The 57,671-nt window shown below is 71.0% G+C and carries 47 protein-coding genes (2 of these 47 cut by a window edge); 30 read left to right on the forward strand and 17 right to left on the reverse strand.

Features of this window, described 5'->3' with window-relative positions:
• Together DFR74_RS05210 and DFR74_RS05215 are read right to left on the reverse strand one after the other, a co-directional pair.
• On the reverse strand, window positions 1-579 hold the 5' portion of the coding sequence (locus DFR74_RS05210) for an NADP-dependent oxidoreductase (protein ID WP_067510216.1). Its footprint begins 333 nt before the window's first position; 579 of the gene's 912 nt are visible here — the first part of the coding sequence; it begins with the start codon at window positions 577-579; its stop codon lies beyond the left edge, outside the window.
• Between the two features lie 47 nt (window positions 580-626).
• Window positions 627-1,523 carry a bile acid:sodium symporter family protein gene (locus DFR74_RS05215; RefSeq protein WP_067510214.1) on the reverse strand — a complete coding sequence of 299 codons (897 nt, stop codon included), beginning with the start codon at window positions 1,521-1,523 and terminating at the stop codon, window positions 627-629.
• 208 nt (window positions 1,524-1,731) lie between these two features.
• Between DFR74_RS05215 and DFR74_RS05220 the strand changes: the two genes are divergently transcribed.
• The gene (locus DFR74_RS05220; RefSeq protein ID WP_067510212.1) at window positions 1,732-2,898 is read left to right on the forward strand and encodes a thiolase family protein; all 1,167 of its coding nucleotides are present in this window, start codon (window positions 1,732-1,734) and stop codon (window positions 2,896-2,898) included.
• A 75-nt stretch (window positions 2,899-2,973) separates the two neighbouring features.
• Entirely contained in the window at window positions 2,974-3,225 is a 252-nt protein-coding gene (gene mbp1 / locus DFR74_RS05225; RefSeq protein WP_067510210.1) for a microaggregate-binding protein 1, read from the forward strand.
• 56 nt (window positions 3,226-3,281) lie between these two features.
• Here mbp1 and DFR74_RS05230 read toward each other — a convergent pair whose 3' ends face one another.
• Window positions 3,282-3,737, reverse strand: coding sequence for a MarR family winged helix-turn-helix transcriptional regulator (locus tag DFR74_RS05230; protein ID WP_067510445.1), 456 nt, complete (start codon window positions 3,735-3,737; stop codon window positions 3,282-3,284).
• Between the two features lie 83 nt (window positions 3,738-3,820).
• Between DFR74_RS05230 and DFR74_RS05235 the strand changes: the two genes are divergently transcribed.
• From DFR74_RS05235 to DFR74_RS05255, 5 genes are all read left to right on the forward strand, one after another.
• The gene (locus DFR74_RS05235; RefSeq protein ID WP_067510209.1) at window positions 3,821-4,585 is read left to right on the forward strand and encodes a dioxygenase family protein; all 765 of its coding nucleotides are present in this window, start codon (window positions 3,821-3,823) and stop codon (window positions 4,583-4,585) included.
• A gap of 61 nt (window positions 4,586-4,646) precedes the next feature.
• On the forward strand, window positions 4,647-5,165 hold the full coding sequence (locus DFR74_RS05240; protein ID WP_067510207.1) for a DoxX family protein: 519 nt from the start codon (window positions 4,647-4,649) through the stop codon (window positions 5,163-5,165).
• Between the two features lie 140 nt (window positions 5,166-5,305).
• On the forward strand, window positions 5,306-5,893 hold the full coding sequence (locus tag DFR74_RS05245) for a TetR/AcrR family transcriptional regulator (protein WP_067510204.1): 588 nt from the start codon (window positions 5,306-5,308) through the stop codon (window positions 5,891-5,893).
• Between the two features lie 39 nt (window positions 5,894-5,932).
• Complete coding sequence (locus DFR74_RS05250; RefSeq protein ID WP_067510202.1) at window positions 5,933-6,781, forward strand: NAD-dependent protein deacetylase; 849 nt, start codon at window positions 5,933-5,935, stop codon at window positions 6,779-6,781.
• A gap of 43 nt (window positions 6,782-6,824) precedes the next feature.
• On the forward strand, window positions 6,825-7,982 hold the full coding sequence (locus DFR74_RS05255; protein ID WP_067510200.1) for an AI-2E family transporter: 1,158 nt from the start codon (window positions 6,825-6,827) through the stop codon (window positions 7,980-7,982).
• Between the two features lie 25 nt (window positions 7,983-8,007).
• On the opposite strand, the gene DFR74_RS05260 is transcribed toward DFR74_RS05255, so the two are convergent.
• Entirely contained in the window at window positions 8,008-8,460 is a 453-nt protein-coding gene (locus DFR74_RS05260; protein ID WP_067510198.1) for a MarR family transcriptional regulator, read from the reverse strand.
• 67 nt (window positions 8,461-8,527) lie between these two features.
• On the opposite strand from DFR74_RS05260, the gene DFR74_RS05265 reads away from it, so the two are divergent.
• The 3 genes from DFR74_RS05265 (at window position 8,528) to DFR74_RS05275 (ending at window position 10,976) form a co-directional block, all read left to right on the forward strand.
• Window positions 8,528-9,073 (forward strand): hypothetical protein, encoded by a 546-nt coding sequence (locus DFR74_RS05265; protein WP_067510195.1) that lies wholly within the window; start codon window positions 8,528-8,530, stop codon window positions 9,071-9,073.
• 250 nt (window positions 9,074-9,323) lie between these two features.
• The gene (locus DFR74_RS05270) at window positions 9,324-10,262 is read left to right on the forward strand and encodes an SMP-30/gluconolactonase/LRE family protein (RefSeq protein WP_113974975.1); all 939 of its coding nucleotides are present in this window, start codon (window positions 9,324-9,326) and stop codon (window positions 10,260-10,262) included.
• A gap of 177 nt (window positions 10,263-10,439) precedes the next feature.
• Complete coding sequence (locus tag DFR74_RS05275) at window positions 10,440-10,976, forward strand: hypothetical protein (protein WP_067513918.1); 537 nt, start codon at window positions 10,440-10,442, stop codon at window positions 10,974-10,976.
• Between the two features lies 1 nt (window position 10,977).
• On the opposite strand, the gene DFR74_RS05280 is transcribed toward DFR74_RS05275, so the two are convergent.
• Entirely contained in the window at window positions 10,978-12,009 is a 1,032-nt protein-coding gene (locus DFR74_RS05280) for an Lrp/AsnC family transcriptional regulator (protein WP_067513919.1), read from the reverse strand.
• Window positions 12,010-12,102: 93 nt separating this feature from the next.
• On the opposite strand from DFR74_RS05280, the gene DFR74_RS05285 reads away from it, so the two are divergent.
• Entirely contained in the window at window positions 12,103-13,263 is a 1,161-nt protein-coding gene (locus DFR74_RS05285; RefSeq protein ID WP_067513920.1) for an alpha-hydroxy-acid oxidizing protein, read from the forward strand.
• Between the two features lie 65 nt (window positions 13,264-13,328).
• Here DFR74_RS05285 and DFR74_RS05290 read toward each other — a convergent pair whose 3' ends face one another.
• Complete coding sequence (locus DFR74_RS05290) at window positions 13,329-14,507, reverse strand: cytochrome P450 (protein WP_067513921.1); 1,179 nt, start codon at window positions 14,505-14,507, stop codon at window positions 13,329-13,331.
• A gap of 97 nt (window positions 14,508-14,604) precedes the next feature.
• Here DFR74_RS05290 and DFR74_RS05295 point away from each other — a divergent pair, with 97 nt between their 5' ends.
• Entirely contained in the window at window positions 14,605-15,417 is an 813-nt protein-coding gene (locus tag DFR74_RS05295) for an SAM-dependent methyltransferase (protein WP_067513922.1), read from the forward strand.
• Here DFR74_RS05295 and DFR74_RS05300 read toward each other — a convergent pair whose 3' ends face one another.
• Together DFR74_RS05300 and DFR74_RS05305 are read right to left on the reverse strand one after the other, a co-directional pair.
• A complete protein-coding gene (locus tag DFR74_RS05300) occupies window positions 15,418-16,368 on the reverse strand; it encodes a DNA polymerase domain-containing protein (RefSeq protein WP_067513923.1) in 951 nt (316 codons plus the stop codon). It abuts the gene before it with no gap.
• A 98-nt stretch (window positions 16,369-16,466) separates the two neighbouring features.
• Window positions 16,467-16,781 carry a hypothetical protein gene (locus DFR74_RS05305; RefSeq protein ID WP_147265739.1) on the reverse strand — a complete coding sequence of 105 codons (315 nt, stop codon included), beginning with the start codon at window positions 16,779-16,781 and terminating at the stop codon, window positions 16,467-16,469.
• A 194-nt stretch (window positions 16,782-16,975) separates the two neighbouring features.
• Between DFR74_RS05305 and DFR74_RS05310 the strand changes: the two genes are divergently transcribed.
• A complete protein-coding gene (locus DFR74_RS05310; RefSeq protein ID WP_067513925.1) occupies window positions 16,976-18,628 on the forward strand; it encodes an alkaline phosphatase D family protein in 1,653 nt (550 codons plus the stop codon).
• 34 nt (window positions 18,629-18,662) lie between these two features.
• On the opposite strand, the gene DFR74_RS05315 is transcribed toward DFR74_RS05310, so the two are convergent.
• Both DFR74_RS05315 and DFR74_RS05320 read right to left on the reverse strand, forming a co-directional pair.
• Window positions 18,663-19,013 (reverse strand): hypothetical protein, encoded by a 351-nt coding sequence (locus DFR74_RS05315; RefSeq protein WP_067513926.1) that lies wholly within the window; start codon window positions 19,011-19,013, stop codon window positions 18,663-18,665.
• Between the two features lie 168 nt (window positions 19,014-19,181).
• The gene (locus DFR74_RS05320) at window positions 19,182-25,103 is read right to left on the reverse strand and encodes a non-ribosomal peptide synthetase (RefSeq protein WP_067513927.1); all 5,922 of its coding nucleotides are present in this window, start codon (window positions 25,101-25,103) and stop codon (window positions 19,182-19,184) included.
• A 273-nt stretch (window positions 25,104-25,376) separates the two neighbouring features.
• Here DFR74_RS05320 and DFR74_RS05325 point away from each other — a divergent pair, with 273 nt between their 5' ends.
• The 8 genes from DFR74_RS05325 to DFR74_RS05360 all read left to right on the forward strand — a co-directional run bounded on the left by DFR74_RS05325 (window position 25,377) and on the right by DFR74_RS05360 (window position 38,384).
• Window positions 25,377-26,309 carry a TauD/TfdA dioxygenase family protein gene (locus tag DFR74_RS05325; protein ID WP_067513928.1) on the forward strand — a complete coding sequence of 311 codons (933 nt, stop codon included), beginning with the start codon at window positions 25,377-25,379 and terminating at the stop codon, window positions 26,307-26,309.
• A gap of 122 nt (window positions 26,310-26,431) precedes the next feature.
• The gene (locus DFR74_RS05330; RefSeq protein ID WP_067513929.1) at window positions 26,432-27,076 is read left to right on the forward strand and encodes an ABC transporter permease; all 645 of its coding nucleotides are present in this window, start codon (window positions 26,432-26,434) and stop codon (window positions 27,074-27,076) included.
• Window positions 27,073-28,347, forward strand: coding sequence for an ABC transporter ATP-binding protein (locus tag DFR74_RS05335; protein ID WP_067513930.1), 1,275 nt, complete (start codon window positions 27,073-27,075; stop codon window positions 28,345-28,347). Before DFR74_RS05330 ends, DFR74_RS05335 begins: the two co-directional genes overlap by 4 nt.
• Window positions 28,344-29,081 (forward strand): ABC transporter permease, encoded by a 738-nt coding sequence (locus DFR74_RS05340; RefSeq protein ID WP_113974951.1) that lies wholly within the window; start codon window positions 28,344-28,346, stop codon window positions 29,079-29,081. The genes DFR74_RS05335 and DFR74_RS05340 overlap by 4 nt, the downstream gene beginning before the upstream one ends.
• A complete protein-coding gene (locus DFR74_RS05345) occupies window positions 29,078-30,046 on the forward strand; it encodes a glycine betaine ABC transporter substrate-binding protein (RefSeq protein ID WP_067513931.1) in 969 nt (322 codons plus the stop codon). Before DFR74_RS05340 ends, DFR74_RS05345 begins: the two co-directional genes overlap by 4 nt.
• A 298-nt stretch (window positions 30,047-30,344) precedes the next feature.
• On the forward strand, window positions 30,345-31,874 hold the full coding sequence (locus DFR74_RS05350) for a PucR family transcriptional regulator (protein ID WP_067513932.1): 1,530 nt from the start codon (window positions 30,345-30,347) through the stop codon (window positions 31,872-31,874).
• Window positions 31,875-32,194: 320 nt separating this feature from the next.
• Complete coding sequence (locus DFR74_RS05355; RefSeq protein ID WP_067513933.1) at window positions 32,195-32,662, forward strand: GreA/GreB family elongation factor; 468 nt, start codon at window positions 32,195-32,197, stop codon at window positions 32,660-32,662.
• Between the two features lie 265 nt (window positions 32,663-32,927).
• A complete protein-coding gene (locus DFR74_RS05360) occupies window positions 32,928-38,384 on the forward strand; it encodes an ATP-binding protein (protein ID WP_067513934.1) in 5,457 nt (1,818 codons plus the stop codon).
• 132 nt (window positions 38,385-38,516) lie between these two features.
• On the opposite strand, the gene DFR74_RS05365 is transcribed toward DFR74_RS05360, so the two are convergent.
• A complete protein-coding gene (locus tag DFR74_RS05365; protein ID WP_147265740.1) occupies window positions 38,517-39,377 on the reverse strand; it encodes a hypothetical protein in 861 nt (286 codons plus the stop codon).
• A 495-nt stretch (window positions 39,378-39,872) separates the two neighbouring features.
• Here DFR74_RS05365 and DFR74_RS05370 point away from each other — a divergent pair, with 495 nt between their 5' ends.
• The 5 genes from DFR74_RS05370 to DFR74_RS05390 are packed head-to-tail and all read left to right on the forward strand — an operon-like array spanning window position 39,873 to window position 46,989.
• The gene (locus DFR74_RS05370; RefSeq protein WP_067513936.1) at window positions 39,873-40,610 is read left to right on the forward strand and encodes an ABC transporter ATP-binding protein; all 738 of its coding nucleotides are present in this window, start codon (window positions 39,873-39,875) and stop codon (window positions 40,608-40,610) included.
• Window positions 40,607-43,165, forward strand: coding sequence for an ABC transporter permease (locus DFR74_RS05375; protein ID WP_147265741.1), 2,559 nt, complete (start codon window positions 40,607-40,609; stop codon window positions 43,163-43,165). Before DFR74_RS05370 ends, DFR74_RS05375 begins: the two co-directional genes overlap by 4 nt.
• Before the next feature lie 13 nt (window positions 43,166-43,178).
• Entirely contained in the window at window positions 43,179-44,507 is a 1,329-nt protein-coding gene (locus tag DFR74_RS05380) for a wax ester/triacylglycerol synthase family O-acyltransferase (RefSeq protein WP_084538166.1), read from the forward strand.
• Window positions 44,504-45,355 (forward strand): SDR family NAD(P)-dependent oxidoreductase, encoded by an 852-nt coding sequence (locus DFR74_RS05385; RefSeq protein WP_113974952.1) that lies wholly within the window; start codon window positions 44,504-44,506, stop codon window positions 45,353-45,355. Before DFR74_RS05380 ends, DFR74_RS05385 begins: the two co-directional genes overlap by 4 nt.
• Window positions 45,355-46,989: an SDR family NAD(P)-dependent oxidoreductase gene (locus tag DFR74_RS05390; RefSeq protein ID WP_067514250.1), complete on the forward strand. Its 1,635-nt coding sequence runs from the start codon at window positions 45,355-45,357 to the stop codon at window positions 46,987-46,989. The genes DFR74_RS05385 and DFR74_RS05390 overlap by 1 nt, the downstream gene beginning before the upstream one ends.
• 11 nt (window positions 46,990-47,000) lie before the next feature.
• On the opposite strand, the gene DFR74_RS05395 is transcribed toward DFR74_RS05390, so the two are convergent.
• On the reverse strand, window positions 47,001-47,864 hold the full coding sequence (locus DFR74_RS05395; protein WP_067514251.1) for an SMP-30/gluconolactonase/LRE family protein: 864 nt from the start codon (window positions 47,862-47,864) through the stop codon (window positions 47,001-47,003).
• Window positions 47,865-48,231: 367 nt separating this feature from the next.
• Between DFR74_RS05395 and DFR74_RS05400 the strand changes: the two genes are divergently transcribed.
• Genes DFR74_RS05400 through DFR74_RS05410 form a run of 3 tightly spaced genes read left to right on the forward strand, consistent with a single transcriptional unit; the run spans window position 48,232 to window position 52,124 of the window.
• Window positions 48,232-49,353 carry an acyl-CoA dehydrogenase family protein gene (locus DFR74_RS05400; protein ID WP_067514252.1) on the forward strand — a complete coding sequence of 374 codons (1,122 nt, stop codon included), beginning with the start codon at window positions 48,232-48,234 and terminating at the stop codon, window positions 49,351-49,353.
• Between the two features lie 28 nt (window positions 49,354-49,381).
• Window positions 49,382-50,929: an acyl-CoA synthetase gene (locus tag DFR74_RS05405; RefSeq protein WP_067514253.1), complete on the forward strand. Its 1,548-nt coding sequence runs from the start codon at window positions 49,382-49,384 to the stop codon at window positions 50,927-50,929.
• 4 nt (window positions 50,930-50,933) lie between these two features.
• Window positions 50,934-52,124 (forward strand): TetR/AcrR family transcriptional regulator, encoded by a 1,191-nt coding sequence (locus DFR74_RS05410; protein WP_067514254.1) that lies wholly within the window; start codon window positions 50,934-50,936, stop codon window positions 52,122-52,124.
• A 22-nt stretch (window positions 52,125-52,146) separates the two neighbouring features.
• On the opposite strand, the gene DFR74_RS05415 is transcribed toward DFR74_RS05410, so the two are convergent.
• On the reverse strand, window positions 52,147-53,262 hold the full coding sequence (locus tag DFR74_RS05415) for a lipase family protein (protein ID WP_113974953.1): 1,116 nt from the start codon (window positions 53,260-53,262) through the stop codon (window positions 52,147-52,149).
• Window positions 53,263-53,744: 482 nt separating this feature from the next.
• On the opposite strand from DFR74_RS05415, the gene DFR74_RS05420 reads away from it, so the two are divergent.
• On the forward strand, window positions 53,745-54,935 hold the full coding sequence (locus DFR74_RS05420) for an MFS transporter (RefSeq protein ID WP_067514256.1): 1,191 nt from the start codon (window positions 53,745-53,747) through the stop codon (window positions 54,933-54,935).
• A gap of 63 nt (window positions 54,936-54,998) precedes the next feature.
• On the opposite strand, the gene DFR74_RS05425 is transcribed toward DFR74_RS05420, so the two are convergent.
• The 4 genes from DFR74_RS05425 to DFR74_RS05440 all read right to left on the reverse strand — a co-directional run.
• On the reverse strand, window positions 54,999-55,433 hold the full coding sequence (locus tag DFR74_RS05425) for a type II toxin-antitoxin system VapC family toxin (protein WP_067514257.1): 435 nt from the start codon (window positions 55,431-55,433) through the stop codon (window positions 54,999-55,001).
• Window positions 55,434-55,436: 3 nt separating this feature from the next.
• A complete protein-coding gene (locus tag DFR74_RS05430) occupies window positions 55,437-55,682 on the reverse strand; it encodes a ribbon-helix-helix protein, CopG family (RefSeq protein ID WP_067514258.1) in 246 nt (81 codons plus the stop codon).
• A 63-nt stretch (window positions 55,683-55,745) separates the two neighbouring features.
• Window positions 55,746-56,576, reverse strand: coding sequence for a helix-turn-helix domain-containing protein (locus DFR74_RS37590; RefSeq protein WP_267465396.1), 831 nt, complete (start codon window positions 56,574-56,576; stop codon window positions 55,746-55,748).
• A gap of 91 nt (window positions 56,577-56,667) precedes the next feature.
• A protein-coding gene (locus DFR74_RS05440) for a DUF222 domain-containing protein (protein ID WP_067514260.1) crosses the window boundary here: on the reverse strand, window positions 56,668-57,671 show its 3' portion. Its footprint extends 364 nt past the window's final position; 1,004 of the gene's 1,368 nt are visible here — the last part of the coding sequence; its start codon lies beyond the right edge, outside the window; it ends in the stop codon at window positions 56,668-56,670.

Genomic DNA, 57,671 nt, shown 5'->3' on the forward strand with positions numbered 1-57,671 from the left:
CCGGTCGGCCAGTCCGTCGCCGTGGGTGGTGGGGATCGCGCCGAGCGCGGCGACCAGATCCTGGTTGGCGGCCGAGGCGGTGCCGATCACGGTGGCGCCCGCCTCCCGCGCGAGCTGCGCCGCGATCGAGCCCACCGCGCCGGACGCGCCGTTCACGAGCAGGGTCTCCCCCGGTTTCGGTTCGAGCAGGGCCAGCACCTTCGCGGCCGTGCCCACCGCCACCGGCAGGGCCGCCGCGTCGGCCCACGCCAGGCCCGCGGGCTTGGGCGCGTAGTCGGTGACCACGGCGTACTCGGCGTACCCGCCGCGCGTCCAGGCGATCACCTCGTCGCCGACCGCGACGCCGGTGGCCAGCGGCCCGACCGCGTCCACCACGCCCGCCGCCTCGGCGCCGGGGAACTGCGGGAACGACGGCTCACCGAAAACCAGGGCCCCGGAACGGATCTTCCAATCCGCGGGGTTGACGCCCGCCGCGCGCACCGCGATGCGGACCTGCGCGTCCACCGGTTCGGGTGTGTCCACCTCGACCGTGCGCAGAACCTCCGGACCGCCGAATTCGTTGAACGCTATGGCGTGCATGTCACCTCCGTGCCGATCGACGTCCCCCACAATAGGCCGCCGCGCGACTAGGAAGCGCCCGGCAACCCCGACGGTCGCGGCTCCCGGTTCCGGACACCGCGGCCCAGCCAGGCACCCGCGGAGTAGACGATCGGGACGCTGATGATGCTGTACACACCGGCGGGCACGGCCATGCGGACATCGCCCAGCACGCTGATGGCGATGGTCATGGCCAGCACGCAGTTGTGCACGCCGATCTCCATCGCGCACGCCAGAGCCTGGGCGCGCACCACGCCGAACGCCTTGGGCACGAAGTAGCCGACCGCCAGGCTCGCGACGCACAGCACGACCACCACCGCGCCGATGTCGACCAGGTAGTCGACGATGTTGTTCCGTTCGGCGACCAGTGCCGCCACCGTCACGATCACCAGGAACAGCACCGAGAGCACGCGCACCGGCCGGTCCGAACGGTCGGCGAAACCGGGCCGCAGCCGCCGGGCGATCATGCCCGCGACGACCGGAACGAACACCAACGCGAACACCTGCGCGACTTTGGTGAACTGCATCCCCACCCCGCCCGTGCCCGCGGGGTCGAAGTATCCGAGCGCGATATTGGTGATGAGCGGCAGCGTCGCCACCGACAGCACCGAATTCAGCGCCGTCAGTGAGACATTGAGCGCCACGTCGCCGCCGAACAGGTGGCTGAGCAGGTTCGCGGTGGCCCCGCCGGGCGAGGCCATCAGCAGCATCACGCCCACCGCCAGTTCCGGCGTGACGTCCAGACCGGCCACCAGCCCGAACGCGAGCGCGGGCAGCACGATCACCTGGCAGCACAGCGCGACGAACACCGCGCGCGGATACCGGACGACGCGCAGGAAGTCCTCGACCGTGAGCGAGAGGCCGAGCCCGAACATGATGAACCCGAGCGCCAGCGGCAGCGCGACGGCGACCGGCCAACTCTCCACGGGGCACCCTCATCGGTCGAGGCCGCCGGCCACCCGACCGGGAGAACGCGACGATCCGAACAGCACTTGTTTCGCCCCTGTCTAGCACGCCGGAGTGTCCGGCGGCACCGGCCGACCGCCCACCGCGGCCGCCGAGGCATTTCCCGGCGAGTGAATCCGTGTTAACTTAATTCGGAATCACAGTTAACATAGTCGATCGGAGACAGCCATGAGATCCGCCGTGATCGTGGACGCGATCCGCACACCGTCGGGCAAGGGCAAGGCGGGCGGTGGCCTGTCCGAGATCCACCCGGCCACCCTGCTCGCCGGCGTGCTGGCCGAGCTGGTCGCGCGCAACGATCTGGACCCGGCGCTGGTCGACGACGTCGTCACCGGCTGCGTCACCCAGGCGGGCGAACAGGCCGGCAATATCGGCCGCACCGCCGTCCTCGCCGCCGGGTTCCCGGAGTCGGTGCCCGCCACCACCGTCGACCGCCAGTGCGGTTCCAGCCAGCAGGCCGCGCACTTCGCCGCGCAGGGCGTGATCTCGGGCGCCTACGACATCGCCATCGCCTGCGGCGTCGAATCGATGAGCCGCGCGCCCATGTTCTCCAATACGCAGGGCAAGGACGTCAACCGCGGCCCGCTGGCCCACCGCTACCCGGAAGGTTTTGTCCAGCAGGGCATTTCGGCCGAGGTGATCGCGGCGCGCTGGAAGTTCGACCGCGCGGCGCTGGACGAGTTCGCGGCCCGCTCGCATCGCCTGGCCGCCGCCACCGCCGCGGCGGGTGGCTTCGACCGCGAACTCGTCGCGGCGGGCGCGCTCACCGCCGACGAGACGATCCGGCCCTCCACCACCGCCGAGGGGCTGGCGGGGCTGCGGCCCGCGTTCGCCGACGAGCAGTACCTGACCCGGTTCCCGGAGATCGACTGGTCGATCACGCCCGGCAACTCGTCGCCGCTCACCGACGGCGCGTCGGCCGCGCTGATCATGGGCGAGGACACCGCGGCGAAGCTGGGCCTGCGCCCGCGCGCCCGCTTCCACTCCTTCGCCGTGCTCGGCGACGACCCGCTGCTCATGCTCACCGCCGTGGTCCCGGCCACCCGCAAGGTGCTCGACCGCGCCGGACTCGCCATCGACGACATCGACGCCTACGAGGTGAACGAGGCGTTCGCGCCGGTGCCGCTGGTCTGGCGGCACGAACTGAACGCCGATCCGGAGCGGCTCAACCCGCGCGGCGGCGCCATCGCCCTGGGACATCCGCTCGGCGCGTCCGGCACCCGCATCCTGTCGACGCTGCTCAACCACCTGGAGCAGACGGACGGCCGCTACGGGCTGATGACGATGTGCGAGGCGGGCGGGCTGGCGAACGCCACGATCATCGAACGGCTGTGACGCCCGGTGATTGAGCCTCCATCGACCGGGTAGGGCGCAACTGTCAGCCGACAACCCCGATCATGGAGGTACAGCGTGACGAAGCACGAGAGCGGATTCCGCGAAGGCGTCAAGGGCGTCGTCGAGGACGTCAAGGGCAAAGCCAAGGAGGCCGCGGGCACCGTCACCGGCAACGAGGACCTCGAACACGAGGGCCTGGCTCAGCAGGACAAGGCCGAATCCCAGCGCGAGGCCGCGCGGAAGGAAGCCGAGGCCGAGAAGGCCAGGGCCGAAGCGGATGTGGACGAGGCACGCCAGCGGACGCATCAGGACGATGACAAGCGGTAATCCCTTGCCGCACACGGGCGGACGGGTCCAAGCACCCGTCCGCCCCGTCGTTTTGCTCAGCGGCCCGACAGCCGCTCGGCCACCGCACCGAGCCCGTCGGCGACGGCGCGGCGTTGCCCGGGGGTGAGCACGTCGATCAGCGCCCGCCGCACCGTGGCGACATGCCCTGGCGCGACCTCGGACAGGCGCTGCCGCCCGGCCTCGGTGAGCACCGCGACCACACCGCGCTCGTCGCCGGGGGCCGCGGTGCGCCGCACCAGCCCGGCCTTCTCCAACCGCTCGACCTGATAGGTCAGCCCGCTCTTCGAGGTGAGCAGCGCCTCGGCCAGATCGGTCATGCGCAGCGCGCCGTCCGGGGCGTCGGACAGCCGCACCAGCGTCTCGTACTGGGGGTGTGAGAGGCCCTCGCGCTTGAGGTGCTGTTCGACCTCGCGAGTGACCAGCGCGCCCGCGGCCAGGAACGCGTGCCACGCGCGCATCTCCCCCGCGTCCAGCCACTTCGGTTCGTCCACGGGCACCAGCCTAGCCCTGTTGTTCAAATTTGAACAAAGCGCTACAGTTGTTCAAACTTGAACGACTTCGGCAGGAGACCGGCATGTCCGACCGCGCACCCGTGCTGTACCTGTCCCACGGCGCGCCACCGCTGGCGGACCACCCGCACTGGCCCGCCGAACTGGCCGCCTGGGCGGGCGAACTCCCGCACCCCACCGCGATCCTGATGATCTCGGCGCATTGGGAGGCCGCGCCCATCACGCTCGGCGCCACCACGACGGTGCCGCTGGTCTACGACTTCAGCGGCTTTCCGAGGCACTATTACGAGGTGGTCTATCCCGCGCCCGGCGCGCCGGACCTCGCGTCGAAGGTGCGCGCACTGCTCGGCGGCCAGGTGCACGACGCACCCGGACGCGGGCTCGACCACGGCGCCTATGTGCCGCTCAAAGAGATGTATCCGGCAGCCGACGTGCCCGTGTTGCAGATGTCGCTGCCCACGCTCGATCCCACCGAACTGTTCGCGATCGGGCGCACCCTCGCGCCGCTGCGCGACGAGGGCGTGCTGATCGTCGGCAGCGGCTTCTTCACCCACAACCTGCGCGCGCTCACCCCCGACGACGAGCACGTCCACGCGTTCACCGCCGAGTTCGACGACTGGGGCGCCCGCGCGCTGGCCGAGGGCGATCTCGACTCGCTGCTCGACTTCCGCCACCGCGCGCCGGCGCCGCACCTGGCGCATCCGCGCACCGAACACTTCGCCCCGCTGTTCGTGAGCCTCGGCGCGGGCGCGGACGATCTCGCGACGCTGCGCACGCCCGTCGACGGCTACTGGCTCGGCATGGCGCGCCGCTCGATCCAGCTCGGCTGAATCCCCCTGTCCCACAACTGAACACCAACACCGGCTCCGGCCGCAACGAAAGGACTCGACCATGACCACACCGGCGACGACCACCGCGCCCGGCGACATCGGCATCGACCTGGGCCTGCTGGTACTGCGCCTGGGCGTCGGGCTCACCATGGCCGCGCACGGCGCGCAGAAACTGTTCGGCTGGTTCGACGGCGGCGGCATCGACGGCACCAGCCGGTTCTTCGGCTCCGCGGGCTACCCGGCGTCGCGGTTCTTCGCCATCGTCGCGGGCGTCACCGAGACCTTCGGCGGACTGGCGCTGGCGCTGGGCCTGCTCACCCCGCTGGCCGCGGCCGCGATCCTGGGCACCATGCTCAACGCGATCGCGGTGAAATGGGGCGGCGGCTTCTTCCTGCCCGAGGGCATCGAGTACGAACTGGTGCTCACCCTGGCCGCCGCCGGACTCGCGCTCACCGGTTCCGGCCGCCTCGGCATCGACGGGTTCGCGGGCCCGCTGCGCACCCACCGCCTCACCTACGGTGTGGGCGCCGTCCTGCTCGGCGTGGTGACCGCGGGCATCGTCCTGCTCATTCGCAACTGACCGTGCGCCGGCGCGGCGGGTCGCGCGGTCGACGCGGGTACCAAAGAAGTGGTACGACTGCACCGGGAACGATGCGCCCGTCGCCGGCGGGGTACTACGGGACGTAGAATCACCCGCACCACCGGACGAGGCGAGGGCACATGGTGAATCCGCGGGCGACCAACGACGATCTGACCGCGAAGGCGCGCATCAGGAACGCGGCCATGGACCTGTACGCCCAGTACGGCGCGGAGCGCGTCTCGCTACGCGCCGTCGCCGCCGAGGCCGGGGTCACCCTCGGCTTGGTGCAGCACCACTTCAAGACGAAGGCGGGCCTGCACGCGGCGGTGGACCAGTTGATCGTCGACTTCTTCGCGCACGCGGTGGCCTCGGTGCCCGCCGAGGGCTCGACCGCCCAGGTGGCGGCGGCGCGCGACGCGGCGGTGCGCACGATGCTCGCCGAGAACCCGGCCGTGGTGAACTACGTGCGCCGCGCCGTGCTCGAACCCAACGACGCGCGATTCGAACTGCTGGAATCGCTGGTCGACCTGACCCGGCGTGAGATCACCGCCCTGCGGGACGCGGGCGTGGCCTCCACCGATCGTCCCGAGTCGGCGCAGATCGTCACCGTGCTGGTGCGCCAGCTCGGCGAGCTGCTGCTGGCGCCGCTGGTGGACGCGGTGTGGGAGCGGGTGGCCGCGCCCGGCGAGCCGGGCAAGCCCCGGCTGGTCATCTCCGTCGAGCACTGAGCCGGGCCGCTACCGTCGAATCATCGCTACCCTCGAATCATGTCGTCCCTCGCGCCACCCGCGTCCGGCATCGACGTGCGGCGGGTGGCGGACCTGCTCGCCGGCCGCCCGGTCGCGGTGCTCACGGGCGCCGGGTTGTCCACCGACAGCGGCATTCCCGACTATCGCGGCCCCGGCTCGCCCCCGCGCACGCCGATGACCTACCAGCAGTTCGTGGGCGATCCCGTCTTCCGCCAACGGTATTGGGCGCGCAATCACGTCGGGTGGCGGCGCATGGACGCCGCGCGCCCCAACGCGGGCCATCGCGCGCTGGCGCGGCTGGAGCGCGCGGGCGTGGTGACCGGGCTGATCACCCAGAACGTGGACATGTTGCACACCAAGGCCGGCCATCGGGGCGTGATCGACCTGCACGGCGTCTACGCCCGGGTGCGCTGCCTGGACTGTTCGGCGCTGATCTCGCGGATGACGCTGGCCGAGCGCCTCGAGGCCGCCAACCCGCACTTCGCCGAACTCGCGACCGCCACCGGCATCGAGGTCGCACCCGACGCCGACGCGGTGGTCGCCGACACTGCGACCTTCCGCATGGTGGACTGCGCCCGCTGCGGCGGCCTGCTCAAACCCGATATCGTCTACTTCGGCGAGAACGTGCCGAAGGACCGGGTCGCCGCCGCGTTCGACATGGTGGACCGGGCCGGGGCGCTGCTGGTGGCGGGGTCCTCGCTGACGGTCATGTCGGGGCTGCGGTTCGCGCGCCGGGCGGCGGCCAACGGATGTCCCATAGTGATCGTCAACCGGGGCCGCACCCGGGCGCACGATCTGGCCACCCACACCGTCGACGCGGGTTGCTCCGAAGTGCTCACCGCGCTCGCCACCGAATACGCCGCCTGAGCGCAACCGGTCCGCGGCCGTTCGCCGTGTAAGACTGGGCGGCGTGAGTGAGCGCGAAGAGCCCACATCGGGGGCAATCGGCAAGGACACGGCCCCGGATCGGGGAGCCGTCATCGGTACCGGCTTGTTCTGGTTGGCGAAATGGTCACTGTGCGTGGTCGCGATCGCGGCGGGCGCGTGGGTGCTCGGCTGGGTCGTCGCGAAGCTGTGGGTGGTCGTACTGCCCGTCGCGCTGGCGGTCGTCGTCGCGACCGTGCTGTGGCCGCCCACCCGGTGGCTGATGAAACAGGGACTCAAGCCCGCGCTGGCCGCCACACTGACGCTGCTCGGGTTCTTCGCGATCGTGTCGGGCGTGATCGCGCTGATCGTGCCGTCGGTGGTGGATCAGGCTCCCCAGCTCGCCGACAAAGGCACCGCGGGCGTCAACCAGGTCCGCGACTGGCTGCAGGGTCCGCCGCTGAACATCCGTGACGAACAGCTGGATTCGGCGGTCGAGGCCATCGTCTCGCGCCTGCAGTCCAGCGCCGAGACCATCGCCACCGGCGTGTTCACCGGCGTCACCACCGCCACCTCGGCGTTGGTCACCCTCTTCCTGGTGCTGGTCCTCTCGTTCTTCTTCATCAAGGACGGGCCCCGGTTCCTGCCCTGGCTGCACAACGTCACGGGCTCCAAGGGCGGCAGGCACTTCGAGGCCGTGCTGAGCCGGATCTGGGACACCCTCGGCGGATTCATCCGCACCCAGGCGCTGGTGAGCCTGATCGACGCCGTGCTGATCGGCGCGGGCCTGGTGATCCTCGGCGTGCCGCTGGCCATGGTGCTGGCCGTGCTCACGTTCATCGGCGGTTTCATCCCGATCGTCGGCGCGTTCGTGGCGGGCGCGCTGGCGGTGCTGGTCGCGCTGGTCGGCAACGGCTTGACCACCGCGCTGATCGTGCTCGGCATCATCATCGCGGTGCAGCAGTTCGAGGGCAATGTGCTGCAACCGATCCTGCAGAGCCGCTCGATGCAGTTGCACGCCGTCGTGGTGCTGCTGGCGGTGACGGCGGGCGGCGCGCTGTTCGGCATCGTCGGCGCGTTCCTGGCCGTGCCCGTGGCCGCGATCGTCGCGGTGGTACTGCGCTACGTCGGCGAGCAGATCGACACGGCCACCGCCCCACCACCCGAAGTCACGGACGAACCGGAACCCGAACCCGCCACCTGACCCGCGGGCCTTCGCTCCGGCGAACTCATTCCGGTGCCGCGAGTCGCGCGGCCTGGTCGCGCAGTACCGCGGTGGTGCGGGTGACCCAGGTGGCGATCACGCCCAGTTCCTCGGGCGTGAACGTCGCCGACACTGCGGCCATCGCCGCGCGCAGGTCGGCGAACGCGCGCCCGTAGCGGGGATTGGCGATCGGGCGGGCGGTGAGCACCGAGCGGCGGCGATCCGCGTCGTCGCGGGTGCGCTCGACCAGCTCGGCGGCGACCAGGCGGTCGGCGATCCCGCTGACCGCCGCCGGGCTCAGCGACAGCCGGCGCGCCAGTTCGCCGCCCGACATCGGGCCTTCGCGGCCGAGCACGCCCAGCGCTTTGTGATCGGTGGCGGACAGCCCCAGCAACGCACCCACAGCCTCGTGGAACACGACGACCGCGTCGCTGAGTTCGGCGCCCATCCGGTTCCCGATATCAGGGTTTTCCACCATGGTGCCATCGTCACGGGCGGCATATCCTTCAGTCAACTGAATCTTTCAGAAAAGTGAAGGAATTGCCATGGACGTAGCGACGGCCGCCCGGGTGTTCACGGACGCGATCCGGTTCTCGATTCGGCACTATCCGGTGATCTTCTGCTGTGGCGCACTGGTTTCGGCGCAACGGTTCCTCGCCGTCGGCGGCGGCGACCGGTTCGCCTTCGCCGGCGGCGTGGCGGGTGAGCTGTTCACGCTCGCGGTGCGCCTGGCGTTCCTCGGCTGGGTGATCGCGACGGTGTTCCGGCCACGGGTGCCGTGGCGGACCGCGGCCGACCGCCTGGGCGAGGCCTTCCGCGACCGGACGCGCTTGCTGCTCGCGTCGGCGGGCATCCTCGTGGCGCTGGCCGCGGTGTTCAAGGCGCTGCCGTGGATCGTCGCCACCTCGTTCGTCGAACCCGACGGGCGCGACACGTTTCTCGCGTGGGAGCTGGCGGTCAAGAACGTCACCGTCATCCCGTTCACGATGATCTGGATCGCGTTGCTCGTCCGCGAGATCGTCTACGACGGAAGCGAATCCGTGCCGAGGCGGGTCACGCCGGAACCAGGGCGCCGTCGAGGAATTCGCTGATCGCCGGCCAGGTGGTGTCGGCCGCTTCGGGGGCCGCCACCGAAGGTCAGCGCCCAGCCGTGGCCGAGCGCGGTCGCCAAATCGGGAATGGTGAAGGCCTTCCGTCCGGTCTTGCGTGCCCGAGTCCCAGCGTGAATGTCGCACCCAGCTCAAATAGGTGTTACTCGCGGTAACAAATTTCGTGGCCGATTTCACCGTCCCCCGGCGATTCGCCGCGCGATCGGGTGCCGAGGTGGTCCAATTGATGACCATGAAGACGCTGGTAGGAGCGGTTGCGACACTGACGGCGATCGCGTGTTCGGCGATGGCGGCGCCCGCCGCGCACGCGGCGCCGGTGTGTCCGGGCGCCGGGCAGCCGACGCTGCTCTCGGCCGTCGTCGGCGGCGCGCTCGAAGGGCTCACGGTGGACGCGCGCGGCCGCGCCTTCACCACCGACGCGCTGACCGGGCGCGTGTTCCGCATCGACGCGCCCGGCGCGGCGCCGGTGCCCCTCGCGACGGTGCCCAGCGGCGGTGCGGGCGCGCTGGCGTGGACGCCCTCGGGGCGCCTGCTCGTCGGCTACGGCGCGGACCCGCGCGTGGTGGTGGGCGACACGCTGCGGCACGCGGGCATCGTGGAGGTCGATCCCGACACCGGGGCGGTCGCGCCGTACGCGGCGGGACTCAGCGCCGCCAACGGCATGGCGGTGGCGCGCGACGGAACCGTCTACGCCACCAACGATTTCGGCGTGCTCGTCGGCCGGGTGGCGCCGGACCGCGCGGTCCAGGCGGACTGGACCACCCTGCCCAGCGCCAACGGCGCGGTCCTCGACCGCCGGGGTGAATTCCTCTATGTGGGACGCACTTTCGCCGACCCCGGGGTGAGCCGCATCCCGATCGCCGCGCCCTGGGCGCCGCAGTCCCTGCTCGATCTCGGCGGCGGTGACGCCTTCGCCGCGCCCGACGGCCTCACCCTCGATTCCCTCGACCGCCCGGTCGTCCCGTTCAACACCGCGGGCCAAGTGGTCCGCCTCGACGCACCGCAGTCGTACTGCGTCCTTGGCTCGGGCAACCCCTTCACCACCGTCGTCACCTACGGCCGCGGCGAGCGGGGCTTCTCGGCGGGCCGGCTCTTCGGCGCGACGTTCACCGGCGTCGTCTACGAGATCCCCGGCGGCTTCGATCCGGCCGCGACGACCGCCGCGCCCTGAGTCGCGCGACCCGTTCCGTCCGACCACCCGCCGGACTACCATGCAGGAGAGGACCACTCGAGTCGCACGCGCTACCCACACCGGCCGCCTCGCCTCGCCCGCCAGCGGGTCGCGGGGCTCCAGTCGATCGGCGCCGCCGCCCCGCCGGTCGTTCGTCCGACCTCGCCAGGAGGACGCATGTCCTACCCGCTCCATTCGAAGATCTGCCTGACCGAAGCGGGGTGCGTCTGCCCCGCGATCACCCTGTTCCTGGTGCCGGAGCCGCTGATGCCCGGCGGCAGCGTGCTGCACCTGCTGGAACAGGCCGTCGTCACCGATCCCGACGCGCCGCCGCAACCCGATGTCGCGCTGGTGGCATCGGTGGAGACGCCCGCCGAACCGGAGCGTCCCGAGCCCGCGGTACGTCCCGAACTGCGCGCCTTCGCCGCCGCGCTCCCCGACCCCGACCGCGTCCGCGCGATCCTGCGCGACCACCTGATCCTCGACCCCTACGGCCTCGATCTCGGCGATCGCGCCGAACTCACCCGGCTCGCGCTGCTGCCCGAACGCCGGATCGGCTTCCGCCGCACCGAGGACTTCCAGGCCGACTCGATGCGGCGGGCGATGCTCGCCGTCTACCGCCACTTCGGCCTCGACCAGCGCGTCCCGCTCGTCTACCACGGCTACGCCGACCCGGCCGCCGGCTGGTTCGGCCTGCGGACCGCCGCGGCCTGACTCACCCCTCGACCGCACTCCACACGTCGGGGCGCACCACCCGCGTGCTGCGCCCCCACACGTCGAGCACATGCCCGAACAGCTTGTCGTGGCGCAGCGTCACGGTGCGCTCGGCCGCCCGCAGCCCGGGGTGCGCGGACACCAGCGCGGCTTCCAGGCGCGGAATATCGCCCAGGCCGTGCAGATTCGCCTGGACGAGCAGATTGTGCGGGCCGCTGACCGCCGCGCAGTTGCGGGTCTGCGGCCACCGCACCACGGCGTCGCCGATCTCGGCGAGCCGGTGGGCGGGCACGTCCGACCACAGCGTCACCGCCACCGGCCAGCCGCCCAGCGGCCTGGCGAAATCGCAGCGGAACCGGATCAGTCCCAGCGACACCAACCGGTCGAGCCGACGTTTGACGGTCGACGCCCCGACCCCGAGCGCGTCCGCCACCGCGCTGTGCGTGGCGCGCCCGTCGTCGGCGAGCACCGAGAGCAGCGCCCGATCCAGCTCTCCCAAGACGGCCGAGCGCGCGGGCGCCGCGGCGGGTGCGCCGCCGCTGAGTTCGGCGCGCTGTTCGGGCGCGAGCGCGTCGATGCGCCAGCTCCCGCCCTCGGTGAACATGTGCGTGACGATCCGCGCTCGCACCGCCGTGACGTGCTCGACGGCGGGCAGGGTCTCGAGGGTGTAGTGCGACATGCTCGCGAGATCGGCCGTTGCGACGGTGGCCAGCAGGGTGGCGCTGCCCGCGCACCGCTCCACCGTCACCGCGTACGCGTGGTCGCACAACGCCCGGCTCACCGTCGAAGCGGCGGCCGCCGTGCAGTCGATCTCGACGTAGGCGACGGTCACCTGGTCGAGCAGCCGCGGCCCGGGTGACGGCCCGACCCACGCCGCCCCGCGCGCGGTGAGCCGCTGCCAGCGCCGCGCGAGCGTCACCGGATCGGCGCCGAGCACCCGCCCGAGTTCGGTCCAGGAACCGCGCGGGCGCAGTTGCAGGGCGTGGATCAGCGCGAGCTCGTCCTCACTCAGCAGATCGGCGGAATTCTGCATATTCTTCGCCCTTCCGCACGATTCCTGCGATTCAACGGCCGCGACAACCGGATATCTCATGATCGTGCCACAGCACGGAAAGGCGCGGCACCCATGGCATTCGGCGACTACCAGAACGAGATCTACCTGCGCGGGCTCGGCGGCATCGCGCCGGAGTACCCGATGACCTTCGCCGATCTGGAGGAGCGGGCGCGGGCCGCGCTGCCGCCGGGCATCTGGTCGTACGTGGCGGGTGGCGCGGGCGACGAGCACACCCAGCGCGCGAACGTCACGGCGTTCGACCGATGGGGATTGGTGCCGCGCATGTTCGTCGGTGCCGCCCAGCGCGACCTCTCCGTCGACGTGTTCGGAACCACCTGGCCCGCACCGGTTTTCCTGGCACCGATCGGCGTGATCGGCCTGTGCGCGCAGGACGGGCACGGCGATCTGGCCACGGCCCGCGCCGCCGCCCGCACCGGGGTGCCGATGGTGGCGTCCACCCTGTCGGTCGACCCGATGGAGGACGTCGCGGACTCGCTCGGGGAGACCCCCGGCTTCTTCCAGCTCTACACTCCCACCGACCGTGACCTCGCCGAGAGCCTGGTGCGCCGCGCCGAGCGGGCCGGGTACCGGGGCATCGTCGTCACGCTCGACACGTGGGTCACCGGCTGGCGCCCGCGCGATCTGAGCACGGCGAACTTCCCGCAGCTGCGCGGGCACTGCCTGGCCAACTACTTCACCGACCCGGTGTTCCGCGCCGCGCTCCCCGCTCCGCCCGAGGAGCAGCCGCAGGCCGCGGTGCTGCGCTGGGTCCAGGTCTTCGGCAATCCGCTCACCTGGGACGACCTGCCGTGGCTGCGCGAACTCACCGACCTGCCGCTCATCGTCAAGGGCATCTGCCATCCCGAGGACGCCCGGCGCGCGAAAGACGGTGGCGTGGACGGCATCTACTGCTCCAACCACGGCGGCCGCCAGGCCAACGGCGGCCTGCCCGCACTCGACGTGCTCGCCGAGGTGGTCGCCGCCGCCGACGGCCTGCCGGTGCTGTTCGATTCGGGCGTGCGCGGCGGCGAGCACATCGTCAAGGCGCTCGCGCTCGGTGCCGCGGCGGTCGGCGTCGGCCGCCCCTACGCCTATGGGCTGGCGCTCGGCGGCGAGGACGGCGTCGTGCACGTGCTGCGCTCGCTGCTGGCCGAGGCCGATCTGACCATGGCCGTCGACGGCTACCGCACCCCCGCGGAACTCACGCCCGACGCACTGCGCCGCGTGCTCTGAGCGCGGGGCTGCGCGATCTACGTGAGAACGCGCGCCGGACCGCTCGGTCCGGCGCGCGACCGGTCTCAGCGCACGCTGACCGTGGTGGGCAGGCTCGCGAAACCGCGATTGTTCGAGGAGTGGATGCGGCGCAGATTCGCCGGGTCGATCTCGTAATCGGTGATGGTGGAAGCGATTTCGCCGAGCGCGATGCGCAGCTCCAACTGGGCCAGGTTGGCGCCGAGGCAGTGGTGGCGGCCGCTGCCGAACACCAGCGCCCGCGAGGTGTCGCGGTCCAGATCGAAGGCATCGGCCGCGTCGAACACCTCGGGGTCGCGATTCGCCGAGCCGGTCAGCAAGAGGATGCGCGCACCGGCCGGGATGTCGACGCCGTGCAGCGAGACCGGCGCGGTGGTGGTGCGCAGCTGGGATTGGGTGGCCGGGTCGTAGCGCATGGCCTCGTCGATCCAGTCGCCGATCCTGCCGTCGAGCGCCGCGCGGCGCTGATCCGGGTGCTGCCAGGCGGCGTGCCAGAGATTGCCCAGCGTGAGCATGGTGGTCTCGATGCCCGCGCCGACGAGCAGGATCAACACGCCGACGATCTCCTCCGGGGTGAGGCGATCGTCACCTTCGGCGGCGGCCAGCAAACCCGAGAGCAGATCGTCGCGGGGCGACTTCGCGCGCTCGATGGTGAGTTCGGTGTAGTAGCCGACGAGCGCGCCGATCGCCTGCATCGCCTCGGGGCGCAGATCGGTGGACTCCTCCTCGGTGTACATGATCTCGGTGCCGAGCTTGCGCAGCATCTCACGATCGGACTCGGGCACCCCGACCAATTCGGAGATCACGTCGGTGGGGAACGGTCCGGCGAAATCCGCTATGAGATCGAAACTTTCGCGTTCCAGCAGCGGCTCCCACAGCCCGCGCGCGATCTCGCGCAGGCGCGGCTCCAGGCCCTGCACGCGCTTGTTCGTGAACGCCTTGGTGACCAGTCCGCGTAGTCGCGTGTGCTTCGGCGCGTCCATCGCGACGAACGAAAAGAACTGTTCCGCTTGGGGTCCCCAGAACGCGGGCTCCATCCGCAATCCGTTGGCGCTGGAGTATGTGTCCGAATCCCGCAGCGCCGCAAGAACATCGGCGTACCGGGAGTAGGCGTAGAAATCGTCCTGCGCGTTCCGGAAGACCGGCGCCTCCTCGCGCAGCCTGGCGTAATAGGGGTAAGGGTCGCGGTGGACGTCGAAGTCGTAGGGGCTGTACTGCAACTGCATGACGGAGCCTTCCGGGGGCCGTGCGAGGGCAGCCCTCGCAACCGGTTCGCAACTCGAGCTGACATGATGACCCTAGTCGAGACGAAGTGAGGACGCGGTGGACTCGGAATCGGCGGCAGCCAGGATTGACACCTCCAAACCGCATCCCGCGCGGCGGTACGACTACTGGCTCGGCGGCAAGGACAACTACCCCGCCGACCGGGACTCCGCCGACGCGGTGGCCGAAGCGTTCCCGACGGTCCGCCTCTCGGCCGTGGAGAACCGCAGCTTCCTGCGCCGGGTGGTCACCTACCTGGCCGCCGAGGCGGGCGTGCGCCAGTTCCTCGACCTCGGGACCGGCCTGCCCACCGCGGGCAACGTGCACGAGATCGCGCAGAGCATCGCGCCCGAATCGCGCATCGTCTACGTCGACAACGACCCCATCGTGCTGGTGCACGCGCGCGAACTGCTGAACTCCTCCCCCGAGGGCGCGACCGCCTACCTCGACGCCGACGTGCGCGATCCGGGCGGCATCCTGCGCCACCCCGATCTGCTGCGCACCCTCGACCTCTCCCAGCCGGTCGCGCTGATGCTGGTGGCCGTCATGCACTTCATCACCGACGACGAGGGCCCCTACGGGCTGGTGCGCGAACTCTGCGAGGCCCTCGCGCCGGGCAGCCACCTGGTGATGACCCACGCGACCAGCGATCACCTCACCGACGAGGACCTCGCCGAGGCGAACCTCGCCAACAAGCGCAGCGGGGTGCCGTTCCAGCTGCGCTCCACCGAGGAGTTCAAGCAGTTCTTCACCGGCTTGGACCTGGTGCCGCCCGGTATCGGCTCCATCCTGACCTGGCGGCCCACCGAATGGCGGCCGCACCCGCGCCCCGAGGCCGTCTCGATGCTCGGCGCGGTCGCGCGCATCCCCTGATCAGGTCGCGCGGCGGGCGCGGGCGCGGCGTTTGCCCTCGTGCATGGCCTGCACCCGGGCCACGGGAATGGTGTGGCCCTCGGCGACCAGGTCGGCGGGCAGTTCCTGCGGCGCGGGCATCTCCTCGGCCCACGGGTCGCGCTCGCCCAGGCGTCGCGGCGCGGTGCGCAGGGTGAAATCGGCCGGGGTGGCGTCGGCGAGGTCGGCCCAGCCGACCGGGTACGAGACCGGCACACCCGGCCGGATGCGCGGGCTGTAGGCCGAGACCACGGTCGCGCCGCCGGACCGGGTGGAGTCGAGGAACACCTTGCCCTCGCGGTCGTCGCGGATGAACGCGGTGGTGGCCAGCGCCGGGTCGAGGCGTTCGGCGCGGGCGGCCACGGCCCTGGTCGCGGCGGCCGCGTCCTCGATCGGGATGCCCGCCACGATCGGCACGAACACGTGAACGCCTTTGGCCCCACTGGTTTTCACCGCGCCGTCCAAGCCGTCGGCCCGGAGCGCGGTCCGGATGAGCTCGGCCGCGCGCACGGCGTCGCGGAACGTCTGGCCGGGTGAGGGATCGAGATCCAGCACCAGGTGTGTCTGCCCGGCGGAATAGTCGGCGAGCAACAGCGTCGGGTGATATTCGACCGCACGCTGATTGCCGAACCACACCAGCGTGCGCACGTCGTCGCACAGCGCGTATGTCACGTCGCGGTGGGAACTCTCGGCCCACACCGTCACCCGCCGAACCCACTCCGGAGTGTATTTGGGCAGATTCTTCTGCATGAACGGCTCCTGGCCGGGCCGCACCCGCACCATCGACAGCGGCCGGTCGCGCAACTGCCGCACGAACCGCTCACCGACCGCCTCCAGATAGTCGATCAGATCCCGCTTCGTCGCGTCCGCCCCGTCGAACAGCGGCTGGTCGAGATTGGTCAGGGTCACGCCCGCGCGCACCTCGTCGCCCATCGCCCCACCATGCCCGGCCCCACCCGACCGGTCAACCCACCGCCGAGGTTCCCCGTTTCTCGGAGGACTCTGACCGTGGTCCGATAGGGCTTTCAGAGTCATTCGATCGCGCATACCTGCCAGCGATCGCCTTGTTTGGCGTAGGTGGCACGGAACCGTGCGGTTGCGCTGCCGGTTTCGGCTGATGGCCGTTCGTATCGCACGCTCACCGTCGCTGTGGCCTCGTCGGGATCGTCCGGCCTGTTCGGCCCGCACCAGTCGATATCGCCGAGGTCCACCAACTCGCTCCTGCCGCGGGCAGCGACGTTCGCGCGGGCGGAGTCCTCGAACGTGGTGTCGTCGTGCTTCCAGACACGAATAGCCGACAAGTCCTGCTGGATCGCACGCAAGGTGACCCCGTAGGCCGTGTCCAAACAGGTGACGGACGACGACTGGCGCACGGTCGCCGACCCGGATCGCATCAGTTCCGGTGAGGCTCTCGGTCACTCCGCCGGAGGCCGAACAGCGCGGTTCACCTCGGGCGAGCGGCGTGCGAAATCCTCGTTAATGCCGGATGTGGGGTGCGTCGCGGGTCGGCCCGGCCCGCGGGCCCGATGTACCGTGACTTATGGCCGTGTCTCGTCGACAGCTCTTGAGATTCGGCGCCGCCGGATCGGCCGCGGTCCTCGTGGGCGCGTCGGCGGCGAGCAGCGGGCGGTTCCGGGTGCCGCGATGGGGTGGGGATCCGTTCACCCTGGGTGTCGCCTCCGGCGATCCCGCGCCCGACAGCGTTGTGCTGTGGACACGCCTGGCGCCCGACCCGTTCGCCCCCGACGGGCACGGCGGCATGATGAACGCGCCGGTCACCGTGGACTACGAGGTGGCGCACGACGAACAGTTCCAGCACATCGCGGCGCGCGGTTCCGCCGTCGCCACCCGCGAACTCGCGCACAGCGTGCACCCCGAGGTGTACGGGCTGGAACCGGACCGCTGGTACTTCTACCGATTCCGCGCCGGCGCGGCGATCTCCCCCGTCGGCCGCACCCGCACCGCACCGGCGGCGGGCGCGCCGACCGAACGGATCCGCTTCGCGTACGCCTCCTGCCAGTCCTGGAGTTCCGGCTACTACACCGCCTACGACCATCTCAGCGCCGAGGACCTGGATTTCGTGGTGCACCTCGGCGACTACATCTACGAGAAGGAGTGGACGCGCCGCCTGGGCCGCCCGTCCGGACCCGAATTCCGGGACGAGGCCGTGGATCTGCGCTCCTACCGCCTGCGCTACACGCAGTCCAAGGCCGAGCTCCCGCTGCAAGCCGCGCACGCCGCGTTCCCGTGGCTGGTCACCATGGACGACCACGAGGTCGACAACAACTGGGCGGGCGACTCGCCGGGCCTGGGCTTCGACATCTACCTGATCCCGCCGATCTTCCGCCGCCGCCGCGACGCCGCGCTGCAAGCCATGTACGAGCACCAGCCGCTGCGGCTGGCGCAGTTGCCGACCTCGTCGGGGATGCGCCTGCACCGCCGCTACCGCTTCGGCGACCTGGCCGAGATCACCATGATCGACACCCGTCAGTATCGCGACGCGCAGGTGTGCAGCGAGAACGTCACCGCCGACTGCCCGGAGCGCTTCGACCCGGACCACACGATTCTCGGTGCGGAGCAACGTGACTGGCTGATCAAGGGCTTCCGCGAGTCCCCCGCCCGCTGGCAGGTGTTGGGCAACCAGGTGGGCATGAGCCAGACCGATGTCGACGTCGGTCCCGCGCTGGTGATCTCGACCGACTCGTGGGACGGCTACGTGGCCGACCGCAACGCCGTGCTGGGCTCGGCCACCGACGCCGGGGTGCGCAACCTGGTGGTCATCACCGGCGACCGGCACCAGAACCACGCCACGGACCTGCGCCGCGACTACGAGAACCCCGAATCACCGGTCGTGGCTTCGGAATTCACCGGCACGTCGATCACCAGCGGCGGCGACGGCGCGGACATGAACGAGGTCGGGCGCCGCCTGCAAGCCGCCAATCCCGATATCAAGTTCTTCAACTCCCAGCGCGGGTACGTGCGGGTGGAACTCGATCATCAGCTGTGGCGCAACGATTTCCGCGTCGTCCCGTTCGTGCGCAGGCCCGGCGCGCCGATCCACACCCGCGCCACCTACGTGGTGCGCGACGGTGTGCCGGGTGTGGTCGAGGCGGCGACGCACACACCGCCCGCCGTCACCGACACGCCGGAACCGGATGCCGCCGCCGCGCCGACACACCCGGGCGGACGCTGAGTATCACCCGTTCGCGTGTCGTACCAGTGACGTTTCACCCGTGCGCGGCGTCGTACCAGAGGTAGGGGATCGTCCAGTCCCACTGCGGCCCGGGTTCTCCGGCGGCGCTCTCCGTTGTCCGCGCGGGCGTGTTCTCCCGCGTGGTCGACGCAGTGCCTCCCGCCTCACGCGTGTCCCATGCCGGTGCGGCAGCGTCCGCCTCACACGCGGAAGTGTTGTCCCACGACATCGACGCGACATCGTCCGTCTCCCCCGCTGACGTTCGCTTCCACCCGCGCTCCCACTCCGCACAGCAGCGCGCCGCGCCGCCGAAGCTCACGCCGTACAGCAGCAGCCCGCGCAGGATGTGCCGCCAGATCGCATGTTCCGAGATGCGCCGCAACATCGCGACCTCCCGTGTTCGAGGGTCCGGTTCCGATCAGGATAGGGGTGGGCGGCGCCGCTGACCACAGATTCGCCACGATCGCGGACTGCCCGGCGGTGGAGCCGCCGCCCCCTTGGCTCCGCCCTGACCGCGCCATGACGCGAACGTTCGTTCGACGGGCGGCGATCACTACACCGGTGACGGCAGCTCCGGCAGCAGGCCGTCCTCGCGGAACCAGCCGAGGTAGCGGTCGATGACCGCGTCGGTCACCTCCGGGCAGGTGATGCCCAGAGGTGCCAAGGCGCGCCGGGCCTGGGCGTCGTCGAGGATGACGTCGGCGGCGGCCGGGTCGCCGACGTGGACGAAGTTGCCGACCAGGAGGGCGGCGCGCATGAGATCCGCGTTCTCCGAAGCCCTTTCGGCGAGGCGCTGCTCGGCCTCCTCGACGCTCACGGTCTCGATCGGATAGCCCAGGCGGCGCAGGCCCGCCAGCAGGTCCGTCACGGGGGTCGGGTGGGTGTTGACCAGGTGGTATCGCTGACCGGTGGGCACACCCTGCGCCGCGAGGGTGACGATGGCGCGAGCCACGTAATCGACCGGGGCGAGCAAAACGGTCGCGGTGCCGACGTCGGGCGCGACGCCCAGCAGGGCGGCGGCGCGCACCATCGTCCACATCGAGTCGTCGGCGCTCATCACGCCGGAATCGACGGAGCCGCAGATCAATCCGGGCCGGTGGACCGCGACGGGGATGCCGCGCGCGCCCGCGTCGAGCACCAGTTGTTCGGCGACCCATTTGGTGGCGACGTAGCCGTGGCGGGTGACCTCCTCGGCGGGAATCGCGCTGTCCTCGTCCACGATTCCGTCCGTCTCGGTGCCGAGCACGGCGTTGAGGGTGGACACGAAGTGGACGGGCTTCACGCGGGTGGTGGCAGCCAAGCGCAGGACCTCGGTGGTGCCGCCGACGTTGGCGGCGCGCAGATCCCCGTAGGACTCCATGTGGTTCACGCGCGCGCCGTTGTGGATGATCACCGCGACGCGCGCGGCCAGGTCGGCGAACGCGGCGTCGGAGAGGCCGAGGCGCGGGGCGGCGAGATCGCCGGGGACCGCGATCACCCGGTCGGCCAGATCGTGGGCGGGCAGGCGGTATTCGTCCGCGACGGCGGCGATCCGGCGCAGTCCCTCCTCGGGATCGCTCGCCCGCACCAGGCAGTGCACGCGAGAGTCCGTGCGGTCCAGCAGTTCTCGCAGCAAGTGGATGCCGAGGAAGCCGGTGGCGCCGGTCAAGAACACCTCGCCGGTGGCAGAGGCGGGTGCGGCGTCGTCGGCCACGGAGAACGAAGCGTCGAGGCGGCCGTCGGACACCAGCCGCGCCACCCACCGTTCGTCCTGCGCCGCGCCGAGATCGAGCGCGGCGAGGGCGCGCACGGTGGGCTGTTCGAAGACGGTGCGCGGATCGACCTCCGCGCCCAGCGCCTCCGAGAGCCTGCCCCGCAGCTTGAACACCATCAGGGAAGTGCCGCCGAGCTCGAAGAAGGTGTCGTCCAGGCCGACCGCATCACATTCCAGGATCTCGGCGAACACACCGGCGATGAGCTGTTCCTGCTCGGTCAGCGGACGGTCGTCGGAAGGTGTTGCGGCCTTACGAGTTCCGTTGCCGGACGGGGCGACCGCGACGCACGTATCGCCGTCGGCCGGGGCTACGACGGCGATCGGCGCGGCGGGGTCGGCGACGACAGCCGACAGGATGCGCAGGTAGCGCGCGGCGAAATCCTCGACGGTCGAGTGATCGAAAAGCTCGGTGGCGTAACGGAAGACGGCCGTGAACCCCTCGGCGCCGGGCTCTTGGCGCAGGGTCAGGGCCAGGTCGAAATGGGTTGTGTCCTGCGGCAGGTCGAGCACCGCCAGCCGCAGGCCGTCGAGCTCCAGTTCCGGGATGGCGGGCAGGTTCTCGAAGGAGAAGACGGTCTGGAACAGCGGGTGCCTGCCCTCGGCGCGCGGCGGGTTCACCGCCTCCACGATGTGGTGGAACGGCACCTCGGCGTTCTCGAACGCGTCGAGCGTGACGGTGCGGACCAGCGACAGCAGCTCCGTGAACGGCGCGGCCGGGTCGATCACCGTGCGCAGCGGCAGCGTGTTGACGAACATGCCGACGAGATGGTCGAGCGAGGGGTGTCCGCGCCCGGCCACCGCCGTGCCCGCGGTGATATCCGTACTGCCCGAAAGCTGTTGCAGGAGAACGGCGTAAGCGGCGTAGGCGGCCATGAACACGGTGGATTCGCTGGTGCGGGCCAGCTCGCCCAGCGCCGAGGCGATCTCGGCGTCCACCGCGAATTCCACCGCCGCCCCGCGACTGTCGCCCGTGGCGGACGAACGATCCACCGGCAGCGGCAGATAACCCGGCGTGCCCGCGAGTGCCCGGGTCCAGTGCGCGAGCTGACGCGCCGCCACCGACTCCGGGTCGTCGGCCGCGCCGAGCCGGTCCTGCTGCCACAGCGTGTAATCGGCGTACTGCACCGGCAGCGCCGCCCAGTTCGGGTGGCCACCGGTCGCCCGCGCGGCGTAGGCGGTGGTGAGGTCGGCGACCAGCGGGCCGAACGACCAGCCGTCGGCGGCGATGTGATGGGCGACCAGCACCAGCACGTGATCGTCGGTGGCGGTGCGCAGCAGGCGCGCCCGCACCGGCAGGTCGGACGTGATATCGAAAGGCGCGCCCACGAATTCGGCGATCGCACCGTCCACGGTATCCGGTGCGACATCCACCGGCTCGAGGTCGAGACGGGCGACCGCGTCGTCCACCGGCAGGATCCGCTGGTACGGCCCCGCCGGGGTTTCCGGGTACACGGTGCGCAGCACCTCGTGCCGTTCCACCACGGCGGCGACGGTCGCGGTGAGCACCGAGGGGTCCAGCGGTCCGGTCAGCCGCAGCGCCACCGGCAGGTGGTACGCCGACGAGTCGGGGAACAGCTGGTTGAGCAGCCACAACCGCAGCTGGGCCGGGGCGGGCGGAATCCGCTCGGGGCGCGGGCCCGCGATCGGCTCCGGCACCGCCGTGGCGTCGGCGAGTCGGGCCGCCAGCGCCGCGACGGTCGGTGCGTCGAACACCTCGCGCACACCCACACCCAGCCGGGCCGCGACCTGCGTCGCCGTCAGCGACGTACCGCCGAGCAGGAAGAAATCGTCACCGGCGCCGACGGATTCGACCTCCAGCACCTCCGCGAACACCGCCGCCACCCGGCGCTCCCCCGGCGTGGCGGGCGCGCGGAAGCCGGTGCGGCCGAATACCGGAGCGGGCAGCCGGCGGGTGTCGAGCTTGCCGTTCGGCGTCAACGGCAACGTGTCGAGCACGACGTAGGCGCCGGGACGCAGGTAGGCGGGCAGCGCGTCGGCGACCTCGGCGCGCACGGCTTCCACGTCGATGGCCGAACCATCCTCGGGTACAAGATAAGCCACCAGGTGCGCGCCCGATCGTTCGTCGGTGTGCGCGATCACCGCCGCGCGCGCGATCTCGGGACGCGCGGTCAGCACGGACTCCACCTCGCCGGGTTCGATCCGGTGCCCGCGCACCTTGATCTGGAAATCGGTGCGGCCGTGGTAGAGGAGCGCGGGATCGGGGCCGGGGGTGATGGCCACGAGATCGCCTGTGCGATACATGCGTTCGCCCGGGGCGTAGGGGTCGGCGACGAAACGCGCCGCCGTGAGCGCGGTGCGGCCGTGGTAGCCGCGCGCCAGAGCCGGTCCGCCGATGTACAACTCGCCCGGCATCCCGGGCGGCACCGGCCGCAGCCGGGCGTCGAGCACCACCGCGCGGAAACCGCGCAGCGGCGCGCCGATCGTCACCGGTACGCCCGCTTCCAGTTCGGCGATGGTCGCGATATCGGTGGCCTCCGTGGGGCCGTAGCCGTTGCGCATGAGCCGGCCGGGCGCCCAGGCGTCGACCAGATCGGCGCGCACGGCCTCGCCGCCGACGCCGAGCACCTTCAGATCGGGCAGTTCGGCCGGATCGAGGGTCGCCAGCACAGCGGGGGTGATGATCGCGTTCGTCACCCGCTCGCGGCGCATGAGGTCGGCCAGATCGGGGCCGGCCACCACATAGCGGGGCGCGACGATCACCGTCGACGCTCCGGCGAGCGCGCAAAGCTGTTCTCCGACAGCCATATCGAAGCCGGGTGAGGCGTGGTGCAGCGCGACCGAGCCGGGGTGCAGGTCGTAGCGGTCGCGACGTTCCTCGGCCAGGTTCGCCAGGCCGCCGTGGGTCACCAGCACGCCCTTCGGGACGCCGGTCGAGCCCGAGGTGTAGATCAGGTACGCCGTGTTTGCCGGGGAGAGCGCGGCGGTGCGGTCGGCGTCGGTGAGGGCGGCCCCGCCGAAACCGGCCGTGGTGGCCGGGTCGTCGAGCAGCAGCCAGTGCGTGGAATCCGGCAGTTCCGCACGTAAAGCGCTGGTGGTGAAGCCGATTCGCGCGCCGCAGTCGCCGAGGATATGCGCGATCCGCTCCGGCGGGTAGCCCGGGTCGACCGGCACGAACGCCGCGCCCGCCTTGGTGATCGCCCAGCCGGCCGCCACGGACTCGGCCGAACGCTCTACCGCCATGGCGACGCGCGTCTCCGGACCCGCGCCCACGGCGACCAGCGCACGGGCCAAACGGTTTGTCCAGGTGTCGAATTCGGTGTAGATCCAGCGGCGGTCGCCGTGCACGACGGCGGTGCCGTGCGGGTTGCGGGCCACCGCGTCGGCGATCAGGTCGCCCAGGGTCGCCGCGGGGATGCCCGGCGTGCCGCGCCACGGCAGCAGGCGCTCCCGCTCCTGCGCGTCGAGCACCTCGAGCGAGCGCAGCGGGGTGGCCGCGTCGGCCGCGACGAGATCGCCGAGCAGCCCGACGAATCGGCGGTGGTGGGCCTCGAGTTCGGTGTGGGAGTAGCGATTCGGGTTGCCCTCGAACTCGATCCGCAACCCGGAATCGGCCGGGTAGATATTGAGCGTCAGATCCTCGACCGGGCCGGTGGACAGCAGGTGCAGGGTGCCGCGGGCCGGGCCCAGGTCGACGCCGGTGCGGAAGTTCATGATGTTCACGGCGGGCCCGAAACCGCGAACATCGGTGCCGCGCGCCGCCATTCGCGCGATGTCCTCGCCGCGGAAGCGCTGGTGGCGCAGCGCGCCGCTGAGTTCGCGGCGGGTGGCGGCGAGCAGATCGGCCAGCGTGGTGTCGTCGGTGACGGCGACGCGCAGCGGGACGATGTTGTTCACCATGCCGCCGCCGCGCCGCAGCACGGCCGTGGTGCGGGCGGTCACCGGCAGGCTCATGGTGATCTCGTCGGCGCCGGTCATCCTGGCCAGGTAGCCGGCGAGCGCGGCGATGAGCACGCCCGAGGTGCCCGCGCCGTCGGCGGCGCGCTCCAGCGCGGCGTTCAGCTCGTCGGGCAGCGCGCCGCCCACCACCAGCGCCTGCGCGGCGGGGGCGCCCGGCCTGGTGGCCAGGGTGGTCGGGGCAGGCAGGTCGGCGGCGCGCTCGGCCCAGTGGGCGCGGTCGGTCTCGTAGCGCGTGGACTCGCGGTAGGCGATATCGGCCTCGACCAGCGCGGCGGGCGGCTGGAGCACGCCGGGCGGGATCTCCTCGCCGCGGATCATGGCGGCGTAGATCTCGGCGTGCCGCTGCTGCATGCGCATGGCGCCGTAGCCGTCGAGCGCGATGTGGTGGGCGCGGGCGTAAGAGAAGTGGCGTTCGGGGCCGACGCGCAGGAACGTCCCCTGCAACGGCGGGTCGGTGTGCAGGGCGAACGGGCGGGCCTGGTCGGCGCGCATCCAGTCCAGCGCGGCCGCGGCCGGGTCGGGTTCGCCGGTGAGGTCCAGGTAGCCGATCTCGTCGTGCTGATCGTGCTCGATGGACTGCGTGACCGATCCGTCGGCGGCCTGGGTGAACCGCAGGTACGCGCCCAGCTCCCGGCCGGCTAACCGCCCGGCCTCCTGATAGGCCGCCAGATCCAGCGGACCTTCGATATCGATGTACTGCGTGGTGGTGACCGGCACCTCCCCTAGCAGCTGCTGGGCAAACCACACTTCGCGCTGAGCGGACGTCAGTGGCAGGAATTCATCGTTGTCACCGGACGAACGCATCACGCACTACCTTGAACCTATCGGGAACAAAGCACAAAGGTTAGCCTAAGCTCGCTGCCCGCAGCCACTCGGGGCGCGTCGCCGAGATCCAGTTGCTGAACGTTCGCCGCCTGATGTCGGCGGGCCACACGGAGGCCGTCCTCAGCCACACCCCCGAACAGCAACCTCGCCCACCGTCACGCGATTCGATCCGGCCGATCGTAATCCTGGCGCCGGCCGGGCCGCGGTGGTCGGATCTGGGGCCTACGTCCCGGTTCGAGAGGAGTCCCTCGTATGTCTGGCGAGCACACTGCTGACGCCGCCGCCGTGCAGGTGGTCAAGCTCGGTATGCACATCGGCGCGCAGGTCGACGGGGTGCGGCTCGGGGGTGACCTGGACGCGGCGACGGTCGAGGTGGTGCAGGCGGCGCTGAACGAGCACAAGGTGATCTTCTTCCGCAACCAGCACCACCTCACCGAGGACGGGCAGTACGAGTTCGCCGAACTGCTCGGCACTCCCACCACCCCGCACCCGACGGTCACCTCGGCGGGCGTGAAGAGTCTGGCCATCGACTCCCGGCACGGCCGCGCCAACAGCTGGCACACCGACGTCACCTTCGTCGACCGGGTGCCGCGGGCCTCGATCCTGCGCGCGGTCACGCTGCCCAGCTACGGCGGCTCCACCACCTGGGCCTCCACCGTCGCCGCCTACAACTCGCTGCCGGACCCGCTCAAGCGGCTCGCGGAGAGCCTGCGCGCCCGGCACACCAACCAATACGACTACGCCGCCACCGCCGAGGACCGCGTGGACGACACCATCAAGGCCTACCGCCGCGAATTCGAGGCCACCTACTTCGAGACCGAGCACCCCGTGGTCGAGGTCCACCCCGAAACCGGCGAACGCGCCCTGCTGCTGGGCGGTTTCGTGAAGGAGATCGTCGGCCTGCCGAGTTCGGAATCGCAGGCGCTGCTGCGCCTGTTCCAGGAGCGCGTCATCCGCCTCGAGCACACCACCCGCTGGAACTGGGCGCCCGGCGACGTCGCGATCTGGGACAACCGCGCCACCCAGCACTACGCGGTGGACGACTACGACGGCCGCGAACGCCGGCAGCTCACCCGCATCACCCTGGCGGGCGAGGTCCCGGTGGCGGTCGACGGCACCACCAGCACCGTCATCGCCGGCGACGCCCAGGGCTACGCCACCGGCCCGCTCACCCGCGCGGCGTAGGGGAACACGCCGGTGCGTCTCATCCCGAATCCGGCGCCCGGCATCGTTTACCCTTCGACGACCCGCGCGTCCGGTGCCTATCAGGCCGGTACCACCCGGTTCCGGCCGACGAGGGGAATCCCGTGAATCTGTGGAACTACGTCCGAGGCCGGGGCGAGGTGCTCACGTTCCTCACCTACCAGCACGCCTCGCTGGCGTTCCAGACCGTGCTGGTGGGGACCGTGCTGGCCGTGCTCATCGCCGTCGCGGTGTACCGGCTGCCGCTGCTCTCCTCGCTGACCCTCACCTCCAGCCGCGTCGCGCTGACCATTCCCTCGCTGGCGCTGCTGGCGTTGCTGCTGGTCCCGTTCGGGCTGGGCGTGGTGCCGTCGTTCATCATGCTGGCGTTCTTCGCGACGCTGCCCGTGATCGGCAACGCCATCGTGGGCCTGCGCTCGGTGCCGGAATCGGTGATCGAGTCCGCGCGCGGCATCGGCCTGCCGCGCTGGCGCATCCTGCTGACGGTCGAGTTGCCCATCGCCTGGCCGGTGATCCTCACCGGCATTCGGATCAGCACGCAGATGATCGTCGGCGTGGCCGCCATCGTCGCCTACGTGCTCGGCCCCGGCCTCGGCTCGCTGATCTTCAACGGCCTGTCCCGGCTCGGCGGCGCGAACGCCCTCGAGATGGCGCTGACCGGCACCATTCTCATCGTCCTCGTCGCGTTGGTGTTCGACGCGCTGCTCGTCCTGCTCGGACGCCTCACGATCGCGAAGGGACTGTCATGACCGATGTGACCAGCCTGCCCGCCACCCCGGAACGCAACGTCACCGGCGCGTCCATCCGGCTCGACGGCGTGGTCAAGCGCTACAAGGGCCAGGACAAGCCCGCCGTGCAGCGCCTGGACCTGGAGATCGAGGCCGGTGACATCGTCGCGTTCGTCGGCCCGTCGGGCTGCGGCAAGACCACCACGCTGAAGATGATCAACCGGCTCATCGAGCCCTCCGAGGGCCGCATCTTCATCGGCGACCGCGACGTCACCAAGGAGGACCCCGACGAGCTGCGCCAGGGCATCGGCTACGTCATCCAGTCCGGCGGCCTGTTCCCGCACTGGTCGGTCACCAAGAACATCGGCGCCATCCCCCGCGTGCTCGGCTGGGACAAGAAGAAGATCGCCGAACGCACTGAATACCTGCTGGACCTGGTCGGCCTCGACCCGGCGGTCTTCGCCGACCGGCTGCCCAAGGACATGTCCGGCGGCCAGCAGCAGCGCGTCGGCGTGGCCCGCGCGCTGGCGGCCGACCCACCCGTCCTGCTCATGGACGAACCGTTCGGCGCGGTCGATCCGATTACGCGAGTCCGGTTGCAGGACAGCCTGATCGCGATCCAGCACGAACTCGGCAAGACCATCGTCATCGTCACGCACGATTTCGAGGAGGCCACCAAACTCGGCGACAAGGTGCTGATCCTGTCGGAAGGCGGGCACGTCGAGCAGTACGCGCGGCCCGAGGAGATCCTCACCGATCCCGCCACGCCGTTCGTGGAGGAGTTCGTCGGCTCGGGCGCGAAGCTGGCGTATCTGACCGTGCAGCGGGTGCGCGACGTCGAGCACGACGCGGTGACCACCGCGCGGATCGGCGAACCGTCCGGCGAGGTGATCGCCCGCGCGAAGGCCGCCGGGCACACCTGGGTGGTGGTCGTGGACAAGGCCGGGCGGCCGCGGTCGTGGCCTTCGCTCACCGAGGTGGCGTCCAAACCGGAGATCTCCGACTACCTCGACCGGCGGCTGCCCGTGGTCGCGCGCTCCTCCACCCTCAACGACGCGCTCGACGCCATGCTTGCCGCCAGCCAGGGCGCTGCGCTGGTGACCGACGGGCGCGGCGCGGTGGTCGGATCGCTCAGCATCGGCGCGGTGACCGAGACGATCCGGGACAAACTCGCCGACGTGCGCAGCGACGAGGACGACCCGTCCTACTCCACCTACGTCGACGGTACCGACACCACGCCGACCCCGGTGGTCGCCGCCGACGACGAACACGGATCGGCCGAACCGTCATGAATCGCCTGCGCCGCTTGCCGATCGACGTCTGGTTCGAACCGCTGATCATCCTGGTGATCGGCGTCGGCTACGCGGTCTGGTACCGGTCGACCACGTTCACCAGCACCGAACAGGCCGCGCTCGGCTGGTCGAACCTGCGGACCACGATCGCCGAGCACGTGAAGCTGACGGTGGTGGCGACGCTCATCGTGGTGGCCATCGCGATCCCGCTCGGCATCGCGCTGACCCGGCCCGCGCTGAAACGGTTCGAGCCGCTGGCCGTCAATATCGCCAACATCGGCCAGGCGGCGCCCGCGATCGGCCTGCTGGTGCTGTTCACCTTCTGGCTCGGCACCGGATTCCGCACGGCCATAGTCGGTCTCGTGGTCTACGCGGTGCTGCCGATCCTGCAGAACACGATCGTCGGGCTGCGGCAGGTGGATCAGCGCACCATCGAGGCCTCGCGCGGCATCGGCTATTCGGCGTCGCGCACGCTGTTCCAGGTCGAACTGCCGCTGGCGGTGCCGGTGATCCTCAACGGCGTGCGCACCGCCCTGGTGATCCTGGTGGGCACCGCGACGCTGAGCACGTTCATCGGCGCCACCAGCCTGGGCACGCTGATCACCACCGGCGTCACTCTCTTCCTGCCGAAACTGCTGATCTCCGGCGCGATCCTGGTCGGGTTGCTCGCGCTGATCATCGACTGGCTCGGCCGACTGGTGGAACTGGCCGCGACCCCGAGGGGTGTGTCATGAGAGCGCGTTGGCTGACCACGGTGCTGGCCGCGACGCTGGCGCTGGCCGGTTGTGGCCTGGTGAGTTCGTCGGGCACGTTCCACGACGCCACCCTCCCCGACGGCCAACGCCCGCTGGCGGGCGCGAAGCTGGTGGTGACCTCGAAGAGCTTCACCGAGGGCGTGCTGCTCGGCAAGATCACCGCCACGTATCTGGCGGCGGCGGGCGCGTCGGTGACGGACCTGACGGGCGCGCCGGGTTCGGCGTCCTCGCGACAGGCCCAGCTCAACGACGACGCCGACGTGCTGTGGGAGTACACCGGCACCGGCTGGGTCAACTACCACGCCGAGACCGAGACCATCTCCGATCCGGCCGAACTCTGGCAGCGGGTCCACGACGTGGAGAAGCGCGACTACGACCTGGAGTGGCTGCCGCCCGCCAACTTCAACAACACCTACGCCTTCGGCGCCTCGACCCCGAACGCCGAACGGCTCAACACCCGGTCGCTCTCCGATGTGGCCGCGCTGCCGGTGCCCGATCGCACGTTCTGCGTGGACGACGAATTCTTCAGTCGCTCCGACGGTTTCCTCCCGATGCTGGAGAAGTACGGCATCCCGTACAACATGCCGACGGGCGTGCCGTCGGAGAACGTCACGCGCATGGACGCGGGCGTGGTCTACACCGCCACGGCCAGGGGCGAGCCCTGCAACTTCGGCATGGTGTACACCACCGACGGGCGGGTGAAGAACCTGGATCTCGTTGTGCTGGAAGATGATCGGGAGTTCTTCCTGCCCTACAGCGGCACCGCCGTGGTGCGCGGGGTGATCCTGGAGGCCCATCCGGAACTGCGCACCCTGCTCGGCACCATCTCCGAGCGCCTCACCGACGATCTGATGCAGGAGCTCAACGGCCGCGTCGACATCGACGGCGAGGACCCCTCCGACGTCGCCTATGACTGGCTGAAGAGCGAGAACCTGATCGCCTGAGTGCTTGCCGGGGACATCGGCGCGATGTCCCCGGCGCGCGGCACATCGGGGCTGGAGGGCCCTTCTCGGTGAACATGACGCCGACGGGTGCGAACTCCCGGATCACGGTCGCCCGCACGCTCGTACACGGCAGCGACGGCCTGCGGCACCCGGCACGTGCTCGTCGTCGGAGCTGTGCCACACCTGACGCACGTGCCGCGCACCCGACCCGGCGCGCGTGCGTCCGAGGTGTCCAGGCCTCTGGACACCTCCTTCCGGGTGGATAGGGTGGCTGGACCTAGGGCGACGGGAGTCATTCGTGGTGCGGCTGGACCATCTCGTGAACGTTCTGGGCGGCTACGGCGTCCGGGTGTCGAGTTGCCCGGTGCCGCCGTCGACGGTGATTCGCGGTGTCGCGGTCCACGATCCGACCGGCCCGGAAGGTACGGCGGGCGATGTGTTCCTGGCTGTCGGCGCTCGGTCGCTGTCCGAAGCGGTGTCCGCCGCGCGGGCGGCACGGGCCGTCGTGGTACTGGCCCGCGACGGCGACGGCGAGCAGATGAGCGCCCCCGATCTCGCAGTGCTGGTGGTCGACCCGTCGGTGTCGTGGAGTCAGCTGGCCGGGGTGGTCTACGGGGTGGTTCTCGAAGGACGCGAGACGGCGGCCGGGCGCGGGCCGACCGACCTGTTCGCCCTCGCCGACAGCCTCGCGGGCACCGTCGGGGGCGCGGTCACCATCGAGGACCGGCTCGCGCGAGTGGTGGCGTATTCGAGCTTGAGCCAGGAGTCGGACCCCGCGCGTTCGGAGACGGTCCTGCGCCGCCGCGCGCCGGAGACATTGCGCGCGCTGTTCGAATCCCGGGGCGTCCCCGCGCATCTGGCGGCCTCCGACGAGCCGCTGTTCGTCGCGCCCGCACCCGGCCTCACCGGACGGATGGTCGTCGCGGTCCGCGTCGGACGCGAGCCGCTGGGGTCGGTGTGGGTGAGCACCCCCGCTCCGCTCACGGGCGACCGGCTGGCCGCGCTGGCCGACAGCGCGCCGACCGTCGCCCTGCACCTGCTGCGCTCCCGCGCGAGCGCGGACCTGGAACGCCAGGTGGAATCCGACCTGGTGATCCGGCTGCTGGAAGGCACGCCCGACGCCGCGACGCTGATCGGCAGGCTCGGGCTCGCGCCGGGCACGCTGCGCGTGGTCGCGGTGCGCACCCGGGCGGCCGCCGACCGGCACGCCGGGCTGCTGCTGGCGTTCGAACACGCGACCATGGGCTTCGGCTGGTCGCGGCCGGGCCGCAGCGCGCTGACCGACAACACCGTCTACACGATCCTGCCCGCCGACCGGGTCCGCACCGCCCGCGAGTGGCTGGCCGGCCTGCGCGCCGGCCTGCCCGCGCACCTCACGCTGTGCGCCGGGATCGGCGCGGCGGCGTCGAGCGCGGACCTGAAGCTCTCCCGCCAGGAGGCCGACGAGTGCCTGGCGCTGCATGAACATCGGCCGTCGGTTTCCGTAACTCCGGCCTACGACGAATCGTGGGGCGACATCCTGCTGCAACGGCTGCGCGCCACCGCCCGGACCGGCCGGGTCCCCGCGCGCGGGCCGGTGGCGGAACTGCGCAGCCACGATCGGGCAAACGGCACGCCCTTCGTGGCGACGCTGCGGGCGTGGCTGGACGCGCAGGGCGATCTCACCGAGGCCGCCGACCGGCTGGGCGTGCACCCGAACACCGTGCGCAACCGGCTGCGCCGGATGAACGAGATCGCCGTCCTCGACCTGCACGACGCGCGGGCCCGCCTGGCGATGACGATCGACCTCGCAGCCGCCGAGGACGAGCCCGCTGTGGAGAACCCCTAACCGACCGGTGCCGAACTGTGCCGATCGGACAAGCCCACCGGGTCCGAACCGGGCCATGATGGCGGGAACAGCGCATTTCGCCCGGCAGCAGGAGGTGACCATGGCACGCACGGCGAGACGGCTCCGTCCGGAGCGCACCCCGTGGTGTCCGCCTCCGAGCGCGCCACCGGGCTGACTTCCGGAGCCATTTCCCCCGATCCGCGGGAGCCGGATGCCTCGATGCCCGGCGCCGCGGACTTCGCCGTCAGGGCGGCCCCCTCCTCCAGGCCGCCCTGACGGCCTCCGCTGTTCCACACCCCGACACACCCCGGTAGGGAGACATGACACCTGTCTGGCTGACGCCGCACGCCCGCGAACAACTCCAGGCCGAACTGGCCGGCCTGCTCGCCGCCGACCACGCCGAGGACGCGCACACCGCCGACGACGACCCGGCCGCCGCGCTCTACCGGCGCCGGACGCGGATCGGGCAGATCCAAGACCTGCTCACCAACGCCGTGGTCGGCGAGGACCCGCCCGACGACGGCATCGCCGAACCGGGCATGGTCCTCACCGTGCGCTACGACGGCACCGACGACACCGAGACCTTCCTGCTCGGCACCCGCGGCGCCGACGGCTCGCACCTGGAGATCTACTCCCCCGACTCACCGCTCGGCGCGGCGCTGGTGGGCGCGCGGCGCGGCGAGCGGCGCAGCTACACGGTGCCGAACGGGGCGCGGGTGCACGTCACCCTGCTCGACGCCGTCCCGTACGGCCGGGTCGCGGGCGCCGCGGTGAGCCGGGACGGCTGATCCGCGGCCTTCCTGCCGCGCACGTCGATCCCGCGCTCCACAGCTAGCCCGGAGCAAATGCCCGCGGCACCCGCATCGCACGCCCGCCCGCGCGAGACCCGTCCGGCCGCGCGCCGGCGGCCGGTCACGCCGGCCTTCGAAGGAATACGTGCGGGTAACCCCGGAGTGCTGTGCACTTATGGACGGGGAGGGGGCAGACTACGCGTAATCGGGATCGAAACCCTCGCCCGACCGGGCCAGTGCATACGCAGGAAGGAGACGGCGAGTGTTCAGCCGCATCGCCATCGTGAACCGGGGTGAGGCCGCCATGCGCCTCATTCACGCTGTCCGAGATCTGGCCGCGGAGACGGGGCGGCCGATCGAAACCATCGCGCTCCACACCGATGTCGATCGCCACGCCACCTTCGTCCGGGAAGCCGACGTCGCCTACGACCTCGGCCCCGCCGCCGCCCGCCCGTACCTCGATCTCAAAGCGCTCGAGCAGGCGCTGGTCACCACGAAGGCCGACGCCGCGTGGGTCGGCTGGGGCTTCGTCGCCGAGGACCCGGCGTTCGCCGAGCTGTGCGACCAGATCGGCGTCACCTTCGTCGGGCCCAGCCCCGAGGCGATGCGCAAGCTCGGCGACAAGATCGGCGCCAAGCTGATCGCCGAGGAAGTCGGCGTGCCGGTCGCGCCGTGGAGCCGCGGCGCGGTGGACACCGTCGAGGACGCCCTCGCGGCCGCCGAGCGGATCGGCTACCCGCTGATGCTCAAGGCCACCGCCGGTGGCGGCGGGCGCGGCATCCGCGTGATCACCAACGAGGCCGAACTCGTCGACGCCTACGAACGCACCAGGCAGGAGGCGGTGCGTGCGTTCGGCAGCGGCGTGGTCTTCCTGGAGCGGCTGGTCACCGGCGCGCGGCACGTCGAGGTGCAGGTCATCGCCGACGGCCAGGGCACGGCCTGGGCGCTGGGCGTGCGCGACTGCTCGGTGCAGCGGCGCAACCAGAAGATCATCGAGGAGTCGGCCTCGCCGGTGCTCTCCCCCGAGCAGACCGCCGAACTCAAGGCCTCCGCCGAGCGCCTGGCCGTCGCGGTCGACTACCGCGGCGCGGCGACCGTCGAATTCCTCTACCACCCGGGTGAGCGGCTGTTCGCCTTCCTCGAGGTGAACACCCGCCTGCAGGTCGAGCACCCGATCACCGAGTACACCACCGGATTCGATCTGGTCCGCGCCCAGCTGCACGTGGCCTCCGGCGGACGCCTCGAGGGCGAGCCGCCGGCCGAGCGCGGCCACGCCGTGGAGGCCCGCCTCAACGCCGAGGACCCCGACCGCGACTTCGCGCCCGCCCCGGGCCGCATCGCGCGCCTGGATCTGCCCGCGGGCCCCGGCATCCGCGTCGACACCGGCGTCAGCGAGGGCGACACCATCCCCGCCGACTTCGACTCGATGATCGCCAAGATCATCGCCTACGGTCACGACCGCGAGCAGGCGCTGGGCCGGCTGCGCCGCGCGATGGCGCAGACCACCGTCGTCATCGAGGGCGGCGCCACCAACAAGAGCTTCGTGCTCGACCTGCTGAACCAGCCCGAGGTGATCGACGCCAGCGCCGACACCGGCTGGATCGACCGGGTGCGCGGCGAGGGCAGGCTGGTCTCGCAGCGGCACTCCACCGTCGCGCTGGCCGCGGCCGCCATCGACGCCTACGAGGAGGACGAGCGCGCCGAGCGCCACCGCCTGCTGTCCACCGCGTCGGGCGGGCGCCCGCAGGTGCAGCACGAGAGCGGCCGTCCGCGCGATCTCAAGCTGCGCGGCGTGGGCTATCGCGTGCGGGTCGCCCGGATCGGCGCGCACCGGTTCCGGGTCGGCATCGAGGCGGGCGGCGACGTGCGCACGGCCGACGTGGATCTCGAGCGTTTCGACGAGCACACCGGCCAGATCGTCGTCAACGGCACCCGCTACCGCCTGACCACCGCCACCCACGGCCCGATCCACCTGGTCGACATCGACGGTGTGGCGCACCGGATCAGCCGCGACGAGGGCGGCGTCGTCCGCTCGCCCGCGCCCGCGCTGGTGGTCGCCACGCCGCTGGAGGTCGGCGCCGAGGTCGAGGCGGGCGCGCCCGTGCTGGTGCTGGAGTCCATGAAGATGGAGACGGTGCTGCGCGCACCGTTCCGCGCCCGGCTCAAGGAGTGCGCCGTCACCGTCGGCACCCAGGTCGAGACCGGTGCGCCGCTGCTGCGTCTGGAGCCGCTGGCCGAGGACGGCGTGGAGGCCGAGGAGTCGACCGGCGCGGTGGAGCTGGATCTGCCCGCCGAACCCGCGACCGTGCAGCCGCACGAGCGCATCTCGCGCGCGCTGCAGGATCTGCGCAGCCTGCTGCTCGGCTTCGACGTGGACCCGCACGACGACCGTCGCGTGCTCGACGACTACCTGGTGCTGCGCCGCGCCGCGATCGAGGACAACCGCAGGCCGCTGGCCGAGGAGCTGGAACTGCTCCAGGTGTTCGCCGATCTCGCCGAGCTGAGCCGCGACCGGTCCTGGGAGGACGAGGGCGGCCAGAGCCACGTGCACAGCGCCCGCGAGTACTTCCACACCTACTTGCAGAGCCTCGACGTGGAGCGCGCCGGCCTGCCTGAGTCCTACCGGGCCAAGCTGGCGAAGGCACTGGGGCACTACGGCATCGAGGATCTGGACCGCACGCCCGATCTCGAAGGCGCGGTGTTCCGGATCTTCCTCGCTGCCCAGCGACCCTCGGCCACCGTCACGATCGTGACCACGCTGCTGCGCGAATGGCTGGGCGAGCCGGTGCCGGACCGCGCGCTGCAGGAGCCGGTCGGCCTGGCGCTGGAGCGCCTGGTCGCGGCCACGCAGGTGCGGTTCCCGGTGATCGCCGACCTCACCCGAGGCGTGGTGTACGCCTGGTACGGCCAGCCGCTGCTGCGGCGCAACCGCGCCCGCGTCTACACCAACGTGCGCAAGCACCTGAGCCACCTGGACGCGAACCCGGCCGCGCCCGATCGCGCCGAGCGCATCGCCGACATGGTGCGCAGCACCGAGCCGCTGGTGCGCCTGCTCGGCCAGCGCCTGGTGCGCGGCGATCTGGACAACACCGTGATGCTCGAGGTCCTGACCCGCCGCTACTACGGCAACAAGGGCCTGTCCGAGGTGCGCACCCAGCAGGCGGCGGGCACCACGTTCGTCATCGCCGAGCGCCGCGGCACCAGCCTGGTCTCGGCCGCGGTGAGCTTCGACGCCCTCGACACCGCGCTGGCCGGTCTGGCCGAACTGGCCGACGATTCCGCCTCCATCGAAGCCGATATCTACCTGAGCTGGGAGAACCAGCCGGAGGACTTCGACGCGCTGGCGGCGGCGCTGCAGGAGGTGCTGGGCGCGCGGGCGCTGCCCAACCAGGTGCACCGGATCACCACCACCGTCGCGGGCAGCGGCGGCGCGGTGATGCACCACCACTTCACCTTCCGGCCCACCACCACCGGCATGGCCGAGGAGCGCCTGATCCGCGGCCTGCACCCCTACATCGCGCAGCGCATGCAGATGACGCGGCTGCGCAAGTTCGACCTCAAGCGCCTGCCGTCCTCGGACGAAGAGGTCTACCTGTTCCGCTGCGTCGCCAAGGAGAACGCCTCCGACGAGCGACTGGTCGCCTTCACCCAAGTGCGCGACCTGACCGCGCTGCGCGACCACGACGGCAGGTTGCTGGCCCTGCCGACGGCGGAGAGCACCATCGCCGCCTGCCTCGACTCCATCCGCCGCGCGCAGTCGCTGCGCCCGTCGGCCAAGCGGTTCCACACCAACCGCGTCGTCATGTACATCTGGCCGCCGGTGGACATCACGCGCGCCGAACTGGACATGATCGTGGACCGCATCCAGCCGATCACGGCGGGCGCGGGTATCGAGGAGATCCTGCTCATCGCCCGGCATGTGCATCCGAAGACGGGCGAGCTGGTGAAGGTCGCGGTGCGGATCGCCTTCGACGCCACCGGGACCGAGGTCACCATCGGCGAGCGCTCCGACGACGCCGTCGAGCCGATCGACGAGTACCGCCAGAAGGTGCTGCGCGCCAGCAGCCGCAACACCGTCTACCCGTACGAATTGACCGGCTTGCTCGGCGAATTCACCGAGTACGACCTCGACGCCACGCACGCGCTGGTGCCGGTGGACCGGCCGAAGGGACAGAACAAGGCCGCGATCGTCGCGGGCGTGGTCACCACCAGGACGGCGCAGCATCCCGACGGCATCACCCGCGTGGTGCTGCTCGGCGATCCCACCAAATCGCTGGGCGCGCTGTCGGAACCGGAGTGCCGCCGGGTGATCGCCGCGCTGGACCTCGCCCAGCGGATGCAGGTGCCGCTGGAGTGGTACGCGCTGTCCTCGGGCGCGCGGATCTCCATGGAGTCGGGCACCGAGAACATGGACTGGGTGGCGGCCGCGCTCAAGCGGATCGTCGAGTTCACCCAGGACGGCGGCGAGATCAATATCGTGGTCGCGGGCATCAACGTCGGCGCGCAGCCGTACTGGAACGCCGAGGCGACGATGCTCATGCACACCAAGGGCATCCTGGTGATGACGCCGGACTCGGCGATGGTGCTCACCGGCAAGCAGTCGCTGGACTTCTCCGGTGGCGTGTCGGCCGAGGACAACTTCGGCATCGGCGGCTACGACCGTGTGATGGGCCCCAACGGCCAGGCGCAGTACTGGGCGCCGAACCTGACCGCCGCGCGCGACGTGCTGATGTCGCACTACGACCACACCTACGTGGCGCCCGGTGAGCAGACGCCGCGCCGTTCGGAGACCAGCGACCCGATCGACCGCGACGTGTCGAGCTTCCCGCACGTCTCGCCGGACAGCGATTTCACCACCGTCGGCGAGATCTTCTCCGCCACGGCCAATCCCGACCGCAAGAAGCCGTTCGACATCCGCACGGTGATGCGGGCGCTGGCCGACCAGGACCACCCGGTGCTGGAGCGCTGGGCGGGCATGGCCGACGCCGAGACCGCGGTGGTGCAGGACGCGCGCCTGGGCGGAATCCCGGTGTGCCTGTTGGGCATCGAGTCGCGCGGTGTGCCGCGTCGCGGGTTCCCGTCCACCGACGGCCCCGACGTCTACACCGCGGGCACGCTGTTCCCCCGCTCCTCGAAGAAGGCGGCGCGGGCGATCAACACCGCCAGCGGCAACCGGCCGCTCGTGGTGCTGGCGAACCTGTCGGGCTTCGACGGCTCCCCGGAGTCGATGCGCAAGCTCCAGCTGGAGTACGGCGCCGAAATCGGCCGCGCCATCGTCAATTTCCGCGGCCCGATCGTGTTCTGCGTGATCTCCCGCTACCACGGCGGCGCGTTCGTGGTCTTCTCGAAGGCCCTGAACCCGAACATGACGGTGCTGGCGCTGGAAGGCTCGTTCGCCTCGGTGCTCGGCGGCGCGCCCGCCGCGGCCGTGGTGTTCTCCAACGAGGTCGACAAGCGCACCGCCACCGATCCCCGGGTCCGTGAACTGGAGGAGCGCGCGGCGAACGCGTCGGGCACCGAACGGGCCGCGCTCACCGCCGAACTCGACGAGCTGCGCGGTTCGGTGCGGGCCGAGAAGCTCGGCGATGTCGCGGCGGAGTTCGACCGGGTGCACAGCATCCAGCGCGCGGTGGAGGTCGGGTCGGTGGACGCGATCATCCGCGCGGCCGAGCTGCGTCCGCGCATCATCGAGGCGATCGAGACCGGGTTGGCGAAGTAGTACCGGCTCCGTCCAGCGACCGCGCCCGCACGGTGAACTCCGTGCGGGCGCGGTCGTTTTCGTGGCCGTGAACCCGTTTGCCGGGCAAGCCGATACCGGTTCCGCTCCGGAATCGGCTGCGGGACAGCCGATTCAGCAGTTGCTCTCGTCCGGAATGGGGACACCCGGGTCGAAGTACTCCTCCGGATCACGCGCTTCACGGATGGGCGTGACAGCGGGCGGATTGCTGTAATTGGGTGCGAGGAAACCCTTGTCGTGCAGCGAGCAGTTCACCGAGTAGCTGTGCGCGGCGATGTCGCCGTAGTAGATGCCCTGGGAGCCCGCGTCGTACCGCGGGTCCTGCACCCAGATGTAGTCGAACTCCCAGCGGTCGACCGCGACGATGTCCATCGGGCCGTCCAGCACCTTCGGGTAGTCGTGGTGGAACGCGTAGGCGATCAGGAAGTTCGTCCGGATCACCAGATCGCCCTGCTCGTCGATGATCGGCGTCATCGACCCGGCCACGCGCGGGGCGACGGGCAGCAGCCGGTGCCCCGGCGCGATCTTGACCGACACCCACCACGTCTCGGCCTCGTTGCCGGGACGCAGCAGTGCGCGCGCTTCCTCTGCCTGATGCCCGGCCAGCAGCGCCAGCACCGGCTCGGCGTCGTGGGTTCCGAGCACGTGCGGGTTCAGCCGCGCGGCGATGATCAGCTCGCGCACCCTCGCCATCGCCGCGCCGACGTCCTCGGCCGTGAACCGCCCGAGCGGAACCGGCGGCGGCACCACGATCCCCGCTTCCCCCTCCGCCCAGCCTGCGGCGGGGGTGTTCGCGTACGGCTTGGTCGGATCGACCGGCGCGAGTTCCCGCAACGGGCTCGAGGACGCGGACACACCGGAGGACGCGGACTCCCCCATCATCGAAGGCAGCATGATCGCCACGAACGCGACCAGCGCGACGACCGCGAGCGGCACCAGCGTCACCACGAGCACCGTGCCGATCCGCTTGGACATCACCGACTTCCGCCGCTGGGCGCGCAGGAGCCGATCGGTCGACTCGGAATCGAACGGATCGGGTGGAAGTTGGTACATCGATACCCCCGAAAAGCCCTGCCAACCAACCGATACCGATTCTAGGGGCAGGGCCCACCCGCCGCAGGACGGCAGAAGTCAGGGCATCACGGCAGAGATCGACTGTCACCGATTCGTCACTCTCGGCGGCCGGATGTCTAGTGACTCGAGCCAAATTCACCACCCTCTTGTTCTCGTCAGCGTGCAGTGACTCGCCGGGCTCCGTCTGGACATACTCGGGTGATGTGCCCGCGCCCGTCTGATACAGAGCCGTTCACGACGAGCGTTGCGTGGACGGTGTACGGGTCGCACGAATAGTCCGGAGCCGACGCGACATTCCGGCACGGACCACCGAATTCGCGTGCGACGAGGCAAAAAGCAAGAACGGCTGGGTCTTTCGCAGGGCAACAGCCGACGAGTGGGGCGAAGGTGTGAGTGATGGTCGCAGCGACCGAGACGGCGGACGCCATCGACGCGGGCCGGGTGCTGCGGCTGGAGGGAGTCTCCAAGAGTTTCCACCGGGGCGGTGAACTGGTGCGCGCGCTCGCCGAGGTCGACTTCGCCGTCGGGCCCGGCGAGTTCGTGGTCGTCACAGGGCCGTCGGGCGCGGGCAAATCGACGCTCCTGCACGTCGCGGCGGGTCTGGAACCCCCCGACGCCGGGCGGGTGCTGTTCGGCGACGAGGACATCGCCGCGCTGCGCCCGAACCGGCGCGCCGCGTTCCGCCGCCGCCACCTCGGATTCGTCTACCAGTCGTTCAACCTGGTGCCCACCCTGTCGGCGGTGCACAACGTCTCGCTGCCCTTGCTGCTCGACGGTGTGCCGGCCCGAATCGCCGACGCCCGCGCCACCGCCCTGCTCGAGCGCGTTGGCCTGGGTGACCGGACCGGGCATCTGCCCGCCGAACTGTCCGGCGGGCAGATGCAGCGCGTCAGCGTGGCCCGCGCCTTGGTGGCCGAGCCCGCCGTGCTGCTGGCCGACGAACCGACCGGCAACCTCGACACCCGGTCCTCGGAATCTGTTCTGACGCTGCTGCGCGACGTTGCCGACGAGCAAGGCACCGCGGTGGTGATGGTCACCCACGACGCCGCCGCCGTCGAATACGGCACCAGACAGCTGGTTCTCGTCGACGGACGCGCCGAGGAGCGAGCGGCCGCCTGGGGGCTGGGCGAGTGAGGGGACGAATCGGCGCGGCCCTGCGCGTGTTCGGCCGTCTCCATCTCGCGGCCGTACTGCGCGACTGGCGGCGCAACGTGTTCACGGTCGTCGGCGTCGCCGTCGGTGTGACCTTGGTCGTCGCGGTGGTGCAGCTGAATCAGGTGCTGCTGCGCCCGTTCGACGCCTTCGGCCCCGCGTTGGCCGAGGGCGCGGGATCGGAAGTGCTACAAGTCATTCCGTTGGTCGAAGGGCGGCTGCCCGCCGGTGCCGTCGCCGAGGTCGCGGCGGTGCCCGGCGTCGACGCGGTCGTCCCCGTGACCGCCGGGATGACCCAGATCGACCTCGGCGGAGGCGCCGAGGGATTCTTCGTGCTCGGCGCGACCTGCGCGGTCGAACGACTGCTCGGCCCCTTCGACTGCGCGGGCCTCGCCTCGGCGACCAGACTCACGCCGGGACCGGGCCTGCCGCTGGGCATGTCCGAGGACGCGGCCCGCGACCTGGGGCTCACGCCGGGAGCGCCGATCCCGCTGCCCGGCCGGGCCGCCGACGCCGCGCACCTCGGCTGGACGTTCCCCGCGCGCGCACCGCTCGACGGCATGAACGCCGGCCGCGTGCTGCTGGCCACCTCGCCCACCGACGCCGGACGGGTGCTCGGCGCGTCCGACCACCTGACCTCGCTGTTCGTCCTGCCGCACGCGGGCGCCGACCTCTCCGGCGCACTCGCCGCCGCCACCGACGGCATCGCCTCGGTCGGTCCGCCGCGTCCGCAGATCCCCGCGATCTACGCCAGTTCCAAACAGACCCTGGACCTCACCGCGATCGCCGGCCTGCTGATCGGCGTGCTCATCGCCGTCAACACAGTCCTGTTCGGCTTCGAGCGCAGGCGCCGAGTCATGGGCACGATCGGGGTGCTCGGCGCGACGCCGCGCCGTATCCTGGCCGGCTTCCTTGGCGAGGGCGCGCTGCTCGGCGCGGTCGGCGGGCTGCTGGCCGTGCCGACGGGCTATCTGCTCGGCGCGTGGCTCGTCGACCGGTTCGGCCGTTCGGTGCTGTCGGGCTCCGGGGCCGAGCTCGCCCTGGCCTGGGACCGGTCGATCATCGCGCTCGGTGTGGGCGCGGGCGCCGTCTGCGGACTGCTCGCGATGGCGGTGCCCGCCTGGCAGCTGGTCCGCGAAGGACCGCTGGCCTCGGTGGCCGGGTTCGGCGGGGTTCAGGCGCCCCGGCGGGTGTCGTGGTATCCGATGCTCGCCGGTGTCGCGCTGATCGTGCTCGCGATCGTGGTGCTGCGCCGTTTCAACAAGGGCGAGGTGTCGCTGACGGTCGGCAACGCCGGGATCTTCCTCGGCCTGGCCGGATTCACCGCGGCGATGATCTCGCTCACCCCGCGTCTGGTGCGCGTCCTGGTGACGCCCGTCGCGGCCCGCCTGCCCGCGATCGGCAGGCTGGCGCACGGCGACATCCGGCGCTACGCCCTGATGTTCGCCTCCACGGCCGCCATCGCCGCGCTCGGCGCCACCCTGGCCATCGGCGCGCAGACCATGCAGGCCCTGCTCACCGCCGACGTCTCGGGGCACAAGACCGCGGGGTTGCCCACCTCCCTGGTGATCGAGCCGAAGAGCATGCTCGACCAGCGGCCCGCGAGCATCGACGACGCCACCTACGCTCGAATCGAGGAAGCGGCTCGAGGGAATCCGGTCGACGATCAGTGGACGGCCGTCATCCCGTCGCCGACCGAACCCCGGCTCATCGTCGGGGTGACGCCCGGCAGCAGGCAGGCGACCGCCCTGGCCACCCCGCTCGGCGACGCGGACCGGCTCTGGAACGGATTGCGGGCCGGGGAGATCGGGCTCAGCGTGGTCGCCGCCGGACGGCTGGGCGCCGCGGCGGGCGACACGGTCACGCTGCCCACGCCCACCGGCTACGCCGACTTCCGCGTCGCGGGCGTCTTCGACCCGGCGATGTTGTCGGACAGTCCCATCGGCGATGTGGTGCTGGTATCGGGCACGCAGGCCGCGCAGCGCTGGGCGGCGGCCCGCACCCGGGTGGCCGTGCACTTCCCGTCCGCACCGGAGGCCGCGGCGCAGGTGGACACCTTCGCCGCCCTGGGCGAGGGCCTCTCGGTCTACGACAACGACCGCTGGCGCGCGGCGGCGGCCACCGTGGTCCCGCGGTTCTTCGAACCGTTCACCGTCACCGGCTACGTGATCATGGGCATCGCCGGGGTGAGCGTGCTGAACATCTTCCTGCTGGGGTTGGTCCAGCGGCGCCGCGAGCGCGCCGTCGTCCGCGCGCTGGGGGCCACGCCCGGCGTCGAACAGGCCGTCATCGTGGTGCAGGCGGCGCTGCTGGCGGCGGCCTGCGTCGCGGCCGGTCTGGCCGGCGGCTCCGGACTGGTCTACCTGCAAGCGCTGACCTCACCGGTCAATTACGGCGTGCAGGTCGACTGGGGCGCCGTCGGGCGTCCCCTCGTGGTGGTGCCGCTGTGCCTGGTCGCGATGGCCGCGGCCGCCGCGCTGTACCCGGTGCTGCACGCGCGCCGTCTGGAAACCGCCGCCGAACTTCGATCGAACTGACTGAGGAGTCCCAGTGCCCGCGTTCTCTGCCATGGAATCGCTGTTCCTCTTCGCGGAGTCCTCCCGCCTGGCCACCCACGTCGGCGCCGTCCAGATCTTCGAACCACCGCCCGACTCCGGGCCGGATTTCGTTCGCGCCCTGCATGATTCGATGCTGGCCGAAACCGATCTGCTGCCGGTGCTGCGGCGCAAGGGCCGCAGGCCGCTCGGCCGGTTCGTCTGGACCGAGGACCGCGCACCGGATCTGGCCGCGCACGTGCGGCTCACGACGTTGCCCGCGGGCGCCACCGAGGAGACACTGCTGGCGGCGGTGGCCGAGTTGCACGCGCGACGCCTGAACCGGCGCAAACCACTGTGGGAGTTCCACCTCTTCGAGGGCCTGCCCGAGGGACGGTTCGCCGCGTACTTCAAGATCCACCACGCGATCGCCGATGGCGCGACAGTGCAGACCGTGCTGCGGTCCGGGTTGTCCCCCGACCCGGCCGAGCGCGGATCGTCCATGCTGCGGGCCACCGCGCGTCCGCAGCTCGGCCTGGTGCGCGAGGCGCCCACACCGCCCGCCAAAGCCGGAATACGCGTCAGGACAAGACGATTGACGCGCCCCGAACTGGCGAACATCCGCTTTCGCGCGCCGCGCACGATGTTCAACCGGCGCATCAGCGCCCGCCGCGCGATCGCCACCACCACGTGGTCGCTGGACCGGGTGCGCGCCGTGGGCCGAGCCGTCGACGGCACAGTCAACGACGTGGTGCTCGCCGCCTGCGCCGGTGCGCTGCGTTCCTACCTGGATGAACGCGGTGTGCTGCCGGACCGGCCGCTCGTCGCGGCGGTGCCGGTGTCGACCCGGTCGGCGACCGACGACCGTCCGGGCAACGAGGTCGGCGTCGTGCTGGCCGGGCTGGCCACCGACCGCCCGGATCCAGCCGAACGGCTGCGCGCGATCACGGCGAGCACGTCGGCCGCCAAGGCGTTGTTCGCCGAGTTGTCCGAGCCGGAGATCTCCGCGCTGCTCGTGGCCAACGGCGTGGGGCTGCTCGCCCAGGCGGTGCCCGGCGTCACCCGTCTCACGGGCCGGGCCGCGGTCAACCTGTTCGTCTCCGATATCGCCGGACCCGACCAGCCGCATTACTGGCGCGGCGCGCGGCTGGAACGCATCTTCGGGCTGCCGATGCCCAGCGATCACGTGCCGCTGATCCTCGTCGCCTTCGGTCACGCCGGGCGGCTGCACCTCTCGGCGACCTGCTGCCCCGTGGCGGTTCCCGAGGTCGGCCGACTGATCGCCTTGCTGGACAACAGCTTTCACGCGCTCGAAAACCACGCCGAACTCAGGACCGCCGAATGACCCTGCCACCACCCGCTTCCGACGCCACCGCCGTGGTGACCGGTTCCTCGTCCGGGATCGGCGCGGCCATCGCCCGCGCGCTCGCCGCGCGGGGCCACCACGTCAGCCTGGTCGCGCGCCGCGCCGACCGGCTCGCCGACCTCGCGGACCGCATCCGGGCCGAGGGCGGGGCCGCCGACGCGGTCCCGGCCGATCTGACCGATCCCGCCCAGCGCGCCGCCCTGCCCGACCGCGTCGCCGCGCTCGGGCGCACGCCGTCCATCCTCGTCAATAACGCGGGCACCTCGATCATCGGCCCCGCCGTCGAATACGACCCGGCGCGCCAGCTCGCGGTGATCGAGGTCGACGCCGTCGCGGTCGCCGACCTGTGCGTGGGGTTCGTGCCCGGCATGGTGGCGCGCGGGCGCGGCGCGGTGCTCACCGTGTCGTCGACGGCGGCGTTCCAGCCGATGCCCGGCCAGGCCGCCTACAGCGCCGCGAAAGCGTTCGCGCTCACCTACACCCAGGCGCTGGCCGCGGAATTGCGCGGCACCGGCGTCACCGCGACCGTGCTGTGTCCCGGCCCGGTCGCCACCGAGATCGGTGTCCTCGCGGGCATGACGCAGGAGGAGTTCGAACGGTCGATGCCCGCGCCGTTCTGGCTCTCGGCCGAGCAGGTCGCCGAGAGCGGCATCGACGCCGCGGACAAGGGCAAGCTGCTCGTCGTGCCCGGCGCGCCGAATCGCGCGCTCGGCGTCTTCGGCCGGCTCGCGCCCCGCGCCTGGTTGCTGCGTCAGCTCGCCACGGCGAGTCCCGCGATGCGCTCACGTCCCCGGACCGCCTCCGAATACGCCACGAAAGGAATCTGATGAACCGCAAAGTTGTGATGATCACCGGCGCCGCCTCCGGAATGGGCGCGGCGACAGCGAGATACCTCGCCGAACAGGGCGCGATCGTGGAGGGCTCCGACCTCGGACCCGGCACGGACACGGCGATCGAGACCGTCGATGTGCGCGACACCGACGCGGTGACGCGGTGGGTGGAGCAGGTGTACCAGCGCCACGGCCGGATCGACGCCGTGGTCACCTTCGCCGGGTACGGCCTGCACGGCGGTGTCGAGGAGACCACCGCCGACGAGGCCGCCGATCTGCTGGACGTGAACGTCGTCGGCAGCGCCCGCGTGATCCGCGCCGCGCTGCCATACCTGCGCAGGCAGCGCAGCGGCCACGTGGTGCTCGTCGGTTCCGGGTCGGGGATCGTGGCGCAACCATTCGGCGGCTGGTACTCCGCCACCAAGGCCGCGATCGAGAAGCTCGGCGACGCGCTGCGAATGGAGGTGCGCCCCTTCGGAATTCAGGTGTCCGTGCTGAACCCCGGCTGGACGCGCACGTCGATCCTGGACGCGTCCCGTCAGATCGCGCAGCCGATCCCGGCCTACGCCGACGCCCGGCGCGCGGTGGCCGACCGGCTCGCCGGATACCTGTCCCAGGGACAGCCCGCGGAGGCCGTCGCGCGCACCGTCCACGAGGTGCTCGAGACGCCGCGCACCAAGCAGTCGTATCGCGTGGGACGCGATGTGCGCGTGTCGTATTGGCTGCGCAAGGCGGTGCCGCCCGCAGTGCACGAGCGGCTGGTCCGCGGCTACTACGGCATCGGCCGGACCACCGAATCCGGTTGGTCCCTCACCGAAGTGGCCGATCTGGTGGACCCGGCGACCGGGCGCGCGCTCACCGAGATCTCCGACGGCTCGCTGGTCGATCCGGCCGGGGAGGTGGCGATCTCGGTGCTCGACCGCGAGCGCCGCCTCTACCGCGACGAATCCAGTGACCCGCTCTACGAGCGCGTGGTCGACAACGACCGCCTGCGCTTCGCCTACCGGATCTACTCCAAGGCGTATCCGCTGGTCGCCACGCTGGTCTTCTGGTTCGTCTGGAACGGGAAGCTCCGCGAGCTCGGGAAGTTCTACGCGGCGCGCCTGGCCGCCGCCGCGGCGGGCGGGCACACCTTCGTCGAGGTGGGCGTCGGCGACGGCAGCCTCACCGCCTTCGCCACCCGCGGCACGCGCCCCCGCGACCTGCCCCGCATGCTGTTCATCGACCTGTCCCCCGACATGCTGGTGAAGGCCGCCAAGAGGCTGCGCGGCACGCCCCAGTCGGCGTTCCTCGTGCAGGATGTCGCCAAGTTGTCGCTGCGGCCCGGCTCGGTCCACCACCTCGCCTGTTTCGGCGCCCTGCACGTGTTCCCGGACCCGAAGGCCGCGCTCACCGAATTGACCCGCGCGCTCGCACCCGGCGGCGAACTGTCGCTGTCGATCCTCACCAGCCCCGGCGTCCGCTGGAAGGACCGCCTCATCGACCGCTTCGTGGCCACCAACACGATCACCTCGAATTTCACGAGCGAGCAAGTGACCGAACTGATTTCGGCCGCCGGCCTCGAGATCACCGAACTCCGGCACAACGGGCACCAGCTACTCGTCCGCGCGACACCGCGCGAGGACGCCTGAGGGAGGAGTCTTTACGACAGCCGCGCCGCGTCCACGGTGACCGCCTCGACGCGCGCGGTACCCTCGAAGTTGTTCGACATCCGCTCCAGATCCGTTTCGGCGGTGCACAGGTAGAGCGTGCGCCCGTCCGGGCCGCCGAGTGCGCACGAGACCACGAAATGCCCCGGGGTCGCCGTCGCCACCCGGTCGGTCACCGTGCCGTCGGGCGCGATCCGCCGCACCTCACTGCTGAAGGGGCACGTAACCCACACGGCGCCTTCGGCATCCACGCACAGGCCATCGAGGGCGTCGGACTCGAGACTGTCGAACTGTTTGAACACCCGCTGATCGGACAGGCTGCCGTCGGCGGCCACATCGAACGCGCTGATCCGGAAGGCGAAGGTCTCGGCGACGTAGAGCGTCTTGCCGTCGGGCGACAGGCCAACCCCGTTCGGGCAGACGAGCCCAGATCCAGCGGTGTTCACCTCGCCGTCCGGGTGTACGACGATCATCGGCGCGACCTGCGGCTCGGCTCCGCCGAACAGGTCGTAGCCGATCTGGGTGATGTAGGCGCGCCCCTCGGCGTCGACCCACATATCGTTCGCGCCGACCGCGACCGCGGCGAGGTCCGCGACGACCTCGGTGCCGCCGTCGGCGGTGATCCGCCGTAACGCGTTGTCCGCCTGGGTCACGACCAGCACGGTGCCGTCGGGGGCGAACCCGAGGCCGGAGGGTTTGGCGTCGACGGTGGCCGCGACGGTCGCGGTGCCGTCGAGGCCCAGCCGATACACCTTGCCTCGCGGAATGTCGGAGAACCAGAGCTGGTCGTCGTGCCAGCGCGCCCCTTCGAGGTACTGGAAGCCGTCCCGGACCACGGTGGCCGTTTTGACTGTCATGGTGTGTCGTCCTTTCGAATCGTCTCGCCGCGGATCACCCCGGCACATGTAAGTGAATCATTCATAGATCTGTTCCGCAGCTGATTCGGGCATATCGCCAGCATTACACCCCGACACACGGCAGTCTATGTGTATGATCATTCGAGACATGGACAGGATTCGACCGCGCTCTGCGCCGAGGATGCCCGGCGTTGCGTGGCGACGTCGATGAAGACCGCTCCACCGGGTCGACCGCGCCCTGCCGAGCGCGTCGGCCGCCAGAGGATTGGGAGACGAGCATGAGAGAACTGGACGGCGCCGGCCGGACGCCGGTCCGTGGCGGCGGGTTCTCGGCGTGAGCGCCACGACCGAGCACCGATCCCCGTGGATGACAGACGATCTCGACGCGTTGCGCGACCTCGCCCGGTCGTTCTGCGCGAAAGAGGTCGCCCCGTACCAGCGACGCTGGCGTGATCAGCATCGGGTGGACCGTGACGTGTGGACGCGCGGCGGCGCGGCGGGGTTGCTGTGCCTGTCCATCCCCGAGGAATTCGGCGGCGGCGGTGGCACTTTCGCGCACGAGGCGGTCCTGCTCGAAGAGCTCGCCCGCGTCGGCGACACCGCATGGGGCGTCGCCGTGCACAACGTCGTCGTCGCGCACTACCTGCTCGCCTATGGCACCGAGGAACAGCGACGCACCTGGTTGCCCGCGATGGCGTCCGGCGCGGCCGTCGGCGCCATCGCCATGACCGAACCCGGCGCCGGGTCCGACCTCCAGGGCATCGCGACCACCGCGACGCGAGCCGGGGCGGACTACCTGATCCGGGGCGCCAAGACGTTCATCACCAATGCCACCCAGGCCGACCTCGTCCTGGTCGTGGCGCGCACCGACCCCGACGCCGGCTCCCGCGGCATCTCACTGCTGATCGTGGAAACCGATCGCGAGGGATTCCATCGCGGCCGGATCCTGGACAAGATCGGCCAGCGCGGCCAGGACGCCTCCGAACTCTTCTTCGACGACGTGCGCGTCCCGGCGGAGAATCTGCTCGGCGGCGCCGAGGGCGCGGGCTTCGCCCAATTGATGGGTCAGCTACCGAAAGAGCGACTCACCATCGGCGTCACCGCGACGGCCGCCATGGAGACCGCGCTGGCGCACACACTGCGATATACGAAGGACCGAAAGGCGTTCGGCTCCAGCATCTTCGACTTCCAGCACACCAGGTTCACCCTCGCCGAGGCGGCCACCGAGGCGCGCGTCGCGCGGACGTTCGTCGACGACTGCGTACTCCGGCTGCTGCGCGGTGAGCTGGACGGGCCGACCGCGGCGATGGCGAAATGGTGGACCACCGAACGCGCCATGCACGTGATCGACCGGTGCCTGCAACTGCACGGCGGGTACGGGTACATGTCCGAGTACCCGATCTCGCACCTGTGGGTCGACCAGCGCGTGCAGCAGATCTACGGCGGCACCAACCAGATCATGCGGGAGATCATCTCCCGCTCCCTGTAGTCCCGGCGAGCGCACAGGAGCCGAGCCGATGTACCTCACCCGAACCCTGCACAACGCCCTGCAATCCGACCCCGACCGCGAGCTCACCGTGGACGGCACGAGGGTTCGCACCGTCGCCGAGAGCGTCGACCGGATCGCTCGCCTCGCGCGCGGGCTCCACGCCCTCGGGGTGGCGCCGGGCGATCGTGTCGCGATGCTCGGCGTCAACTCCGACAGGTACTTCGAGTATCTTTTCGCCGTTCCGTGGGCCGGTGCGGTGCTCACCCCGATCAACAGCCGATGGAGTCCGGCCGAGGTCGCCTTCGCGCTGGCGGAGTCCGAGGCCCGGGTGTTGCTGATCGACAACGTCTTCCGCGACCACCTGCCGTCGATCCGGGAGTTGTACAACGGGCTGGATCACGTCGTGTACTGCGGCGACGACAACTGCCCCGAGACGACCCTCGCCTACGAAAGCCTCGTCGCCGACAATGATGTCGCCGAGGACGCCCGTCGCGGCGGACAAGATCTGCTCGGCCTCTTCTACACCGGCGGCACCACGGGTGCGCCGAAAGGCGTGATGCTCAGCCACAACAGCGTGCTGACGAACGCCCTCGGCTGCTTCGCCACCGGCGAGTGGCTCACCCAGCGTGGCCGAATGCTCCACGTGGCGCCCATGTTCCACCTCGCGGATCTCTTCTTGCTGATCAGCGGCGCGCTGGCCGAGCACACCCACGTGCTGCTGCCGGGCTTCTCCCCCGAAGGCGTCTTGGACGCGTTCGAGCGGTACCGGATCACCGATGTGCTGCTCGTGCCCACCATGCTCCAGCAGATCGCCGATCATCCCGACGCGAAGGCGTTCGACCTGAGCACCGTCCGCCGTGTCCTGTACGGCACCTCCCCGGTGTCGGAGAGCCTGCTCGAACGCGTCGGAGCGTTGCTGCCGGCCGCCGGTCTCGCGCAGGCGTACGGCATGACAGAACTGGCGCCGGTGGCGACGATCCTGCGCCCGTCCGACCACGAGGACCCCGCCCTGCGCCGATCCGCGGGGCGGCCCGCCCCGCACACCGAGGTCCGCATAGTCGACAACGACGACAACGAGGTACCACGTGGCGTGGTGGGCGAGATAGTCGCACGCGGCGACCACGTGATGCTCGGGTACTGGCGGCGTCCGGACGACACTGCCGCGGCATTGCGTGGCGGCTGGATGCACACCGGTGACGCCGGATACATGGACGAGCGCGGCTATGTATTCGTGGTCGACCGGATCAAGGACATGATCGTGACCGGCGGCGAGAACGTGTACTCCGCCGAAGTGGAGAACGTGCTGTCCCACCACGACGCGGTGGCGGCGTGCGCGGTGATCGGTGTGCCGGACGAACTCTGGGGCGAACGGGTGCACGCCGTCGTCATGTTGCGGCCGGACCGCACCGCGACGGCCGAGCAGCTCCGGGATTTCTGCCGCTCGCGGATCGCCGCCTACAAGGCGCCGCGTAGCGTCGATTTCGTCGAGGCGTTGCCGGTGTCCGGCGCGGGCAAGGTCCTCAAACGCGAGCTGCGCAAGGCGTTCTGGCCCAGCGGCGGCCGACAAGTAGGCTGACGCGGTGACGACGCGATCGGCGCGCCTCGCGCCACCACGGGGGACTCGGCCGCGCAATCGCCGGGACCTCGTCATCGCGGCCGCCACCGATCTGTTCCACCGGCACGGCTACGAGCAGGTGTCCATGAGCGCGGTGGCGGAGGCGGTGAACGTCAGCCCGTCCGCGCTGTACCGGCACTTCTCCAGCAAGCCCGACTTGCTGATCGCCGCGGTGGTTACCGAGATGACACCGTTCCGCCAGGTGTTCGACAGCTGCGCGCAAGCAGACGCCGGTCTGGACGTACTCGTCGACGGACTCGTCGGCGTCGCGGCCGATGTACGGCGCCTCGGCGTGCTCTGGCAGCAGGAAGCCCGCAGTCTGCCACCCGGCGCCTTCGCGGAACTGCGCGCCGAGATACGCCGCACACTCGGCCAACTGGCCGCGATCATCCGGGCGAAGCGGCCGGAGCTGGCGGCGGCGGACGCCGAGCTGCTCGCCGCGAGCACGTGCTCGGCATTGTGCGGCGCCTCGCCACGCAGCCGCGATCTCACCCGTGGCGAGTTCGAGCGCGTCTTCGGGCACATCGCCCGATCGGTCCTCGGCGCGGAACCCGCGACCGCGGCGGACGAGATCGGCGCCGCCGATCACCTGCCCTCGGCCCGCCGGGAGCGTCTACTGTCCGCCGCCGCGAACCTGTTCGGCGCGCGCGGCTACGACACGGTCAGCATGGAGGAGATCGGCGCCGAGGCCGGCGTGGCCGGGCCGACGATCTACCACCACTTCGCCTCGAAACTGGATCTGTTGACCGCGGCTGTGGAACGAAGCATGGAGTGGGTGTGGCGCGATCTCTATCGCGCGCTCGCCGAGGCCGGTGACCACGAACGCGGCACCGCGATTCTGCGCGGGTATCTCGACTTCGTCGATCGTCACGGTGGGTACGCGGCCATACTCGCCACCGAGACCCGGCATCTGCCCGCCGATGTCGGCGACCGCATCCAGCAGAGTCGCCGCGACTACTTCGGCGAATGGCTCGAGCACATTCGCGCGCAGCACGTGGCCATCGGCGAGGCGGAGGCCAGAATCCGGCTCGACGCCGTGCTCGCGGTCGCCGTCGACCTGGCGCGCACACCCCATCTACGCACGCGGCCCGGCGCCTTCGCGACCGTGGAGCGGATCGCCGACGCCGTTCTCTTCGGCCCGTCCACGGCGCCGTAGACCGAGCCGCGGCGAGGAAGAACTACCGTGCGGGCAACACCTTGTGCAGGAACGTGATCGCGTCCGGCAGCGAATCGGCCGTGATCTTCTGGTGGTCGGAGTCGTAGCTGCGGAACTCGTATCGCGTTCCGGCGGCGTCGAATTGGGCCAGCAGGGCCAGGGTGAGCGGGATCGGGACGGTCGTGTCGGGCACGCCGTGCGCCACGAAGATCGGGCGGTCGTAGCCGGCGGTGGGCACCGCCATGTACCGACTGAGCCGGGACGCGAACGGCGGATCACCCAGCGGCCGCGCGAGAATCGACCCAATCGACGCGCCATCCGCGGAATCACCCCATGCGCCAACGCATTTCGTGGCCAGGTCCGCCACCAGCCGCTGCCCGGACGGCGTCAGGTAGTCGCGGACCGGGAAGTCCGGGTCGGCCAGCTGGAGCCCGCCGAGCAGCGCGGCGAGGTTCGGTGTGAGCGCGTTCAGCAGGTCGACCGAGGGCACGTGCGGGCCCGCCAGGGCGAACACGGTCTCGAAGTTCGAGGCGGGCGCCATCGCGACGGTGCCGCGAAAGTCCAGCTCCGGCGCGTAACTCGACGCGAGATGGCCGGCGTTGAGCGCCGCGTGCCCGCCCTGGGACACCCCGGCGACCGCCCACGACGAGGAGAGCGAGTCGTCCGAGCGCACCGCCGCGCGCACGAGGTCGATGGTCGCCGTCGCCTCGGTCCGGGACTGTAGATACGGGTGCGTGGTCTCCGCACCCGGCCCCAAGCCCAGGTAGTCCGGCGTCGCCACGGCATAGCCCGCCGACAGCAGCCGCTCGACTATCCAGCCGTCACCGGCCGCGGCCGACGGCGTGACGCCGCAGGTCGGCCCGAGCCCGGACGTTCCGTGCGCCCACGCCACCACGGGCCACCCGCCGTCGGGGGCGGTGCCGGGCGGCACGAACACGGCGCCCGTCGCCGTGGTCGCCGCGCCGGTCGGGCCCTCGGTGCGATACGAGACGAAGTACGCGTTCTCGAACCCACCCCATCCCGCGGGCTGCGCGCGGTACTCGACCACACCACCGGACTCGGCGACCGCCGCCCCCATCGGCACAGACAGCAACGACACCAGAGCTGCGATTATCACGGCGAATCGGCGAATTGCCATACCCGACACTGTAGATGGCGGTGAGGTGGTGGTGCGGGAGGGTGAGGATGCGTGGGCTGGTGGCGCTGGATGCGGCGGTGGGCGGCCCGACCGTGGCACAGGGGATAGCTGGCGGGACGCCGTGCGGGGCGCAAGGTGCGGCGGTGGGCACCCTCAACCCGGCGCGAGGTGCGGCGGTGGACGCTCCCGCCCGGTGACGCAAGGTTCGGCGGTGGACGCCCACCCGGTGACGCCCGGTACGACAGCAGACGCCCCGCCCGATGACGCGAGGGTGCGGCTGGCGGCCGCCGACCGGTGACGCAAGGCGCAGCGGCAGACACCCCCAACCGGCAGCACCCTGCGACGGCACACTCACCCCGGCGGCGCACGGATACCGCTGACGGCACGCCGACCGGCGCCGCGCAGCGCAACGCTGGCGTTCGAGTCGAGCGCGATGGCGTTTCGGTCGCGTCCCGGCGACGCTCACGGCTGTTGCACCCGGCATGACGACAACGACCCAGCCGGCGATCTCGACGCCGGACGCGACCCGCCGGGCCTGGCCCGCCCTGCTCACCATGTTCCTGGGCAGTTTCACCCTGGTCACCGCCGAGTTCTTGCCGCCAGGCGTGCTGACCACGATGGCCGACGATCTGGGCGTTGCCGAAGGCGTCGTCGGGCTCTCGGTGAGCGCGACGGCCCTCACCGCCCTGCTCACCGCCGTCGGCTTGAGCTCCCTGTTCCCGCGCGTCGACCGCCGCACGCTGCTGGTCGCGCTGACGGTCGGCGCCGCGGTGTCGAACCTCGTGGTGGCACTGGCCCCGAACATCGCGCTGCTGCTGATCGCGCGCCTGCTGCTGGGCGCCGCCGTCGGTGGCTACTGGTCGATGGCGCTGGTGATCGCCGCCCGGCTGGTGCCCGCGGACCGGCTCGGCAGGGCCATGATGATCGTCAACACGGGCACCACGGTCGCGACCGTCGCCGGTGTCCCGCTCGGCGTCCTGCTGAGCACCTTCGCCAGCTGGCGGGTGGTGTTCGTCGTCGCGGCCGCACTCACCGTCGTCGCCGCCGTCGCGGTCCAGCTGACGCTGCCGCCCGTGCCGCCCACGCCGGGTATCGGCTGGTCGGCGATGGGCGCGGCCCTGCGCGCTCCCGGTGTCGCGCTCGGCCTGTTCAGCGTGATCGCCGTGATCGGCGGCCACTTCGCCGGCTACACCTACATCCGCCCGGCCCTCACCGAACTGCTCGACGCCGGCCCCACCGCGATCCCGATCCTGCTGGCGCTCTTCGGCATCGGCGGCCTGCTCGGCAACTTCGCCACCGGCGCGCTCGCCGACCGCAGACTCGAACCGCTGCTGCTGGCGGTGCCGCTGGCCATCACCGTGTCGATCCTCGTCATCCTCGCCTCCGGCTCGGTGCCCGCCCTCGCCTACCTGGCCGTATTCGTCTGGGGCGGCGCCTTCGGCGGCATCCTCAACCTCGTCCAGGTGTGGGTCTCCCGCGTCCTGCCCGACCGCGTCGAAGCGGGCAGCGGGCTGGTCGTGGCCGGCTTCCAGCTCGCGATCATCCTCGGCTCGGCGGTCGGCGGCCGCGGCGTCGACGCCATCGGCCTCACCGCCACCTACCTCGCCGCCGCCGTCGCCGCGTTGGTCGGCGGTGTGGTGATCAGGACGTCGCTCTCACGCTCCCGAGGGTGAGAGTTGTTCCGGCTCGGGTCGTTTCGGCGACCCGAGCCGGTGGGCGGGCGGGCGCACCGTCGGTCAGAGATCGTCAGGGAGCACCCGGAAAGCCTTGTGGCTGGTCAGCGGTGCGATCGCTCGGAAGTCCCGCCGATCCAACGTCAGCACGTCCACCGTCTCATATCGTTCGGCCAGCGCCACATTCGTCGCGTCGGTCAAGTCCAAACGCAGTGCGCCATAGCGGTTCTGCACTTTTCTGGCGGTCCGAAGCACCATCGAAGTGATCTCCGGTACCTCGATTCGCCCCGTGCGCTCCTGTGCGAGCAGCCAATCGTTGACGCCGTAGGCCGCTGCGCGGTTGACATTCCGCGTGAGCACATGCTCGATCTCGAGCAACACCAACGGCGACACGACTGTGAGGGCAGCCTGTTGGAGCGCCTTCCGCGCCGGATCGTGCTCGGGATCCGAAGGATTGAATGCTGCGACGAAACCGGACGTGTCACCGATCAGCAGCATCGATCAGCGGCCCTCCGCCTCGATGATCCCGTCGCCGATGGTTCGGTCGATCTCGTCCGCAGAAATAGACCGCCCGAAGTCGACAACCGGAATGTCCCAGTCGTCCTGCCAGCGGCGGCTCCGAATCGCCGCGAGGTGGAACGCCTCACGGAAGAACTCGGATTCGGGCCTCCCTTCTCGTGCCGCAGCCTGCTTGATCAGCTCCAGGTCGTTCTCGTCGACCATAACGGTGGTCTTCTTCAGTGCCATATGGTTATGGTACCTCCACCATATGCGTTGCGCGGAGCAATTCGCCGCCTCGACCAATCCAGGTCAGATGCGGGCGGCGCGCCTCCACTCCGAGGGCGTGACACCCGTATGCCGACGGAACGCGCGCCCGAACGCGGTCTCCGACCGATAGCCGAGCCGCCGCGCGACCACGCCGACCGGTGCGTCGTTCTCGGCGAGAATCCGCTGCGCGTGCTCCACGCGCAGCTTCGCCAGGTACCGGCCCGGCGTGAGCCCGGTCGCCGCCTGAAACCGCGCGGCGAACCCCGAGCGCGACGCCAACGCGACCCGCGCCAGCGCCTCCACGGTCCACCCCCGCCCCGGGTCGGCGTGGATCGCCGCCACCGCCCGCGCGATCCCCGGCTCGTTGACGCGCAACAGCCACCGCTTCGGCGCGCACCCGCGGGTGTACCACGATTCGACCGCCGCCGACGCGACCACGGTGACCACCCGGTCACCCTGCACCCCGCTCGGGTCCGCGCACTCCTGCACCAGATACCGGAACATCGTCGCGGCCAGCGGCGCGTGCCGCCCGAACTCGTGCAGCACCAACCGCTGCGGCAACGCGTCCACGGCGTCCCCCATCGCCACCGGCGTGAGCTGCAACCGCAGCACGATCGCCTCGGTCATCGCGTTCAGCGCGAACCGCTCGTCGCGCGGCACGAACAGAAAATCCCCGCACGCCAGATCCTCGGACTCCGCCAGCCCCTCGACCCGCACCAACCCCTCCACCACCACGAGCGCACTGGGCGCACCCGACAGGTGCTCCCATCCCCCGGCCTCGAACTCCCACACGTCCCGCCCGGCGAACCGCCACCGCTGCGCGGCCAGCACCTCCTCGAGCCCCCGGACACCCACATCTACCTGCGCCAACATGCCCATCCTCATCCTGAACCCCCGACCGATTCACGGTAGCAAGGGGAGGTGGAGTGGGCACGGTGAGCGGTTTCGCCACCGGATCAGGGCTTCACGCACCCTCTGTTTCCGGGATGTCGTCCTCCGGTGCGATGCGCGCGAGTTGCGGGTGGACCGGGACGTGGTTCGCGAGGGGATACAGCAGCTCGTCAGCGGTGGGCCGGAGCCGCGACGGCTCGTAATCATCTGTGGTGAACCGATTTTCGATCGGCGGGAGGGCGATATCCGTGTTCGGGAAGAGATACCGTGCCCCCTCCCGACGCGAGGTGTGGATCTCACCGTCGGGAGCGGTCCACTGCAACCGATCCGGATCCGCCTCCCACACTCGCCAACGCTGCTTCCCCTTGTCCGCCAACACTTTCAGCCTCCGATGCCGCACGCACAGCGTGAGGAACGAAGTGCGTCCGCGAACGACCTCGGCGGCCGCGGCCGGGACCGTACAGCCCGGGAATCGGCACACTCCGTCGACAGCCCGCGCCGCGTCTTCGGTCGACTCGTCGCGCTCGCGGACGATGCGGAAGCGCGCGCGTTCGGCGATCTCGCGGGCGAGGTCGGCATCGATAGGCCCGTAGCCGGCGAGAAAGGCAGGCGCATCACGCATATCGAACAGCGTGTCCGCGGGGATGCCGATTTGAATGAGCGGTTCGCGCGGCTCCGCTTCCGGCACAGCCGATTTCGGGCACCGCCCACCACGCCCGCACCGACAGCGCAACCGCCCCGACCCGTCCGCCAGCGCCACCAGCGCGTCGGCCCGCCGCTGCGGCATGGTCCGCGGATCCGCCGAGCACACCTGAAGACTCAACTCCCGCAACCGCATCGCCACCGTCTGCGCACCGGGCGCGGGAAGTATGCCGTCGAACACCGCCAAACCGTCCTGGACGGCCCGGATACGCACGTCCCGATCGTCCTGCCTGCGCTCCCGGCGGCGCCTGGTGCCCGCCGGGTCGATCCGGTGCACCCAGCGGCGCGCCGCCTGCCGCAACCGGGCGGGATTCGTGCGGCCGGCCGCGTCGAGCAGTCGCGGCTCGAGCACGTCCACCACCTCGCGTGCCAGCG

The sequence above is a fragment of the Nocardia puris genome (assembly GCF_003315035.1).
GTDB lineage: Bacteria > Actinomycetota > Actinomycetes > Mycobacteriales > Mycobacteriaceae > Nocardia > Nocardia puris.

Bases quoted from the DNA above. Each gene is read 5' to 3' on its own strand.
- DFR74_RS05220 (WP_067510212.1), top strand. From the start codon at position 1,732: ATGAGATCCGCCGTGATCGTGGACGCGATCCGCACACCGTCGGGCAAG.
- DFR74_RS05235 (WP_067510209.1), top strand. From the start codon at position 3,821: ATGTCCGACCGCGCACCCGTGCTGTACCTGTCCCACGGCGCGCCACCG.
- DFR74_RS05240 (WP_067510207.1), top strand. From the start codon at position 4,647: ATGACCACACCGGCGACGACCACCGCGCCCGGCGACATCGGCATCGAC.
- DFR74_RS05245 (WP_067510204.1), top strand. From the start codon at position 5,306: ATGGTGAATCCGCGGGCGACCAACGACGATCTGACCGCGAAGGCGCGC.
- DFR74_RS05250 (WP_067510202.1), top strand. From the start codon at position 5,933: ATGTCGTCCCTCGCGCCACCCGCGTCCGGCATCGACGTGCGGCGGGTG.
- DFR74_RS05260 (WP_067510198.1), bottom strand. From the start codon at position 8,460: ATGGTGGAAAACCCTGATATCGGGAACCGGATGGGCGCCGAACTCAGC.
- DFR74_RS05265 (WP_067510195.1), top strand. From the start codon at position 8,528: ATGGACGTAGCGACGGCCGCCCGGGTGTTCACGGACGCGATCCGGTTC.
- DFR74_RS05270 (WP_113974975.1), top strand. From the start codon at position 9,324: ATGAAGACGCTGGTAGGAGCGGTTGCGACACTGACGGCGATCGCGTGT.
- DFR74_RS05275 (WP_067513918.1), top strand. From the start codon at position 10,440: ATGTCCTACCCGCTCCATTCGAAGATCTGCCTGACCGAAGCGGGGTGC.
- DFR74_RS05280 (WP_067513919.1), bottom strand. From the start codon at position 12,009: ATGCAGAATTCCGCCGATCTGCTGAGTGAGGACGAGCTCGCGCTGATC.
- DFR74_RS05285 (WP_067513920.1), top strand. From the start codon at position 12,103: ATGGCATTCGGCGACTACCAGAACGAGATCTACCTGCGCGGGCTCGGC.
- DFR74_RS05290 (WP_067513921.1), bottom strand. From the start codon at position 14,507: ATGCAGTTGCAGTACAGCCCCTACGACTTCGACGTCCACCGCGACCCT.
- DFR74_RS05300 (WP_067513923.1), bottom strand. From the start codon at position 16,368: ATGGGCGACGAGGTGCGCGCGGGCGTGACCCTGACCAATCTCGACCAG.
- DFR74_RS05310 (WP_067513925.1), top strand. From the start codon at position 16,976: ATGGCCGTGTCTCGTCGACAGCTCTTGAGATTCGGCGCCGCCGGATCG.
- DFR74_RS05315 (WP_067513926.1), bottom strand. From the start codon at position 19,013: ATGTTGCGGCGCATCTCGGAACATGCGATCTGGCGGCACATCCTGCGC.
- DFR74_RS05320 (WP_067513927.1), bottom strand. From the start codon at position 25,103: ATGCGTTCGTCCGGTGACAACGATGAATTCCTGCCACTGACGTCCGCT.
- DFR74_RS05325 (WP_067513928.1), top strand. From the start codon at position 25,377: ATGTCTGGCGAGCACACTGCTGACGCCGCCGCCGTGCAGGTGGTCAAG.
- DFR74_RS05335 (WP_067513930.1), top strand. From the start codon at position 27,073: ATGACCGATGTGACCAGCCTGCCCGCCACCCCGGAACGCAACGTCACC.
- DFR74_RS05340 (WP_113974951.1), top strand. From the start codon at position 28,344: ATGAATCGCCTGCGCCGCTTGCCGATCGACGTCTGGTTCGAACCGCTG.
- DFR74_RS05345 (WP_067513931.1), top strand. From the start codon at position 29,078: ATGAGAGCGCGTTGGCTGACCACGGTGCTGGCCGCGACGCTGGCGCTG.
- DFR74_RS05355 (WP_067513933.1), top strand. From the start codon at position 32,195: ATGACACCTGTCTGGCTGACGCCGCACGCCCGCGAACAACTCCAGGCC.
- DFR74_RS05365 (WP_147265740.1), bottom strand. From the start codon at position 39,377: ATGTCCAAGCGGATCGGCACGGTGCTCGTGGTGACGCTGGTGCCGCTC.
- DFR74_RS05370 (WP_067513936.1), top strand. From the start codon at position 39,873: ATGGTCGCAGCGACCGAGACGGCGGACGCCATCGACGCGGGCCGGGTG.
- DFR74_RS05385 (WP_113974952.1), top strand. From the start codon at position 44,504: ATGACCCTGCCACCACCCGCTTCCGACGCCACCGCCGTGGTGACCGGT.
- DFR74_RS05390 (WP_067514250.1), top strand. From the start codon at position 45,355: ATGAACCGCAAAGTTGTGATGATCACCGGCGCCGCCTCCGGAATGGGC.
- DFR74_RS05395 (WP_067514251.1), bottom strand. From the start codon at position 47,864: ATGACAGTCAAAACGGCCACCGTGGTCCGGGACGGCTTCCAGTACCTC.
- DFR74_RS05400 (WP_067514252.1), top strand. From the start codon at position 48,232: ATGACAGACGATCTCGACGCGTTGCGCGACCTCGCCCGGTCGTTCTGC.
- DFR74_RS05405 (WP_067514253.1), top strand. From the start codon at position 49,382: ATGTACCTCACCCGAACCCTGCACAACGCCCTGCAATCCGACCCCGAC.
- DFR74_RS05415 (WP_113974953.1), bottom strand. From the start codon at position 53,262: ATGGCAATTCGCCGATTCGCCGTGATAATCGCAGCTCTGGTGTCGTTG.
- DFR74_RS05420 (WP_067514256.1), top strand. From the start codon at position 53,745: ATGACGACAACGACCCAGCCGGCGATCTCGACGCCGGACGCGACCCGC.
- DFR74_RS05425 (WP_067514257.1), bottom strand. From the start codon at position 55,433: ATGCTGCTGATCGGTGACACGTCCGGTTTCGTCGCAGCATTCAATCCT.
- DFR74_RS05430 (WP_067514258.1), bottom strand. From the start codon at position 55,682: ATGGCACTGAAGAAGACCACCGTTATGGTCGACGAGAACGACCTGGAG.
- DFR74_RS37590 (WP_267465396.1), bottom strand. From the start codon at position 56,576: ATGTTGGCGCAGGTAGATGTGGGTGTCCGGGGGCTCGAGGAGGTGCTG.